Source organism: Monashia sp. HAY1-2A, from assembly GCF_056755315.1.
Map to the genome: position 1 here is coordinate 1 of NZ_JBNDHY010000020.1, position 43,077 is coordinate 43,077.

The window sequence follows — 43,077 nt, forward strand, 5'->3', positions numbered from 1 at the left end:
GACGCGCGTCGGATGAGGCCGTGGACCTCATACCCCTTCGACAGCAGAAGCTCCGCGAGATAGGAGCCGTCCTGGCCGGTGATGCCGGTGATCAGGGCACGCTTGGTCATCGGGCTCCTCCCAACCTCATGAGACTCATCTTCGACCATTTCAGCAACGGACCCTGCCCTTGGCACCCCCACACGGACAGCCGACGAGAAGCAAACCCCTCGAGCCGTCGTTGGCGATGGGAACGCAGCCTTGATCCCACATGACTATCACCCAACCTAGATGAAGGGTCCCGAGACCAGAGCCTCTTCTTCCAGCGCATGCGGCGAATCACCGACGGCACGACGGTACAGAGCGGTAGACGCCAGAACCATTCTCTCCCAGGTGAATTCAGAGGCCCACGCCTTTCCCCGAACGCCAAGTGCGGCGCGCTGCTGGTCATCTGTCATCAAGTCGTAGATCGCCTCAGCCAGCTCATCAGCATCGGTGGGTGAGAAAAGTCGACCGCCGTCTCCTACTTGGGCAGGCAACGAGGTAGTTCGGGCAGCAATCACCGGCTTCGAGTTCGCGTAAGCCTCCCAGATGGGAAAACTAGCCGCCTCGAACAGAGACGGTACGACAACCATGGAACACCTACTGAACAGATTCGCAAGTCCATCATCTGTTACGTACCCGGGAAGCACCTCCCGCGGGTCGAAACCGTGCTCCAGAACCCGGGCGCGTATGGCCTCGTAATTCCCTACGGCCGCCCCTGGTAGTCGCAGCGAAAGACGTACGCCTCGACGCCGCACCGCGGCGACTGCGTCGATCAGCACGAGATGGTTCTTGTGAGGCCAGAAGGCGGCCGGATACAGGACAAACGGCTCCGCCGGCGGTTCTGCTGGCGTCGGAGCCACATGCCCCCGCGAAAGAACCGGCGCCAGCGGTATGGTGAACACCTTCTCGCTGTCGACTCCCCAGAAGTTGACCACGTCGTCGGCAACCGATCGCGTCCCCACACTAACGGCATTCGCCCGCAGCGCCTTCGCGCGCCATGCCTTCTCTCGGCGGTTGATCTGAGCCCGCGAGAAGAACTGCGGCATATATACATGCTGGAGGTCATGGGGATGGTAGATGGTAGGCAATCCGGAAGATAGGCCCTCCTGAAACGGAACGTGCACGACCTGCACTCCGCGACTCCGCAGCTCTATCTCGATACCAGAAGGTCTGTCCCCCCTGAGGAAATGTGAACCTCGGACGGACTCAACATAGGGCCTAGCCTTGCTCACGAAGTTCGGAGCCAACGCGGCCACGCGCATGCCTAACCGCTCCACCGGCGACTCAGACACCAGAAAGTTGTCACCGGGCGGGACAAATTTCGCCACCCACCTCATTGAGTCGGACGTGACGATCCAAGTTCGCGTCAGCCCGTCGATCGAAGCACCTTTGAAGCCTTGCCCCATCCCCATGACGACCTGTGCCACCCCGCCGGAGATCCCACGGGCGATGCGGGCGTCTATCGCGACATGTGTCATAGCGCGCTCAGAACCCGGCAGAACCGACTGCTGACCTCTTCCGCATCAACCACCGTCATCAACGAACTGGTGGGCAAGCTGAGACCCCGCCGCGCGATCCGCTCAGTCTGGGGCAGCCGTCCGGTCTCCAGACGAACATACGGCGGCAATTTATGAAGGGGGTAGAAGAGGGGGCGCGTCTCCACTCCTGCATCCTCCAACCGCGACATGATCTCGTCGCGAGAAGCGGTGAGGCGCTCAGGCAGCAGCAGGCTGAACATCCAGGGTGAACATTCGACATCCGGTGCTGCCTTCTGGAAGGTCACGCCTTCAACCGCTGCCAAGGCAGACTGATACGACTGGAAAAGGGAGCGCCGTCTCCGCAGAAGTTCGTCGGCGCGATCGATCTGGGCACAGAGCATAGCGGCTGCCACGTTGGTGAGTCTGTAGTTGTAGCCCACAACGGGAAAGAAGTAACGACGGTTCGGGTCCATCCCTTGGCCACGCAAGAGCCGCAATCGCTGGGCAATCTCCGGATTGTTCGTGGTTACTGCTCCGCCCTCGCCCGAGGTGATGATCTTGTTTCCATAGAACGAGAAGGTTCCGATTTTGCCTAGCGCGCCGACCCTCGCGCCACCGATGGTCGCAAATGGCGCCTCCGCCGCATCCTCAAGGAGCTCGATTTGGCGTGCGGAGCAGAGTGCATTCAGGGAAGTCATGTCGGCGGGGTGACCATAGAGGTGGACAGCGATGACGGCCTTCGTGCGGGGTGTAATTCGAGATTCGACGTCCCGGGGATCCAGACACCAAGTATCTGCGTCCACGTCACAGAAGACAGGCCTGGCACCCGTGTATGTCACAGCATTTGCGGTGGCGACATAAGTGAGAGACGGAACGATGACTTCGTCACCCGGGCCGATGTCGAGCGCGGCAAGGGCTAGGTGCAGGGCCACGGTGCCGTTTGCGCAGGCGATCGCGAACCGCGCCCCGCACTGCTGGGCAAACCGGTGCTCGAATTGGTCGAGATAGGGTCCGCTCGACGAGATCCACGTTGAACGGAGGGCGTCGGCGACGTTCGCCATTTCCAGAGCACCAATGTCGGGGGCGCCCACCGGGTATCGCTTCATCCCTTCACGCCCCTACCTCCGTGCGATCGTTGAAATCATGTTGGCCTTCAGACTCGCGGCGTCTGTCAGACCCTACTGGGATACCGGCCGCGACGAAGGGATACGGACCTTTCGGTGCACATGCATTGACATGAGTAGGTAGGCAGTGGCCGGGCCCATCACAAGCCCGGGTCCAAGGAGCCCAACCTCAGCGGGAACGAAGGTGGCAACCCCGACTGATGTGGCCGCGCCCAGGAGCCAGCACGTCGCAGCGGCACCGCCGTGGCGGAGGCCGAGCAGTGCCGTGCTGACCACACTGGCTCCCACACATAGGCACGTGTCGACGCCTAACCATACGTACGTCCAGGTGGAGAGACCCAGCGGCGCGCCATACAAAGATGGCAGGACGACGGGGGCCATCACGAGTACGGCTAGAGTCGCCAGCACCGTGATCCCAACGGCCTGACGATGTGCCTGCCACACCCGAGCGCGCACCCCGGTTCCGTCCTGAGCCCCGAACCTCGCGATATCCGACAGAGCAGTGACAGTGACACCGCCGGCAAGCACTGCGGGAGCGCGCATCAAGGAGCTCGCCAACGCGAACGCGCCCAACATCGCGTTCTGTGGAATAGACGCCAGAACACCCAAGAGAACAGGGGGGCCACTGAGACATATCTGGTACCCCAGCGCTACGAACACAAAGTGCAGGTGCTCGGCCGCGAGAGATTCATCCGGACCGTCCGTCACGTCGTCAGCAGCACGTGACGACGCGGCTGGGGTGCGCGTCCCACTGAATGCCGCCAGCCAAAGAGGAAGACCCACGGCGCCATATGCCACGATCCAACTCGAGCCACCTAGCGCGAAACTGGTACCAACCATGACGAACCGCGAGGCTGCCTCAACCAGTTGGGATGTGGCATAGGACGTGGTCTGGCCTGCTCCCAATGAGCGACCACGGCTCCACGCGACGGCGACCCAGCCCGAGACCGCCACCGCTCCGGACACGAAGAAGGGAAAGCCTTGTGCCCCGAGATGCGACACCTTGGCGAAAACGCCAATGGCGACCACGGCAATCAAGCCGCAAACCCATAGACGACGCCGCAAGCGGGAGGAGGCCCAATTCTCCCCAACGTTGCCCTTGCGGTTCATGAGTTGCTCGGTCGGAATTGAGACACCCAGACCGAAGATGGTCGACCACGTCCAGGCCAGCGCCACCCCTGTGAACTGTTCGGAGTCCGTGAGGCGGGGGGCTAGGGCAATGAAGGTGGCCCCTGAGGCCGCCGTGCACGCCAAGGACAAGGTCACCATTGCCTGCCCCGATAGATGCAGCGCCCTTCGACGCCTCAGCACGGCGGCACCCTCGAGGGGCACTCGGTTGGCACAGGCTTGGCGAACCCCGATAGCACCCGGTCAGGCTACGGGCTGCATGCAGCACCCGGCGGCCTTCGCGAAACTTGGCCCGTCCCGATTTTCCTGCTCCGACAACCTGGGGACGGTTCTTCCGGCAGGGCCTTGAGGCCCAGCTGTCGTGGCGTTGTCGCTGCCCAGGTCAGCGCACGGCACCGTCGCGGCGGGACTTCCAGCCGAATCGGCGTCGGGGCTTGGTGTGCTGTGCTGCACCCGCGGCCTCGGCGTCGCGGACCTGCTGGAGCATGGTGCGCGGTGTCGGCGGCGGCCAGTCACGGGCGCGCGGGTCGTTCGTGTCCATGACGAACTCGGTCCAGCCGTAGTCGTCGCGGTAACGGAGCTGTCCGTCGCCGATGTAGTACCAGCCTGCAGGCTTCTCACTCATGTGCTCCCCCAAGCCCATGCCGATGTGGTCGTTTGCCCCCTGGAGCAGACGATAGCGCCCAGTTGGCGCGGAAACGTCGGTTGCCCGATTAGTCCGATTTGCTGCGCGCCCAAAGGATTTCGCCCACTCGACGGTGGAGGCGGACCCACTACGGGGGATGCCGGCGTCCGGCTCGGCGGAGCCTCTGCGGCGTCGGTAGACTCTGTCCCGGTCGTGCGCGCAGGAGCGCGCGGTCACGGTGTGCCGGGAAGTCTGGTCGGCGTCCCTCGTCGTCGACCCCGGAGGCAGCCGTGACGCACGACCGACACACGCCGCAGGACGCACCCGCGCGCACCGCGAGGAGGCGCATCCTGGGACGCGGCACGTGGCGCGATGCCCGCTACGTGGCGGAGGTGCTTCGCCAGGAGACCGTCGGCGGGGCGATCCTGCTGGCGGCGGCCGTGGCGGCGCTGGTCTGGGCGAACAGCCCGTGGCGTGACGGGTACGCGAGCCTGCGCGACACGGTCGTCGGGTGGGGAGGGGTCCACCTGGACCTCAGCCTCGGCACCTGGGCGGCCGACGGCCTGCTCGCCCTGTTCTTCCTCGTCGCCGGCATCGAGCTGAAACGAGAGTTCGTCGCCGGCGACCTGTCGGACCGGCGCAAGGCGGCCCTGCCCATCGCCGCCGCGGCCTGCGGTGTCGCGCTCCCTGCCCTGCTCTATGCAGGGACGGTTCTCCTGATGCTGCGCGGGTCTGACCCAGCGAGCCTCTCGTCGACGCTGCGCGGCTGGGCCGTACCGACCGCGACCGACATCGCCTTCGCCCTGGCGGTCCTCGCCGTCATCGGCACCCACCTGCCGAGCGCCCTGCGCTCGTTCCTCCTCACGCTGGCGGTCGTCGACGACCTCATCGCCATCACGATCATCGCCGTCTTCTACACGGACTCGCTGCGGCCGCTGTGGCTGCTCGCGGCCGTCGTGCCTCTCTCCGTCTGGCGAGTCCTCCTGCAGCGCAAGCTGACCAACCCCGTCGTCCTCGCGGCGCCGGCCCTGTTGGCCTGGGGGTTCGTCCACGCCAGCGGCATCCACGCGACGGTCGCCGGCGTCCTCCTCGGGCTCCTCGTTCCGGTCAACCGCGAGCGGGAGGAGGACCCTGACGTGCAGACCCTCGCCGAGCGGATGGAGCAGAAACTGCGGCCGTTCTCCGCAGGCTTCGCGGTACCGGTCTTCGCCTTCTTCGCTGCCGGCGTCACCGTCGTCGGTGGGGGCCTCACCGCCGCCCTCACCGACGCGGCTGCTGTCGGCGTCGTCGTCGGGCTCGTCGCCGGCAAGGCCGTGGGGGTGCTCGGGGGGACCTGGGCGGTGGCGCGTTTCACCCGCGCCGAGCTGGACCCCGACCTCTCGTGGACGGATGTCCTCGGCCTGTCCGTCCTCGCGGGTGTGGGGTTCACCGTGAGCCTCCTTGTCGGTGAGCTCGCCTTCGGCACCGGATCTGCCCGGGACGAGCACGTCAAGCTCGCCGTTCTCACTGGCAGCCTCATCGCCGCCCTCCTCGCCACACTGATCCTCCGCTTGCGCAACCGGCACTACCGGCTGGTGGCGCTCCGCGAAACCGAGGACCGTGACCGCGACGGCGTGCCGGACGTCTATGCGGACGACGTGGAGCGCTGAGCCGGCGCGGCTGTGCGACGAACCCCGCGAGGCGCCCCGTGCGTGGAACCACTCCATGCGTGACGTCCGACGGATATCTTGCACGCAATGCTCACGCAACCACGCGACCCGGGAGTCGCCGGCTCCGCCGTCGGCGCCGGTGGCCGCGAGCCGTGGCCCAAACGATCACTCATGGCGCTCGTCGTCGCGTACGCCGTACTGCGCATGCTGAACCTCACGCAGCTGTGGTTGTCCTCCTCCGCACAGGCAGCAAGCGGGCCGCCGAACCCCGCCGGCAGCCCCTCCGAGTACTTCGTGCACACCGCCACACCTGCCGCGCCCGGAATCGGCGGCGTCCTCGCCAACTGGGACGGGCAGTGGTACGAACGCATCGCCACGAGCGGCTATCCGTCGGGGTCCGACGTTCGCTCACCGAACGATGCGTGGACCTGGGCCTTCCCTCCGCTGTTCCCGGCCCTCGCCCGGCTCGTCATGACTGTTACGGGCCTCGGGTTCCCGACGGCGGCGGTCGCGCTCAACCTCGTGCTCGGCGCCCTCGCGACCGTGCTGGTGCTCAGGCTGCTTCAACCGTCCATGGGCGTTCCCCTCGCCGGCGCGGCGGCGCTCGCCCTCAACGCCTTTCCGTCAGCCCCGTTGTTCGCCCTGGCCTACAGCGAGCCGGCCGCTCTGGTCTTGCTCCTGGCGGTGCTCATGTCCGCCAGATCGCACCGGTACGCCTTCGCGTTCATCGGCATCCTCCTGCTGGCGCTGACCCGGCCGGTGGCGGCGCCGCTTGCCGTCGTCTTCGCAGCACAGTGGTGGTCGTGGCGTCGGCACCCGGAGACGCGCCCGTCCGGGCTCCGGCAAGCGGCCGCAGCAGCGTGTGCACTGGCCGCGCTGCTGTCCCCGTGGTTGTGGACCACCGTCGCCGGCGCGCTCGCCGGGGACGAAGCCGTGCGTGCTGGCAGCGGGCCGTTGACCGGTTCTGCCCGGGCGTCCTCGATGCTCCGGAGCTTTGCCTTCGGCTGGTTCGGTGACCTGTGGCGGGCCGGCGGGACCGTTCCGGTGGTGCTGCTCGCTCTGGTCCTGGTCATCGTGCTGGTCGGCACGCTGGTCGCCGCCGGGCGTTTCGGCGTCGCGCAGGAGGTCCGTGTCTGGGGCGCCTCGTATGTGCTCTTCGTCATCCTCGTCACGCCCGTCACGCCCGGCGTCGTCCGGTACCTACTGCTGGCGACTCCTCTGCTCGTGGTTCTCGCCGTCGCGCCCTTGACGCGCGGACCGGTGGCGGCCCGTGCCATCGGGTTCGTGGCCGTGCTGGCTCTCGGGCTCTGGTCGCAATGGCTGTGGATCCGGTACCTGTACATCCTCGATCCCGCGCCCGCTCTGCTGCCGTGGGCGCCCTGAGGCGTCACCTGCGGCGTGGGGTATGGGACCGGGCAGTAGGGTGACACCCGGTAGGCACGCGTCCCGCGTGCACCCCGAGCGAGAGCGAGGAAGAGAGCCGATGAGTATGGACCCCCGGCAGGAGCGGACCCTCGGCCAGCTGGTCGCGTCCGCGACCCAGGACATCTCGAGCCTCATCCGCAGCGAGATCGCTCTGGCCAAGGCGGAGCTGTCGGGCCAGTTCAAGAAGGCCGGCAAGGGTGGTGGGCTGCTCGCGGCCGCCGGTGTCGTCCTCTTCTACTCGGTCTACTTCATCTTCACGACGATCGCCGAGGGTATCCAGGCCCTCGGCCTGCCGCGCTGGCTCAGCTTCCTCATCGTCACGGTCTTCATGCTCATCGTCGCCGGCATCCTCGCGATGCTCGGCATGCGCAGCATGAAGACCGTCAAGCCGACTCCCGAGAAGACCATCGCCAACGCGCAGCTGACGGTTGCGGGGGTCAAGGCCGCGGTCGAGAACCCCGGCACCGTCGTGCCCGCGCCGCGCCCCGAGTGGGACCGCCACGACCTTCCCGCGGCGTCCAGCACCACGTCCACTGCTGCCGTCGACGCCTCGCGCGACGCCTGAGCACACCCCGCACGGTTCCATGCCAGTCGACGCTGCGTTCGTCAATGTCGAGGGACCGTGGGAGCACCGGTACGTCTCGGCGAACGGAGCCCGGTTCCACGTGGCCGAGATGGGCGACGGGCCGCTCGTTCTTCTCCTGCACGGGTTTCCGCAGTTCTGGTACACGTGGCGCCACCAGATGGTGGCCCTCGCCGATGCCGGCTACCGGGCCGCTGCCATGGACCTGCGGGGGTACGGCGGGAGCGACAAGCCCCCGCGCGGCTACGACACGTACATGTCGACTCTCGACGCCGCGAGCGTCGTCCGCGCCCTCGGCGAGAAGCACGCCGTCCTCGTCGGCCAGGGCCTCGGCGGCTGGATCGCGTGGTCGATGCCGACGTTCCGTCGTGACGTCACCCGCGCCGTCGCGTCGCTGTCGATGCCGCACCCGCGGATCATGCGCCACGCGACGTGGACCGACCGCCGACAACGGCGCGCGTCGGCCTGGATCGCCGGGCTGCAGCGCCCCTTCGTGCCCGAGCGCGAGATGGCCGAGTCGCACGAGTACGTGGGCAACCTGATGCGGGCGTGGGCCTCGCCGTTCGGCGACTTCCCCACGGACGAGGACGTGCGTCGCTACGGCGACGCGATGATGATCCCCTTCGTGGCCCACTCCGCCGCCGAGCACTACCGGTGGCTGGGGCGTTCGTCGGTCCGACCCGACGGGCCGCTGTTCATGCGTCGCGTCCGCCACGCCGTCCGCGTCCCGGTCCTGCAGCTGCAGGGCACCGAGGACGGCTGCGTGCTGCCGGGTCCGACGTACGGCTCCGGTGCGTTCGTCCCCGGCGACTACCGATGCCTCAAGATCGAGGGGGCCGGCCACTTCCTCACCGAGGAGGCGCCGGAGAAGGTCAACGAGGCGCTCCTCTCGTGGCTGGGGTCGCTGGACTGATGGACCTCGAGCTTCCCGACGCCGGCGGGGTCACGTGGTCGGTGTGCCTGCGCGACGCCGACGGCACCCCGCTCGCGGCCGACAACGCGGACTCACCCCTGCGCACGGCGTCGGTGGGCAAGGTGCTGCTCCTCCTCGAGGCCGCTCGCGGCATCGCCGACGGCGACCTGTCCCCCGACGAGCCGCTGACCCGCTCGGTCGACCTCTGGGTCGGCGACTCCGGGCTCTGGCACACCCTCTCCGTCGAGACGCTCCCCCTCGTCGACGTCGCGGCGCTGGTCGGGGCCGTGTCCGACAACCTGGCGACGAACGTCCTGCTCCGACGCGTGGGCCTGGCCGAGGTCGCAGCCCGCGCCACCGCGCTGGGCATGCGGTCGACGGCGCTGCACGACCGCGTCCGCGACGTCCGCTCCGACGAGCACCCGGCCACCCTCTCGACGGGCAGCGCTGCAGAGCTCAGCGACCTCATGACGCGCCTGGCGTCCGGCACCGCGATCGGTCCGGAGCCGGACCGCCTCGTGCGACAGTGGCTCTCGGCCAACGTCGACCAGACGATGGTCGGCTCCGCCCTCGTCGACCAGGCCGGGCTCGATCCCATCGCGCACCACGTGTCCCTGGGCGAGGAGCGCGTCGTCTGGAACAAGACCGGCACCGACGCCGGCGTGCGGGCCGACGTCGGCGGCGTCACCGTCGAGGGTCGCACCGTCACGTGGGCGGCCGTGGCGAACTGGGACCCAGCGGTCGGCACCTCCCTCGACCACCTCACCGTCTGGGCCGTGCTGCGCGGCATGCGCCACGTCGGCGAGCTCGTCCTCGACGCCGTGACCTGAGTTTTTTTACCGTTTTCTGACCCAAGGTGCTCAATCCGCATACCCGCGGCGAACCCCGAACCTAGACTCCGGTCCATGGACCACGAGGGGGGGTCCGGTCGGCGAGGACCGGTCCGTGCGCTGCGCGCGTCGGTGGCACCCACCCTGGCCGGGTGGGCCATCGGCCTCCTCGTCACGGGCGCCATCCTCGGCACGCCGTACCTCCTGTTCGCCTACCACAGCCCGGAGCTGCACCTCGTCCTGGACTGCATCGACAGCGGGATCGCCCTGCTCGTCGCCTACCTCGTCTTCGGACGCTACAGCCGGTCCGGGCGGCTGCAGGACCTCCTGCTCGCCGACGGCCTCTTCCTGCTGGGTATCGCCGGGGTCGGCTTGACCCTCGCGCTGCACCTGCTCGGCGTCGACGACGAACGGATCGGCGTGTGGCTGCCCGTGGCGTTGCGCCTCCTCGGCGCGGTCCTGGTCGTCATCGCGTCGCTGGTTGGTGGGCGCCTGGCCCGCGTCGGTCACGGCCTGGGCTGGATCGCGCCCTGGGTGGCCGTCGTCGCCGCGTCCGCGCTGGCCTGGGCCTGGCGGGGCGTGCTGCCCGCGGCCCTGTCGGAGACCCCGCCTGCATCTGCCCAGCACCCCGTCATCACCGGACACCCGGCGCTGCTCTGGGCCCACGGGCTGACCGCCCTGTGCTTCGCCGTCGCCTCGGTCCTCTTCGCCCGACGCGGACGGCAGGAGCGGGAGGCCGCCGACGAGCTGATCTGGGTGCTCGGCCCGGCCTTCGCGCTGGCCGCGTTCGCACGGCTCAACTACCTCCTCTTCCCCTCCCTCTACAGCGACTGGCTCTACACGGGGGACCTGCTGCGCACGGCCTGTTACGTCGTGCTGCTCCTCGGTGCCGCCCGGGAGATCAGCCACTACTGGACGGCGCAGGCACGGGCAGCGGTCCTCGACGACCGTCGTCGGCTGGCCCGCGAGCTGCACGACGGCGTCATCCAGGAGCTGTCGTACATCCGTCTGGAGAGCTTCCTCGTCGACTCCGACCCCACCGCCCGCGGGCGCATCGTCGACGCGTGCGACCGCGCGCTCGACGAGGCGCGCGCAGCCGTCGACGCCCTGGGCCGCAGCTCCGACGAGCCGCTCGGCTTCGTCCTGCACCGCGCGGCCCGGCAGGTCGCCGAGCGGTACCACGCGACGCTCGAGGTCGAGCTCGACGACTCGGTGCGCGCCGACGCGGACGAGCGCCATGCGCTCGTGCGGATCACCCGCGAGGCCGTGTCGAACGCCATCAGGCACGGTCGGGCCCAGCGCATCCACCTGTGCCTGGCGCGCGACGAGCAGTTTCGTCGGCTGCTCGTCGAGGACGACGGCGCCGGCTTCGACCCGGTGGCCGCCAGGATGCAGTCCACGGGGTACGGCCTGACGAGCATGGAGGAGCGGGCCCGGGGCCTGCACGCGTCGTTCGTCATCGACTCCGCTCCCGGTCGCGGTACGACCGTGGCGGTGACGTGGTGACGCTGCGCGTCGTCATCGCCGACGACCACGCGCGCATGCGCGGACGCGTCCGGGCCGCCCTCGAGGGCGGCGGGTGCGAGGTCGTCGGCGAGGGAGCGACGGCCGAGGACGCGGTGCGCCTGGTGGCCGAGTACCGGCCCGACGTCGCGCTGCTCGACATCCACATGCCCGGCAGCGGGATCCAGGCCGCGCGTGACATCGTGCGGTCCTCGCCCGAGGTGGCGGTCGTCATGCTCACCCAGTCGGCGGAGGACGAGGACCTCTTCGACTCCCTGCGCGCCGGCGCGTCCGGGTACCTGCTCAAGGACACGGACCCCGGCAAGCTGGCCGACCTGCTGCGCGGGGTGCTCACCGGGGAGGCGGCCATGCCGGCCCGGTTGGTGGCCCGGATCATGGACGAGTTCCGGACGCCGTCGAAGCGTCGGTTCGGACGCCCCAGCGTCGCCGCCGCCAAGCTCAGCGCACGCGAGTGGGAGGTCATGCAGCTGCTCAGCGAGGGCCTCAGCACCGAGGACGTCGCCGGGCGCCTCTTCCTGTCGGCGACGACCGTCCGCGTGCACGTCTCGTCCGTGCTGAAGAAGCTGCGGGTCAAGGACCGCGAGAGCGCCTTCAGGCTCCTTCGCGGCGAGTGACGCCCATCCCCTCGTCGACGAGCTGGGTCAGCGCGTCGATGAGCGCGTCGGCCTCGTGCAGCGTGTACTCGTCCGGGCCCACCACGACGTAGGGGCCGTCGGCCTGCTGCGTCGCCGGGTCGATGGTCGTGCACAGGCGCAGCGACGTCCCCCGCACGAGCAGCTCGACGCTCACGTGGATCTGGTCGTCCTCGCCCTGCCGAGTGCCGTGTCGCTGCACGCACCAGGCCGGGCAGCCGACCGGTCGGTCAGCGCCACCGCGCACGGGGTACGACAACGCGTCCCGCGGAAGGCTCCGCTGGCTGTCCACGTGCGGGTCCCCCTCCGCTGGGCGACAAGAGTCGGTGGAGCGCCGCCCCCACGGCACAGGGAAAACGTAAAAGCAATTCCGCATCGCCGGATGATTTCGGCGTTCAACTATGCAAACGCCGAAGAGGCGGTCGAGCCGCGTTCAAATGTGCAAACGCTCGGCTGCTCTCGAGTGGCGCGTTCAAATGTGCAAACGATCCGGACAGCCCGGACGTCGACGCCCCGGAGCTCGACATCTGCATCAGCAGGGCGCGTGGCGCAGCGCCGGGCTGCGCCCTCAGGCGGCCAGGAACAGCCCCGCGGCGGTCGGCGGCACCACCAGCAGGGGCCCGCACCGGAGCACCCAACAACAGCTCCCGCTGGCCCTTCGACGCCGATCATCAGTAGCGAAACACGTTGTCCGAGAAAGATATCCGCCGCACGACGAGGGGTGGAGGGTCACCCTCGGGAGGCCAGCCCCAAGATGTGGTGGCAGTCGAGCACCTCGCCTCGAGCTACCGACGGGAGTTCCCCGGAAGCGGCGTCAGCCTGGTCAGGAGAGACCGGTTGCGGGGCCTCCTCCGGCCCCGGCGGCCGCAGCCCTCGAGGGCTGTGGCCAGCGTACGAAACCTTCGGTCACTGACCGATCTTCACAATTCGGACAAATGGACATGCTCGCGAACCAGCGGCATTTCCCGACCCTTTCCCATTCGGCAGACGCCGCTCTTCCACGGCCCTTAACGTGACCACGTCGACTCGCGGGGGCGAATCCGTCGACTTCATACGGGAGGGAACCGACTCATGCCTGCACGTAGGCTCTTGGCTGCTTCTGCTGCCAGCATCACGCTCCTGGCCACCGGGGCCAGCGTTGCCGCCTATGCGGCCACTCTCACGTCAGCAAGCTTCGGCGGAACTGGCACCTCTACCGTCAACGGCACCGTGTATGCCAAGCCGGGCGCCGCAGTCAGGCTGACCGTGAACGCGGACAGCGCCACCAAGTGCGTGGACGTCTCGGGGGCCTTCACCGGACGCATAGTCTCGGGCGCCTCTCCTTTCCTGTTCGACTTCACCGTTCCGACGGGGGCAACCGGCGCGCAGGTCGTCACCATCAAGGCCGGCAGCAACAACAACTCCCAGGGCTGCAGCGGCGGCGTCGACACCAGTTCCGCGAGTGTGGTAGCCGACGGCACCGGCCCAACGGTGACCGCAGCCCTCAGCTCCTCTTCGCCTGCGAACGGCGCTGGTTGGTACCGGACCAACGTCGGCATCGCCTGGTCCGCGGACGACCCGGCGGGGCTTGGCAGCGGCCCGACCCCCGCCACGGACAGCGTGACGGCTGACGGCACGGTGACGAAGACCGCGACGGCGACCGACAAGCTCGGGAACATCGGTAACGGCTCCGTACAGGTGAAGCTGGACAAGACGGCCCCGACCATCGTCGGAGCTCGCACGCCTGCCGCGAATGCCAACGGCTGGAACAACACCGACGTCACGGTGTCCTTCACGCCGAGCGACGCCACGTCCGGCGTGAAGTCCTCGAGCGCACCGACGACGCTCAGCACCAGCGCGGCGAACCAGTCGGTCACGGGCACCGTCACCGACAACGCCGACAACACGGCGAGCGCGACGGTGAGCGGCATCAACATCGACAAGGTGGCTCCGACGCTCTCCGGTGCGCCGACCACGAGCCCGAACGCCGCCGGCTGGTATCGCGGCGACGTCACCGTCGCGTGGACCGCCACCGACGGCCTCTCCGGCACGACCAACCCGGCCAACAGCCTGGTCACCGGTGAGGGCACCGCTCTCACCGCCAGCGCGACGGCCACCGACAAGGCCGGCAACTCGACCAACGCGGAGAGCGCGCCGGTCAAGATCGACCGCACCGCGCCCAACACCACCGTCACCGCGCCCCCGGCGTGGAACAAGAGCGACGTCACGCTGACCTTGGTCCCCAACGACGGGCTGTCCGGCGTCGACAAGACGTTCTACCAGCTCGACGGCGGCGCGCAGACCGTCGGCACCAGCGTGCCAGTGACCGCCGAGGGCAACCACACGCTCAAGTTCTGGAGCACCGACCTCGCCGGCAACACGGAGGCGGCACACACGGTCAGCTTCGGCATCGACAAGACCTCGCCGACGATCGGCCACACCCAGAGCCCGGCCGCCAACGCCGACGGCTGGAACAACGCCAACGTGACTGTCACGTTCACCTGCTCGGACGCGCTGTCCGGCGTGGCCAGCTGCACCGGCCCCCAGACGGTCACCACGGAGGGCAAGGCGCAGGCCGTCACCGGAACCGTGACAGACAACGCCGGCAACACCGCGACCGACCCGACCGCAGTCAGCATCGACAAGACCAAGCCGGTCATCACCGTGGACGCCTTGCCGGCGCCGAACGCCAATGGCTGGTACGGCGACGACGTCACCGCCACCTACACCTCCTCCGACGCGCTGTCCGGCATCAAGACCCAGGACACGGCCCACACCTTCGGTGAGGGCGCCGCCCAGACCGACACCGCGACCGCCACGGACGCCGCCGGCAACAGCGCCTCGGTGACCACCTCGGCCGTCAACGTCGACAAGACCGCTCCGACCATCACGGGCAAGGTCCTCGGCACCCCGAACGGCAACGGCTGGTTCACCGGCGACGTGACGGTCCACTGGACCTGCGCCGACAACCTGTCCGGCGTCGTCGCCTGCCCGGCCGACTCGGTCGTCAAGGGCGAGGGCGGCGACCTCTCCGCCTCGGCCAGCGTCAGCGACAAGGCGGGCCACACCACCTCGGCGACGGTAGACGGCATCAAGGTCGACCGCACCGCACCGGGCACCACGGCCACCGGAGTGCCGGACGGCTGGGTCAACGCCCCGGTCACCGTCGGCCTGACGGCCAACGACAACCTGTCTGACGTCGACAGCACCTACTACGCCGTCGACGGCGCCTCCACCCCGACCAAGGGCAACACCGTCACGGTCGGCGCCGAGGGCATCCACACCGTCAGCTACTACTCGGTGGACAACGCCGGCAACAAGGAGAGCGCCAAGTCCTTCACCGTCAAGGTGGACCTGTCCTCGCCGAGCATCACGCCCAGCCAGGCGCCCGCGCAGAACGCGAACGGCTGGAACAACACCGACGTCTCGGTCAGCTTCGCGTGCAGCGACCAGGTCAACCTGTCCGGCCTGAAGGACTGCACCACCCCGCAGACAGTGAGCACCGAGGGCAAGGCGCAGGAGGTCACCGGCACGGCGACCGACAACGCCGGCAACAGCCTGACCGGCACCGCCACCGTCAACATCGACAAGACCGCCCCGACCATCACGGGAGCGCCGGATCGGGCCGCGAACGCCGCCGGCTGGTACTCCGACGACGTCACCGTCTCCTTCGACGGCAAGGACGGCGTCTCCGGCATCGACACCGTCACCGGACCCCAGCACCTCGGTGAGGGCGCAAACCAGAGCGTCACCGGCACCGCGGTGGACAACGCCGGAAACGCTGGCACGGCGACGGTCTCGGGCATCAACGTCGACAAGACCCCGCCGAACCTGAGCGCCGCTCCGACCACGACCCCAAACGGGAACGGCTGGTACAACACGAACGTCACGCAGACCTGGTCCGCTGACGACGCGCTCTCCGGCCTCGCCGGTGACAAGCCCGCCGACTCGGTCCTGTCGACCGAGGGTGAGGGCCAGACCGCCTCCGCGTCCGTCTCGGACAAGGCCGGCAACACGACCAGCGCCACCAGCGAGCCGGTCAAGATCGACAAGACCGCGCCGAGCACCGACGTCTCAGCCCCCAGCGGCTGGGTCAACAGCAGTGTCGACGTCACCCTGACGCCGCACGACGCGCTCTCCGGTGTCGACGCCACGTACTACGCGGTCGACGGCGGCGCCCAGCAGACCGGCACCACCGTCACCCTCACCAGCGAGGGCGCTCACGGCGTCACCTACTTCTCGGTTGACAAGGCCGGCAACGTGGAGGCGACCCGGGCGGTGACCGTTCAGATCGACAAGAGCAACCCGACCATCTCGCACAAGCTCAGCCCGGCGGCGAACAGCAACGGCTGGAACAACGCTGACGTCACTGTCACCTTCACCTGCGACGACCAGGCGACGCTATCCGGGATCGCGAGCTGCACCGGGCCCCAGAGCGTCACAGATGAAGTCAAGGCTCTGACGGTGACGGGCACGGCCAAGGACAACGCGGGCAACACCGCGACCGACCCGGCCACGGTGAGCCTGGACAAGACCAAGCCCACCATCACCGGCAGCCGCGCCCCGGCCGCCAACGTCAACGGCTGGAACAACACCGACGTCACCGTCCACTTCGACGGCCAGGACGCCCTGTCCGGCATCGACACCGTCACCGCGGACAAGACCTTCGGTGAGGGCACCAACCAGTCGCTCGAGGGCACCGCGGTCGACGCGGCCGGCAACTCGGCCACCACCACGGTCGGCGGCATCAACGTCGACGAGACCGCGCCGACGCTGAGCGGCAAGCCCACCGCCGCCCCGAACGCCAACGGTTGGTACACGGGCGACGTCAGGATCGCCTGGACCGCCGGCGACGACCGCTCCGGTGTGGCTTCGGCTCCGGCCGACAGCACCATCACCGGTGAGGGCAGCGGCCTCAAGGACACCGCCACGGTGACCGACAAGGCCGGCAACAGCACCACCGCCGACAGCGCTGCAGTCAACATCGACCGCACGGCCCCGACCACCGGTGCTGACGCACCCGGCGGCTGGAACAACACCGCGGTGACGGTCTCCCTCCACGCCGAAGACGGCCTGTCCGGCGTCGACGCGACCTACTACGCGGTCGACAACGGTGACGCCGTCAAGGGCACCTCGTTCACGATCAACTCCGAGGGTGTCCACACCCTGAAGTACTGGAGCGTGGACCAGGCCGGCAACACCGAGGCGGCACAGACCGCCACGGTGAAGATCGACCTCACGAAGCCGACCGTCGGCCACACCGTCACCCCGGCTCCGAACACCAAGGGCTGGAACAACACCCCGGTCACCGTCGCCTACCAGTGCGACGACAAGCTCTCCGGCGTGGCGACCTGCTCGCCCGACGCGAAGGTGAGCACCGACGGTCAGGACCGGGCCGTTCCGGGCACCGCCGTCGACAACGCCGGCAACACCCAGACGGACGACGCCACGGTGAGCATCGACACCGTCAAGCCGACCATCACCGGTGCGCCGGACCGCGCCGCGAACACCAACAACTGGTACGCCGGGGACGTCAAGGTGAGCTATTCCTGCAAGGACGCGCTCTCCGGAATCGCGGACTGTTCGTCGCCTGACACGCTGGGCGAGGGCAAGGCGCAGACAGCCAAGGGCACCGCAACGGACACCGCCGGCAACTCCGACAACGTCGCCGTGGGCCCGATCAACGTCGACGAGACTGCCCCGACCCTGAATGGGGCGGCGACCACCGGGCCGAACGGGGCGGGCTGGTACAACGGCGACGTCACCGTCAAGTGGACCGCCGCGGACGCCCTCTCGGGCATCGACGGTGCGGCCCCGGCCGACAGCACCATCGTCGGCGAGGGCACCGGGCTCACGACCGGGGCCTCGGTCCGCGACCTGGCCGGCAACGAGACCTCCGCGAAGAGCGCCCCGGTCAAGATCGACCGGACCGCACCGAGCACCACGGTCTCGGACGTCTCCGACTGGAGCAACAGCTCCGTCACGGTGACCCTCACCGCCGGTGACAACCTGTCCGGTGTTGCGGCGACGCACTACCAGCTGGACAAGGATGCCGTCGGTACCGGCACCAGCATCACCATCGACAGCGAGGGCGTCCACACCCTCCAGGTGTGGAGCGTGGACAACGCCGGCAACGTCGAGGCGCAGAAGAACATCGAGGTGAAGATCGACAAGACGGCACCTGGCATCAGCCACACGCAGGCGCCGGCCGCCAACACGCGGAGCTGGAACAACAGCGACGTGACCGTCACCTTCACGTGCACCGACAGCGGCTCCGGTATCGCCAGCTGCACCGCGCCCGTCACCAAGGGCGAGGGCGCCGCGCAGAAGGTTCAGGGCACCGCCACGGACAAGGCCGGCAACTCGGCCACCGACGAGACCACGGTCAACGTCGACAAGACCAAGCCCACCGTCACCGGCATCCTGTCGGCCGACGCGAACGGCAAGGGTTGGTTCAACGCGGACGTCACCGCGACGTTCACGTGCGCCGACCAGGACGGCCTCTCAGGCATCCTGTCCTGCCCCGTGGCCAAGACCCTGGGCGAGGGTGCCAACCAGAGCGCCGGTGGTACCGCCACGGACGCAGCTGACAACGCCAGTGACCCGTTCAGCATCACCGGGATCAACGTCGACAAGACCGACCCGACCCTGAGCGGCGCCGCCACCACGGCTCCGAACGTTAACGGCTGGTACAACGGCGACGTCACCGTGAAGTGGACCGCCGGCGACTCCCTCTCCGGGATCGACGGCGCCACCCCGGCCAACTCGGTCGTCACCGGTGAGGGCGACAACCTCTCGGTCGGCGCGTCGGTCAGCGATAAGGCGGGCAACACCAAGGGCGCGACGCTGGGCGGTATCAAGATCGACCGGCACGCCCCGAGCACCGACGCCACCGCGCCCAGCGGCTGGCAGAACAGCGACGTCACCGTGAAGCTCAGCGCGACCGACAACCTGTCGGGTGTCGCGAGCACGTACTACGCGGTCGACGGCGGGGCGCCGCAGACCGGCACCTCGGTCAGCGTCACCAGCGAGGGCACCCACAAGGTCTCCTACTGGAGCGTCGACAACGCCGGCAACACCGAGACCGCCGGCACGGTCACCGTCCTGGTGGACAAGACCGTCCCGACGATCACCGGCAAGGCGACCACCAGCCCGAACGCTGCCGGCTGGTACAGCTCCCCCGTCACGGTGCAGTTCGACTGCCAGGACGCGGTCAGCGGCATCGCCAGCTGCCAGCCCGACGCGACGCTCTCGGCTCAGGGTGCGAACAGCGCCACGGGCACGGCCGTCGACAACGCCGGCAACAAGGGCACGACCACCGTCAGCGGGATCAACGTCGACACCGTGGCACCGGTCGTCTCCATCGGCGGTGTGAAGGACGGCGCTGTCTACACCGTCGGCGCGGTCCCGACCGCCACGGCCTCGGCCACCGACGGGACGAGTGGCCTGGCCGCTCCGGCCACGGGCACCAGGACCGGCGGCACGGCCAACGGGGTGGGCACCTTCACCTACACGGCGACGGCAACGGACAAGGCTGGAAACGTCGGCACAGCCACGGTCACCTACACGGTGGTCTACGGCTACGGCACGACGCTGTTCCTCCAGCCGGTGAACGACACCGCGCACCAGACCGGCCTGGCTACCAGCGTCTTCAACGCCGGTCAGACCATCCCGATGAAGTTCCAGCTGAAGAACGCAGCGGGGACGGTCATCCAGGCCGGTTCCGCACCGAAGTGGTTCCTGCCGGTCAAGGGCAGTGCCACGACGGCCGCCGTCAACGAGTCGTCCTACACGGCGGCAGAGACGGTGGGCGGCACGTACACCTGGGACGGCACGCAGTACCAGTACAACTGGAAGACCGACAAGACGCAGGCCGGTAGCTACTGGCGAGTGGGTGTGACCCTCGACGACGGCCAGACCTACTACGTCAACATCGGCCTCCGCTGAGGGGCGGGAGACAAACGGACGCGGGTGCCCGGAAAGGGCACCCGCGTCCTCCCGTTCAGGACCGGCCGCAACGGGCGACTCGATTGCCTTTACACTTCCGGGCCACTGCCCTTTGTCCGATTAGTTCCTTATATTCCGTATGACGTCTTCACCCCATTTACTACAATTTCCAAAAGGGTCGGAAAGAATCACGATCAATCATTCTCAATAAGGCAACGGACCCATAAATCACTCTCTAGGGTGACGAGGGCCGGCACTGCGGGGGCACTGGTCGGCATGCCATCAAGGGGAGGAGTAGGGGTCCATGCGATTCCGAACAATCGGCGCTGCGATTGCAGCGGCCACCACACTCGTCGCTGCCGCCGGAGGAGTCGCTCTCGCGGACGACATCGCCAACCAGCTCGACACCTCGATCGACGCCACTGCCGAGATCATGAGCCTCAACGTCGGGGGCGCGCCCAAGAGCACCACCCTGGTCGTGAGCCCCACGAACGACGACGGCGGCAAGAACGGCTGCAACCTCACCGGACAGACGGTGCTTCAGGTCTCGGTCGTGTCCGACGCGCCCACCGTGGCCACCGTCTCACCCAGCTCACTGACGTTCGCGAGCTGCGGTGACGTCAAGACCGTCACGGTCACTCCGCTGACCGCCGGTGATGCCACGATCTCGCTCCAGGAGACGTTCAACGACTCCCAGGGCACCTTCAACCTGGCGCCAGCCACCTTCTTCGCGCGCGTGACCGGGTCGAGCAACTCGGCACCGTCGGTCGACGTCACGGGCGTGAGCCCGGGTGCCTCGTACGCCAAGGGCGCGGTGCCCGCAGCGACGTGCGTCGTCGCCGACGCGGAGGACGGCCCGTCCAGCTTCCCGGCCACGCTGTCGGCCGTGACGGGGCCCTACGCGTCGGACGGCATCGGGTCCCAGACCGCGAGCTGCTCCTACACCGACGCCGGCGGTCTCACGGCCTCGGGCTCGGCGACCTACTCGATCGAGGACGTCTCGGCGCCCGTGATCACCTACACGCTGAACCCGACCGCCCCGGACGGGCTGGCCGGCTGGTACCGAAGCGACGTGACGCTGACGTGGAACGTGTCCGAGGACGAGTCGCCCGGCTCCCTGGTGAAGACCGGGTGTGTCGACCAGACCATCGCGAGCGACCAGGTCGCGACGACCTATGCGTGCTCGGCCACGAGCGCCGGTGGGTCGACGGGTCCGGTGGTCACGGACGGCATCAAGCGTGACGCGACCGCCCCCACCGTGACGTACGGCTCCGCCTCGGGCACGGCAGGGGCCAACGGCTGGTACGTCAGCCCCGTCACAGCGACGTTCGACGTGTCGGACGCGACGTCCGGCGTCGACGCCTCGCAGCTCACGGCGTCCTCGGTCGGCGAGGGGTCTGCCGTCGTCGTCAACAGCCCAGCCGTCACGGACCACGCCGGCAACACCACGCCCACGGGTGCGGCGTCCGGCACGTTCAAGATCGACCTGACGGACCCGACAGCCACGTTCGACTCGACCTTCGACACTGCGTACTACTACGGCCAGGTGCCGGCCCAGCCGACCTGCACCGTCGCGGACGCCGTCTCGGGGCCGGACACGTGCGTCGTGACCGGCTACTCGACCGCCGTCGGCCCGCACACGCTCGTCGCGACGGGCGCCGACAAGGCCGGCCGGACGTCGACCGCCACGATGCCGTACGAGGTGAAGGCCTGGACGCTCAAGGGCTTCTACCAGCCGGTCGACATGGGCACCATCGTCAACACAGTCAAGGCCGGCTCGACTGTCCCACTCAAGTTCGAGGTCTTCGCCGGCAACACCGAGCTGACGAGCACCTCCACGGTCAAGTCGTTCTCGGTCAAGGGAGTCGCCTGCAACAGCGGCACCGCGGATGACGTCGAGCTCGTCACGACCGGTGGCACCAGCCTGCGCTACGACGCGACGGCGGGCCAGTTCATCCAGAACTGGCAGACGCCGAAGACGGCGGGCGCGTGCTACCAGGTGACGATGACGACGCAGGACGGCAGCAGCCTGAGCGCCCTCTTCAAGCTCAAGTGAGCACGACACTCCGCTGAGGGGCGGGAGACGGACGCGGGTGGCCCGGTGAGGCCACCCGCGTTCGCCGTGTTCGAGTGCGTGGGGCGCCTTACGCCTCAGTCGTCCTCGGGCCCGACTGCCAGGGGCAGGACGACCCGGAAGGTGGCGCCCCCACCCGGCGTCTCGACGACCTCGAGCGACCCGCCGTGCGAGCGGACGATCTGGGTCACGAGGGCCAGGCCCAGCCCGAACCGGCGGCCCGCGCCGTCCTCGGCCGCAGCGCGGGCGAAGCGGCGCGTCAGCACCTGTAGGTCGTCCGGGTCCACGCCCGGCCCGTGGTCCACGACGTCGAGCCGGACGCGCGACCCCTCGTCCGTCGCGACCTGCACCTCGACGGCGGCACCACCGGTCGAGTGCGCCACGGCGTTGTCGACCAGCGCCAGGACGGCCCGGCGCAGGCTCGAGGTCACGCCGTCGACGACGACCGGTCGCCGCGTCGCCGAATCGGGCCAGGACAGCGCCACCCCGGCCGCGGCCGCGTACGGCTCCAGGGAACGCCCGACCTGCTCGGCCACGTGCACGACGTTGACCGGTTCGCGGCTCGCGTCACCGGCGTCGAGCTGGGCCGACAGCAGGAGGTCGGACACGACGTCGCTCATGACCTTCGTGTCCTCGACGAGCTGGTCGACCTCGGTCCGGAGGTCGTCGCGTCCCTGCGCCCGCAGGTGGCGACGCAACAGCTGCGCGCGGATGCTGATGACGCTCAGTGGGGTCCGCAGCTCGTGGCTCGCGTCGGCGACGAACTGACGCTGCAGCTCGAGCGCGTCGGCCAGGGGCCGCACGGCCCTGCGGCCTGCCAGCCACCCGGTCAGCGCGGAGAGCCCGACACCGAGCAGCCCGGCGACGCCCATCGCGACGAGGAGGCTGCGTTCCTGCGACGCATGGACGCGGATGTCGTACACCGCTGCGTACCTGTGGTTCTCGCGCTGCACGGCGGCTGCGGGCCAGTCGCGACCGTCGGCCTCGACGGGGACCGCGAACGGCCGTTGCGGGCCCGTCACCTGCGCTCTCACCCCGGCAGAGCGCAACGCCGCGGCTGCCGCCTGCTCCACGGCCGGCGGCATTCCCGTCGTCGACCTCGTCCCCTGGGAGGTCAGCTCGACGAGCCAGATGCCCGGTGGGGAGTCGACGACGTCGTCGACCGTCGCGGCCGATGCGTCGACCTGGCGACGGATCTCGGTGGCCTGCTGCCGGTCGAAGAGGAGCCCGGCGCCGAGGATGGCCAGCAGCACGACGAGCGCCGTCGCGGACCCGACCCGGACCGCGATCGACCGCGCGGCCCGCCCGACCGGGTCCGGCTGGGCGCGGGGCGGTCGCGCCGGCCGCTCCTCGGCGCCCCGGCTCACGAGCGCCCCAGCCGGTAGCCGACACCGTGGACGGTCTCGACGACCCGCTTGCCGAGCTTGCGACGCAGGTAGTGGACGTAGGTGTCGACGGCGCCGAGGGTGTCGGCGCGGTCGAAGGCCCGGTCGAGCAGCTCCTCCCGGGTGAAGACGCGGGTCGGCCGGCGAGCGAGCACCTCGAGCAGCGCCGCCTCGCGCCGCGACAGCACGACGTCGTCCCGGTCACCGACGACCCGCTGCTCGCCGACGACCAGGCGCCGCGAGCCCACCGCCAGCTCCGCGGCCCCGCCGCCGCGCGGGCGCAGCAGCGCGCGGAGCCGGGCGAGGAGCTCCTCGACGTCGAACGGCTTGACGACGTAGTCCTGCGCGCCGGCGTCGAGCCCCTCGACCCGGTCGGCCACGGTGCCGCGGGCCGTGAGGAAGAGGATCGGTACGGCCAGGCCCTTCGTCCGCAGGCGCGAGACGAGGTCGACTCCCTCGATGCCGGGCAGGCCGCGGTCCACGACGAGGACATCCCACTCCCGCACCAGGCCCTGATGCAGCCCCGCCTGCCCGTCGCGGACGGGCGTGACCGCGTACCCCTCCTCGGTCAGCAGCTGCTCGAGCATCGTCGACAGGTCGGCATCGTCCTCGACGAGCAACAGCCGCGGCCGGCGGTCCGGGGGCTTCGGCGCACGCCCGGTGGACGCGCCCCCCGTCAGGTCGTCGGACATGCGCCCCACCATCGCCTCCCCGTCTCATAACTTTCTGAGATCCGCTGCCGACGATCGACGGCGTGAGCACCACGATGACACCCCGCCGCCCGGTCCACCGGCGTCCCGACCACGGAGTCCGCAGTGCCCTGCGCAGCGGCGTCGAGTTCCGACGCTGGCGACACCGTGTCGCCGACCTGCTCGAAGCCCTGGCCGTGGGCACGCTCATGCTCGTCGTCGCGCAGTTCCTCGCCGGCGGCGGCAGCCACGAGCTGCTGACCGGCGACGCCGGCTCCCGCCTCACGGCGGTCGGGCGCCTCACCGGCCTCGTCGCGATGGACCTGCTGCTCGTCCAGCTCGTCCTCGCCGCCCGCGTGCCGTGGGTCGACCGCGTCTACGGGATGGACCGCGCGCTCAAGGCGCACCGCATCCTCGGCCGGGTCACCGTCCCGCTCGTGCTCGTCCACGTGGGCACGATCGTCGTCGGCTCCGCCCTCGGTGACGCACGCACCGGCGTCGTCGGCTGGTTGCGCGAGCTGCTCTCCCTCGTCCTCGGCGACGGCGACCTGCTCCTCGCCGCGCTCGCCACCGTCGCCCTCGTCGCGATCGCCGTGACCTCGGTCCAGATCGCCCGTCGGCGCATCGGCTACGAGGCGTGGCACGTCGTGCACCTCACGGCCTACGCCGCGGTGGTCCTCTCGGTCCCGCACGAGCTGTCGCTCGGGTCCGACCTCACCGCGTCGGCGTGGAGCCGCGCCTACTGGTGGACGCTGTGGGTCGTCGTCGCGGCGAGCGTCCTCTGGTGGCGGCTCCTGCTCCCCGTCGCGCGCAGCGCCCGCCACGGCCTGCGGGTCGTCGAGGTCGTCGAGGAGTCCGACGGCGTGTGGTCGGTCGTCATGCGCGGCCGCCACCTCGACCGGCTCCAGGTGCGCGCCGGGCAGTTCTTCAACTGGCGGTTCGTGACACCACGGCTGCTCCTGGCCGCGCATCCCTGGTCGCTGTCGTCAGCGCCCGACGGCCGCAGCCTGCGCATCACCGTGCGCGGACTCGGCGACCACTCGGCGGCGATCGCCGACCTCGAGCCCGGCACGTTCGTCCTCGTCGAGGGCCCCTACGGCGCGTTCACGACGCAGGCCCGCGTGCGGCGCAAGGTCCTCCTCCTCGCGGCGGGCATCGGCGTCACGCCGGTACGCGCCCTCCTCGAGGAGCTCGTGACGCAACGCCAGGCCCTGCCCGGTGACGTCACCGTCGTCTATCGCGCGAACGACGCGAGCCAGCTTCCCCTGCACGCCGAGCTCGAGGCGCTCGTCGAGCTCGCCGACCACCACCTCGAGACGCTCGTCGGTCCCCCGGTTGCCGGGTCCGCGCTCCCCGAGGGTGTCGGCGGCGCAGGCTCGGACGCCGAGCGCCTGGCTCGCCTCGTCCCCGACCTCGCCCGGCACGAGGTGTACCTCTGTGGACCGCCGCAGTGGATGTTGCTCGCGCACCAGGCGGTCCGCCGCGCCGGCGTCCCCGGCCCCCACGTCCACGACGAGAGGTTCGGCTGGTGAGGAAGACGACATCGCTCATCGTCGGCGTCGCGAGCGCCACGGCCATCGGAGCGTCCTGGGCCGCCGGCCTGGCGCCGAAGCACGACGCCGTGGGAGGCGTCACGCTGTCCGCGCCACCCGCGCCACCCGCGTCGACGAGCCGCTCGACGGGTGACGCGTCCGGCGGCTCGGGTGCCGTCCGAACGTCCGGGGCGCCGCGGGCCAACACGAGGAGCGCACCGAAGGGCGCGTCGAAGAGCGTCGGCACGAGCACGTCGAAGCCGTCCGCCCCGCGTCCACGCACCGTCGACGGCGGGGTCGCGAGCACCCAGTACGGCAACGTGCAGGTCGCCATCACCGTCACCGGCTCACGGATCACCGACGTCACGGCGCTGCACCTCACCGACAGCTCGGGACACTCGGCGCGGATCAGTGCCTACGCGGCCCCGATCCTGCGCCGGGAGGCCCTCGCCGCCCAGTCCGCCCAGATCGACATGGTCAGCGGGGCGACCTACACGAGCGAGGCCTACCGGCAGAGCCTGCAGTCGGCCATCGACGCCGCGCACCTCTGAGAGTCCGTCGCACGTTCCTGCAACGTCCGGCCCGAACCGCCCCTGTCTGTCCGCGCGATCTGCCATGATGCGCGCGCACTCACAACCCACAGGGGCTACACATGTTTCGTCGTCGTCCTCTCGCGACGGCCCTGACGCTGGCGCTCGTCGCGCCCGTCTCGGCCCTCACGGCGTCCGCCGCCACCGCGGCACCCACCCGCTCGACGACACCCTCGCCGAGCGCCTCGGTGACCGCCTCGGTGACCACCTCGGTGACCGGGCCCGCCGCTGCACCCACCGCGTCGTCGATCCGGGCCAAGCGGCTCCCACGCCCGGCGACCGCCAAGGGACCGCACCGCGCGCACGACGCGCACACCGTGCTGGTCCGGTTCAAGAACACGGCCTCGACGGCCTCACGCCAGCGGGCGGTCCAGCGCCGCGGCGGAAGCCTCGGACGCGCCCTGCCGGGCACCGGCTTCGTCACCGTGCACGCCGCGGGCGCCGCCGACGAGCTGGCCAGCCGGCTGACCACCGACCCGTCGGTGGCGGAGGTGACCCTCGACTACGTCCGCGAGGCATCGGCCACGCCCAACGACCCTGGCTACACGTACGGCGACCAGGAGTACCTCAAGACCGTGCGGATGCCCGGTGCGTGGGACCGCTCGAAGGGCTCGCTCAACACGCTGGTCGCGGTCGTCGACACCGGCGTCAACGGCAGGCACCCGGACCTCACCGGCCGCACCGTCGCCGGCTATAACGCCATCACGAACGTCGGCATCGCAGCCGGTGCGGCGAGCGACGACAAGGGCCACGGCACCATGGTCGCGGGCATCATCGCCGCGGAGACGAACAACGGCGAGGGCATCGCCGGCGTCGCCTGGAACGCCCGCGTCATGCCCGTCAAGGTGCTGAACTCCCTCGGCCAGGGCACCGACTCCGACATCGTCGAGGGCATCGGCTGGGCCGTCGCCCACGGCGCCCGCATCATCAACCTGTCGCTCGGCGGGGACGAGGACAGCCCGGTCCTGCACGACGCCGTCCGCAGCGCCGTCGCCAAGGGCGCGGTCGTCGTGGCGGCCGCCGGCAACTACGGCGACGGCGTGCCGCAGTACCCGGCCGCCTACCCCGAGGTCGTGGCCGTCGCGGCCACGGACGGCGCCGGCGCGCTCACCGACTTCAGCACGTACGGCTCGTGGGTCGACGTCGCGGCCCCCGGGTGGGGCATCGTCTCGACCGGCCGGCCCGACTCCGCCGGCAACCTCTACTACATCGGTGACGGCACGTCGTTCTCGGCGCCGATCGTCTCCGGTGTCGTCGCGCTGCTCCGGACGAAGACGCCGTCCATGACGCCGGCACAGGTGCTGGCGCGGCTCAGGGCGACCGCCCGCGACGCCGGCCCCCGCGGCATCGACCCGTACTACGGGGCGGGCATCCTCGATGCCACCAACGCCCTCGGCGGCGGGTACGCCGCCGACCTCGCCCTCCCGGCGGCGGGGGCCAACGAGCCGAACGACGTGCCGTCGCGGGCGACGCCGGTGCCGCTCGGTGATACCTGGACGCCGAGCGCCACCGCGACCATCGGGATCGAAGGCGACGTCGACTGGTACCGGTTCGACTCGCCGAGCCCGCAGTCGATGAGCGTCACCGTGACGCCCGCCGCCTACGACGGCACCTACCCCCAGAACCTCGATGCGACGATCCGCGTGCTCGATCCCCAGCTGCGCCTCATCGGGGACGTCGACAACCAGCCGCCGGGCGGCTCGGAGTCCGTCTCCCTCGAGACGGGCTCGGGCACGTACTACGTTGCGGTCAGCAACCTCAACGGTGCCCGTGACGCGCGCCCGTACACCATGACGGTGGAGAACACCGGCCGTGGCGTCTTCGACCCGCCCGCCACCAAGAACCTGGACAGCTGGCAGTCCGTGAAGAACACGGCGGTCGCCGACGTCACCGGCGACGGCCGAGCCGACATCGTCGCGACGATCGGCGACACCGGCTACGAGCGAGCCGGTGACCTCTACGTCATCCCCGTCGACACCGCGGGCTCGCCCGGCACACCCGTGCCGTACCTGACGAGCCAGCGGTCGATCCCGCGCGGCCTCGCCGTCGGGGACGTCGACCAGGACGGCGACACCGACGTCGTCGTCGCCACCGACCTCGGCGTGCAGCTCCTGCGCCAGGACGCCGGCGTGTTGACCCCCGCCCAGCTCATCCCCGGCACGGAGGGCAGCTCCCTCGTGGCAGCGACCGATCTCGACGCTGACGGCCGGCTCGACATCGTGGTGGCCATCGCCTCCCCCGCAGGGGACACGCGAACGGTCCAGGTCCGGGCTCTGCTCCAGCTGCCGGACAGCAGCTGGGCGGCCACCGACATCGCGGGGCCGCAGGAGTGGCGCGCGACCTTCGACCTCGCGGTGGGCAACGTCGACGCCGACCCCCGGCCGGACGTCGTGACGCTCCACGGCGGCACGGTCACCGTCAACCACAACGGTGGTGCGTCCTGGTCGGCGACGAGCACGGTGCTCGACAACCTGGACACCGGCCAGGGCCTGGAGCTGCTCGACGCGACGCGCGACGGACGGCTGGACATCGAGGTGAGCTCGACGCACATGACGCCTCGGGTCGACGTGCTGGTCCAAGCCCCCGACGGCACACTGGGCGCGCCGGTCGCCGTGCCGACGGGCAGCAACCCGAACGACCTGACCTCCGGGGACATCGACGGTGACGGCGTGAAGGACCTCGTCGTCCTCCATGACGGCACGCCCTCCGTGTCGGTCCTGCCGCAGTCGGGATCCGGCTTCGCCCGGCCCATCGTCACGACGACCCCGTACATCTACGACCGGGGGGTCGGCGAGCTGTCCACCGGCGACCTCGACGGTGACGGCAAGGTCGACGTGGTCCTGCCCTCCGACTACGGCATCACCCTGCTCCGCAACGCCTACGGCATCACACCGGGCCACGAGCAGGACTGGGTGCGCAGTGCCTGGCCGGCCGACTTCGGCAGCGGGCTGCCGGTCACGACGGCGCCGACGGTGACGTTCTCGCGTGATGTCGTGACCTCGACGGTCACTGCCTCGACCGTTCGGCTCGTCAACGGCCGCACCGGCGCGGCCGTCCCCGCGACGGTCACGTACGACGCGGTCAGGCGCACCGCCACGGTCAAGCCGTCGACGAGGCTCTACGACTGGGCGCCCTACCGGCTCCTGGGTTCCGGCGTGAAGGACACGTCGGGCGCGTCGATGACCACGGCGTACACGAGCACCTTCCGAACCACGGACCTCGCGCCACCGGCCGTCGGCTCGTTCAGGGCGACCGGTGCACTGCGCGCGGCGACCCTGACGTGGACCGCCCCGTACGCGAACGACCTCGACCGGTACGTCGTGCGGATGGCCACCGGCTCCACGCCGCCGTCCAGCGTCGCGGCCGGGACGAGCGCCTACTCCGGCACGGGCACGAAGGCCACGGTCCCGCTCGCCCAGGGCACGACGTACAGCTTCCGCATCTGGGCCAAGGACCGCACCGGTCACTACAGCCCGTCCTCGTGGGGACGGCTCGTCGGCACCGCGGAGTCGATCACCTCGAACGTCACCTCGGTCACCCGGGGGTACCCGGTCACCGTGAGCGGCAGGCTCGTCCGCAAGGACACCGGCGGTCCTGTCGCCGGCGCGACGCTCCAGCTGTACTGGCGCCGGGTGGGCACCTCGACGTGGACCCTTACGGCGACGCGCACGTCCAGCTCCACCGGCACGTTCGCCTACGCGCACAAGCCGAGCGCGTCGGTGGACTACATGTGGGTCTACCGCGGGTCCACGGCCCTCGTCGGCTCGAGCAGCGCGCTGCGCCGGGTCACCGTGCGCTGACGCCCGGGCCGCCCGGGCGTCGTCACCGCAGGTCTCAGGCCCAGCGGTAGCGACGCTCGGGGCGACCCGTGGCGCCGTAGCGCAGCGATACCTCGGCCTTCCCGCTCGAGGCGAAGTACTCGAGGTAGCGACGTGCGCTGACGCGGGAGATCCCCACGGCCTCAGCGCATTCCGTGGCCGACAACGTGTCGCCTGCCTCTCGCAGAGCGGCCGCCACCGCGTCGGCGGTCTCGGCGCTGAGGCCCTTGGGCAGGGGTGCCGCCGGACGCGTCCCGCCCGGTCCCGACACGAACGCCGCGTCGATCTGCGCCTGGGTCAGCTCGTCGTCGGCGAGGCGGCGCTCCCGTTCCGCCGCGTACGCCTGGAGCCGCTGCTCGAGGTCGGGGAACGCGAACGGCTTGAGCAGGTACCCCACGACGCCCTCGCGCACGGCCCGGCGCACCGCGTCGGCCTCCTTGGCCGCGGTGATGACGAGGACGTCGCAGGTGGCGCCGGCGGTGCGCATCCTCGTCACGAGGTCGAGACCGAACGCGTCGGGCAGGTAGAGGTCGAGCAGCACGAGGTCGGGCGCGAGCTCGAGGACGAGGTCGAGGGCCTCGTCACCCGAGCGCGCCGTGCCGACGACCTCGAACCCCTCGACCCGCTCGACGAAGCCGCGGTGGATGCGCGCCACCATGAAGTCGTCGTCGACGACGAGCACGCTGATCATCGCTTCTCCTCGCCCTGCACGGCCCCGGCCTCGACGGTGAGGCGGGCCACGAACCGGGCCCCGTCGGGCGTGTTCTCGACGTCGACCTCGCCGCCCCGACGCTGGCAGATCAGACGCGTCAGCGCCAGACCGATGCCGCGCTCGCCGGCCTGCGCCGCCTTCGTCGTGAACCCGTGCGTGAACACCTCGGTGACCACCTCGGGTGCGACGCCGGGCCCCGAGTCGACGACGCTGACCTCGACGGCCGACGCGTCCTGGCGGATCGTCAGCTCGACCCAGCGGTCCGGCCCGGCGGCGGTGGCGGCGGCGTCGATGGCGTTGTCGACGAGGTTGCCGACGACGGCGGACACGTCGGCCGAGTCGCGCTGCGCGAGCCGGCCCAGCGAGGTCTCCTCGGACACCCGCAGCTCGACGCGGCGCTCGGTGGCCTGGGCCGCCTTGGCCATGAGCAGCGCCGCGATGGCGGTGTCCCGCACACGCCGCGACACGGCGACGTCGAGCTCGGCCCGGTGCTCGCTCACGGAGTCGACGAAGCCGACGACCTCCTCGTACTCGCCGAGCTGGATGAGCCCGGAGATGGTGTGCAGCTGGTTGGCGAACTCGTGCGCCTGTGCCCGCAGCAGCTCGGTGGTGCTGCGGAACGACCCGAGCTCGCGCTCGAGGTCGGCCAGCTCCGTGCGGTCGCGCAGCGTCGTCACCGACCCGAGCGGCCGCCCGTCCTTGCTCACCTCCATGCGGTTCATGACGAGGACGCGCCCGCGCCGCAGCACCACCTGGTCGCGCGGGGCGACGGCGTCGGTTCCACCCTCGGTGTGCGTGCCGGTGCCGGACGCGTCCGCGTCGGGGACGCCCCGCAGCACGTCCCGCAGGCGCGGTCCGATCGGCAGGTCGTCTAGGCGCATCCCGACGACGTGCTCCGGCAGGTCGAGCAGACGCTGGGCGACGTTGTTCACCAACGTGATCCGCTCGTTCGTGTCGAGCGCGACAACACCCTCGGCGAGGCCGAACAGCATCGCCTCGCGGCTCTCGGCCAGGCCGGTGATCTCGGCCGGCTCGAGCCCGAGCGTCTGCCTCTTGATGCGGCGCGCCAACAGCCACGAGCCGAGACCGCCGACGACCAGCGCGATCCCGAGGTAGGTGGGCAGGTAGGCCGACGCCCCCTGCAGCCGGTCGAGCGCCGACGGCATGTGCTCCGCGATCATGACCGTCCCCAGCTGCGTGCCGACCGGCAGCTGCGGCCCCTTGACCGACGGGTCGGGCACCGACAGCAACGGGCTCTGGGCCACGAGCATCCGTTCGCCGCCGAGCTCCATGACCCCGGTCCAGCTCGCACCGTTCGCCACCGCCGGCGAGCCGACCGGGAGGGGGGCCCGCTCGAGCGTCGGGTCCGAGGACACCCGCACCATCTCGTCGGCGTCGGCGACGCTCATCGACGTGACGTTGTACTGCGTCACGATGGACTGCACCAGCGTGGGCAGCACGGTGAGCACTCCATGCGGAGCCATCTCCGTCCGCACGATCGGCGTGCTCGCCAGCTGCTCGGCGATGGCCGACACCCGGCGACCCTCGGTGCGGGTGAACGTCGCCTCCGACTGGGACAGCGAGACGAGACCGACCGCCACGAGCACGCCAACCAGGATGAGCATCTGAACAGCGAGCAGCTGCCCCGTGAGGGTCAGCCGACCGAACCACCGGCCCGTGCTCTGCTTGACCACAACGAACTCAACCTTCATTGGTGACACAACGGCGACACCCGTCCGGGACGCGGGCACGATCATGCCGTTCCAGCCCAAGATCGCGAAAGAGATCTCAACGATGAGCACTCACCACACTGCCCGTCCCGGCATCGCCGGCACCCGCAGCACCCGCAGCACCCGCAGCACCCGCAGCACCCGCCGCCGCGTCGGCGCCCTCGTCGCCCTGACCGCCGCCGGGGCCCTCGCCCTCTCGGCGTGCGGTGCCACCGCCAAGAAGGACAGCTCGTCCACCGGCGCCGCCGCCGGTCCCGCCTCGAGCCTGCAGATCATGGTCCCCAACAGCCCCGGCGGCGGCTACGACACGACCGCCCGCACCGTGGCCAAGGTCATGGAGAACGAGAAGATCACCAACTCGATCCAGGTCTTCAACCTGCCCGGCGCCGGCGGCACCGTCGGCCTCCAGCGCATCGTCAACGAGAAGGGCAACGGCAAGCTCGCCATGCAGATGGGCCTCGGCGTCGTCGGCGCGGCCTACACGCAGAAGTCGAAGGCGACCCTCGCCGACACCACGCCGATCGCCAAGCTCATCGAGGAGGCCGGCGCCATCGTCGTCTCCAAGGACTCGCCGTACAAGGACCTCAAGAGCCTGGTCGACGCGTGGAAGAAGGACCCGTCGAAGGTCAACGTCGGTGGCGGCTCCAGCCCGGGTGGCCCCGACCACCTGCTGCCGATGCAGTTGGCCAAGGCCGCCGGCATCGACCCGACCAAGGTGTCCTACATCTCCTACGACGGCGGTGGCGAGCTGCTTCCCGCGGTCCTCGGCAACAAGATCGCCTTCGGCGCCAGCGGCTTCGGCGAGTTCCTCGAGCAGGTCAAGTCCGGCTCCATCCGGGTCCTCGCGGTGACCAGCGACAAGCGCATCGACGCCCTCCCCGACGTGCCGACCGTCAAGGAGTCGGGCATCGACTTCACCTTCACCAACTGGCGTGGCATCGTCGCGCCGCCGGAGATCTCGGCCGCCGACAAGCAGGTCTGGGTCGACGCCCTGACGAAGATGCACGGCACCGACGCCTGGAAGAGCGAGCTCGAGAAGCGCGGCTGGACCGACGCGTTCGAGACCGGTGACCAGTTCGGCACCTTCCTCAAGGCGCAGGACAAGGACGTCGCCGACATCCTCACGGGCCTCGGGCTGACGAGCTGACGATGTCCGACACGACTTCCGACCGCACGGCCGCTCGGACCGGCGCGCAGGACGTCGAGAAGCAGGGCGGGGACCGCGCACAGTACGGAATGTGCGCGGCCCTCGCCGGCCTCGGCATCCTCCTGCTGGTCAACGCGGCCCAGCTCGCCCCGGTGGCGAGTACCAACGACTCGCTCGGCCCCAAGGTGGTCCCGACCGTCCTCGGTGTCCTCCTGCTCATCGTCTCCGCCGCGTACGCCGTCGACATCCACCGTGGTGGCGTCGGGGCGGCCGACGAGGGCGAGGACGTCGACCTCGGCGCCAAGGCCGACTGGAAGACCGTCGGCCTGCTCGTCGTCGTCTTCGGCGTGAGCGCCGCGCTCATGGACTCGCTCGGCTGGGTCATCGCCGGCACGCTCCTGTTCGCGGGGTCCGCCTTCGCGCTCGGCAACCGGCACCACGTCCGCGGTGTCCTCGTCGCGCTCGCGATCTCGCTCGCCACCTTCTACGCGTTTGCCATCGGGCTCGGGGTCAACCTGCCCGCAGGCATCCTCCAAGGAATCCTCTGATGGACAACCTCAACCACCTCATCGACGGCTTCGTCCACGTCCTGACGCCGCTGAACCTGCTGTTCGCGTTCATCGGCGTCGTCGTCGGCACCGCGGTCGGCGTGCTGCCCGGCATCGGCCCGGCCATGACGGTCGCCTTGCTGCTGCCGATCACCTTCACGCTCGACACGACGCAGGCCCTCATCATGTTCGCCGGCATCTTCTACGGCGGCATGTACGGCGGGTCGACGACCTCGATCCTGCTCAACACCCCGGGCGAGTCGTCCTCCGTGGTCACCGCCCTCGAGGGCAACAAGATGGCCAAGGTCGGACGGGCCGCCCAGGCGCTGGCGACGGCCGCCATCGGCTCCTTCGTCGCGGGCACCATCGCCACGGCCCTGCTCGTCCTCGTCATGCCGCAGGTCGTGGCCTTCGCGATCCAGCTCGGCTCGCCCGAGTACTTCGCCATCATCATGCTGGCGTTCGTCGGCGCCAGCATGGTGCTCGGCTCGTCCCGGCTCCGCGGCTTCGCGGCGCTGCTCGTCGGCCTGTCCATCGGCATCGTCGGCATCGACAAGGTGACCGGCCAGCAGCGGATGACCTTCGGCATCCCGCAGCTGGCCGACGGCATCGACATCGTCGTGGTCGCCGTCGGGCTCTTCGCCGTCGGCGAGGCGCTCTGGGTCGCCGCGCACCTGCGCCGCAAGGCCGGCGGCGTCATCCCCGTGGGCCAGCCGTGGATGGGTCGCGACGACTGGCGACGCTCGTGGAAGCCGTGGCTGCGCGGCACCGCCCTCGGCTTCCCCTTCGGCGCCATCCCCGCCGGTGGCGCCGAGGTCCCGACGTTCCTGTCCTACGTCGCCGAGCGCAAGCTGACCAAGCACCCCGAGGAGTTCGGCCACGGCGCCATCGAGGGCGTCGCCGGACCGGAGGCCGCCAACAACGCGTCCGCCGCCGGCACCCTGGTGCCGCTGCTCGCCATCGGCCTGCCGACCAACGCGACCGCCGCGATCATCCTCACCTTCCTGCAGGGCCGCGGTCTCGAGCCGGGCCCCCTGCTCATCGAGAAGCAGCCGGTCCTCGTCTGGACGCTCGTGGCGAGCCTCTTCGTCGGCAACACGCTGCTGCTGGCCCTCAACCTGCCCCTGGCACCCCTGTGGGCCAAGCTGCTCCAGATCCCGAGGCCCTACCTCTACGCGGGCATCCTCTTCTTCGCGACGATGGGCGCGTGGGCGGTCAACGGCCAGGCCTTCGACCTCTACCTGCTCCTCGGCATCGGTCTGGTCGGCTTCGCGATCCGCCGCTTCGGCCTGCCGGTGCTGCCGCTCATCATCGGCGTCATCCTCGCCCCGATCGCCGAGCTGCACCTGCGACGCTCCCTGCAGCTGTCGCACGGCGCCGTCAGCGGCCTCCTCGGTGGCCCCGTCGCCTGGGTCTGCTACGGCATCATCGTGCTGGCCATCCTGTGGCCGCTCGTCGCGAAGGCCATCCGCGCCGCCCGTGGTGGCAAGGGCGGTCCGGGATCGGGCCTGCTGGCCGAGCTCCGTGAGGAGGCAGCGGTATGACCATCCTCGTCGGCTACATCCCGACCCCGCAGGGCGAGGCCGCGCTCGCGGCCGCCACCGCCGAGGCCCGCGCCCACGGCGACCGCATCCTCGTCGTCAACATGTCCCGCGACGACAAGCTCGTCGACGCCCACCGCGCCGACGGCCGCGACCTCACCCGCCTCGACGCCGACCTCGCCGAGTCCGGCCTCGAGCACGAGGTGCGGCGCGTCGAGCACGGCACCGATCCCGCCGACGCGATCCTCGAGATCATCGACGAGGAGGCACCCCGGATGCTCGTCATCGGCATCCGGCACCGCTCGCCCGTCGGCAAGCTCCTGCTCGGCTCGACCGCCCAGCGGCTGCTGCTCGACGCGGCGTGCCCGGTGCTCGCCGTCAAGGCCGGCTGAGCCAGCCACGCCGATGTCCACCCGACCGACGTCGGGTGGCATCGGCGTTCCCACGGGTCGGTCGACCCGTGCCGCCCGGTCGTGCCTCACCACCAGCCCTGGCGGCGGGCCCAGCGCAGCAGCCACAGGCTGATCCCGACCATGACGGCGAGGACGAGGACCAGCTGCGGCACGTGCGTCTGGTCGTTGACGATGAGGTTCATGCCGTAGACGCTCGCGATCGCGGTGATCGGCAGCGTGATGGCGGCGATGACCGCCAGCCGCTCCATGGCGACGGTCATCTTCGTCGTGACGCGGGTCTGGTAGAGGTCGATGACGCCGACGAGGAAGCCCAGCTCGCCGTCGCCGAGGTTGCGGACGCGCTCGAACTGGTCGGCGAGGTCGCGGGCATGCCGCCGCGCGTCGGCCGGCACGAACCGGTCGAGCGACTGGATGCGGGCCTGGATGTCATGGCCCTGCGCGGCCATGGTGCGGGCCGTGCTCAGCTCGTGGCGCAGCAGGAAGAGCTGTTCGAGCAGGTCCTCGGGGCGACGGAAGTCCGGCGACATGACCTCCGCCTCCAGGGCCGGCAGCCGGGCCGCGACCTCGCGCACCGCTGCGCTCTGCCGCCGGGCGACGGCCGAGTTGATGACGTAGGCCAGCTCGAACGGGTTGTCGGGCGCGAGCCGTCCCGCCTCGATGCGGGCCCGGACCGACCGCGTCTCGACCGTGGCGTCCTCGGAGCTCAGGACGGGGTTGCGCGGTCCGTGCACGGTCACGAGGTACCGGTCGGCGATGAGCTCGTCGAGCTCGAGCACGTGGACGTGACCGCCCTGGCCCGTCAGCGGCGCGTGGAGGATGACGAAGAGCTGGTGCTCGTACGAGTGGACCGTCGGCACGAAGTTCCGTTCGGCACAGGCCTGCCGGACGAGGGCGTGGGCGCGCAGCGGTCCGGCCAGGAGGGCGTCGGCCTCCGGGACGTAGTCGGGCACGTCGACCCAGACGAAACCGTCGGCCCGGGCGAGCAGCGACTCGAGCTCGCCCGGTGGGTGGTCGGTGATCCCGTCGGCACTGACGAACGACACCTGCATGGCCCCACTGTGGCACCGCCGGGCCGATGCCGCAGTCGATGGCGCAGTCGATGGCGCAGTCGATGGCGCAGTCGATCGCGCCGGCGGGTCAGCCGCCGACGCAGGCGCCGGTCGCGACCTCGCGCTGGGCCGTGGACGCCGCGTCGAGGACCGGCTTGGCCTCCGCGAGGGTCAACGCGTAACCGGTCGAGTCGTCCTCGAGCGACTTGGCGAAGATGACGCCGACGACCCGGCCCCGGGTGTCGAGCAGCGGGCCGCCGGAGTTGCCCGGCTGCACGCTCGTGGCCAGCGAGTAGATCTCGCGGACGACGCGGTCCTGGGAGTAGATGTCGAACCCTCGCGCGTCGAGGACACCACGTACCCGGGCGGAGACGACGCGGTACGGCCCGTCGAGCGGGAAGCCCGGGACGGCCGCCGAGTCACCCCGGGCGATGTCGGTGCCGAGCTGGAGCGCCGGCAGGTCGAGGCCCTCCACCTCGAGCACCGCGAGGTCGCGCTCGGGGTCGAAGACGACGACGTGGGCCGTCAGCGTCCGCCCGTCGACCTCGACGCGCACCTCGGACGCCCCGGCGACGACGTGCGCGTTGGTGACGACCCGGTTCCCCTGCAGCACCCAGCCGGTGCCCTCCTGCCCACGCTGGCACCGGTCGGACTGCGTCAGCACCTTGACGACGGAGCGCCCCGCGGCGCGGATCGCCTCCGACCGGGCGACCGACGCGTCGGGAGCCGGGACCGGCGTGATCGGCTCCGGCGCAAGGGAACCGAAGACCTGCGGGAAGCCCTGGCTCGACAGGAACCCGCGGAAGCCGCTGAAGACGCGTCCGGCGTCCTCGGGCACGATCGTGTTGACGACGCGCAGCACCCTCGACTCGGCCATGGCCCGTGCGAGCGCCGGGTTGCCCGCGGTGCGCATTGTGCCGCCGATGAACCACACGATGAGGCTCGCGGCGAGGAGCACGACGACGGCGCCGAGCGCCGAGTCGACGCGGCGGAACGGCGTCCGGCCGACCCGTTGGCGGATGCGGTTGCCGAGGAGGCTGCCGAGGAACTGCCCGAGCCAGCCGAACCCGACCACCCCCACGACGAGGGCGATGACGCGGCTGCGGGTGTTGCCGGCGACGGCGTCCCAGTGCGCGAGCAGGCCGGGCAGCTGCCACACGGCGACCGCCGCGAAGAGGAAGAACCCCACGAGCGAGGTGACGCTCTGGATGAGGCCCTGCCGGTAGCCGGAGACGGCGTAGGCCAGCAGGAGCACGCCGAGCGCGATGTCGAGCACGACGCTGCCGGTCATCCGCGGCCCCGCCCGACGTAGCGTTCCGGGAGGGGCCGGTGCACCGACGCGTCCCAGGGCTGCTCGAGGCCCGCGAGGTCGAGGACGCGGCCGAGCAGGCCGGCGGTGAAGCCCCAGAGGAGCAGCTCGTCGAGGCCGAAACCGGGTCCCACGTACCCGGACGGGTGCGTCACCGAGAAGCGGGTGGCCGGCGCGACGAGGTGGGAGACCGGCACCGACAGCACGTCGTGGACCTCGTTCGGGTCGCGGACCGACAGCGCGGACGGGCGGGCCCACCAGCCGAGGACCGGCGTGACGACGAAGCCCGAGAACGGGATGAACAGGGACGGCAGGGTGGCCACGACGTCGACGCCCGAGGGGTCGAGGCCGGTCTCCTCCTGCGCCTCGCGCAGTGCGGTGGCGACGTCGTCGGCGTCCTCGGGGTCGCGGGCGCCACCGGGGAAGGCGATCTGCGCGGGGTGCGAGCGCATGTCGTGGGACCGCTCGACGAGGACGACGTGCGCCTCCTCGTCGGAGGCTCCCCCGTCCGGGTCCGACGGGTCCGACGGGTCCGACGGACTGGACGCGCTCGAGGCGAGCGCCGCCGGCGGCGGGCCGAAGAGGATGAGGACGGCAGACTCGCGGCCGCCCTCGTCGGGTGGCACGAAGAGCGAGAAGTCCTCGGCGCGAGCGGTGCCGAGGCGGTCGGCCAGGCGGTCGAGCCACGACGGACGCGGCATCCCGCCCGGGGGCACCGGCGCCGGCTCGATCGTCCCGGTGCGGCCGGCGTACGCGATACCGCTCGCGACGTGCGTCACGCGTTCCCCTGCCCCGCCGCGGCCCGGACGTCCGGCCCGGCACCGTCCTGCTCGGCGGCCTGTGCGGCAGCGGCGGCGCGGGCCGCCTCCTCGAGGGCCTGCGGGGCGAGCTCGTACTTGAGCAGCTTCGCGGCCTTGTCGGGGTCGGTCTCGCCGGCGCCGTAGCTGGGGCACCAGCGCGCCACCGGGCAGGCGCCGCAGGCGGGACGCTTGGCGTGGCACGTGCGCCGGCCGTGGAAGATGACGACGTGGCTGAGCATCGTCCAGTCCTTGCGCATGAAGAGGCGACCGATCTCGTGCTCGACCTTGACCGGGTCCTCCTCCTCGGTCCAGCCGAAGCGACGCACGAGCCGGCCGAAGTGCGTGTCGACGGTGATGCCCGGCACGTCGAACGCGTTGCCGAGCACGACGTTCGCCGTCTTGCGGCCGACGCCGGGCAACGTCACGAGGTCCTTGAGCCGGCCCGGGACCTCGCCGTCGAAGTTCTCGACGAGGGCGATGCCGAGCTTGATGAGGGCGTCGGCCTTGTTCCGGTAGAAGCCGGTGGGCTGGATGATCGTCTCGAGCTCGGTGCGGTCCGCGGCCGCGTAGTCGGCGGCGGTCCGGTACCTGTCGAAGACGATGGGGGTGACCTTGTTCACGCCGACGTCGGTGGTCTGCGCCGAGAGGATGGTCGCGACGAGCAGCTCGAGCGGCGTCGTGAAGTCGAGCTCGCAGTGCGCGTACGGATAGCGCTCGTGCAGCGCGCGGTACATCTTGCGGGCGCGGCGCGTGCGGGCGACGGGCGTCTCGTCGGAGGTCACGACGGCTCGGGGGGACACGGAGCACACTGTATGCCGCGGGACTGGGTCACGCCGCCCGCGTCGGGCGAGCGTCCGACCGCCGGACGGAGGACCTCCCCGGCCCGTCGACGCGCCGGTTCGACGCGCCTGTTCACCGCGCCGTCGACCGCGCGGCGGGGGCGAGGGCGACGTGGCACACTGACCCCGTGGATCTCGACGTGGTGAAGCGCGCGCCCCTGTTCAAGGCCCTCGACGACGAGGCGTCATCGGCCCTGCAGTCGCAGATGAGCCGGACGCACATGGAGCGCGGCGACGTGCTGTTCCACGAGGGCGACCGTGGCGACACGCTGTACGTCATCGCCGAGGGCAAGATCAAGCTCGGCCGCACGAGTCCCGACGGCCGCGAGAACCTCGTCGCGATCCTCGGCCCGGGCGAGATGTTCGGCGAGCTCAGCCTCTTCGACCCCGGCCCGCGCACCATGACGGCCACCGCCGTCGCCGAGACGCAGCTGCTCGGCCTCGGCAACGACTCGCTCACCGGCCTGCTGTCCGGTCGACCCGAGGTGTCCAAGGCCCTGCTGGCCGCGCTCGCCCAGCGGCTGCGCCGCACCAACGCGCACCTCGCCGACCTCGTCTTCACCGATGTTCCCGGACGCGTCGCCAAGGCGCTGCTCGACCTCTCCGAGCGCTTCGGCCGGCCCGTCGAGGGCGGTGTCATGGTCAGCCACGACCTCACCCAGGAGGAGCTGGCCCAGCTCGTCGGCGCGTCCCGCGAGACCGTGAACAAGGCCCTCGCCGACTTCGCGACGCGCGGCTGGCTGCGTCTGGAGGCTCGCGCCGTCCTGCTGCAGGACGTCGAGCGCCTCAAGCGCCGCGCGCGCTGACCCTCGCTGACCCTTCCGCCGCTGCTACCCGCTCGCGTTTCGCGGAAGGACCGAGAGCGGAGCCGAGTTGCCCTCTCCCACTCAGCATTGCTCCTCGTGACGAGCCACCCCTGCCACGCCAGTCCGAGCGGCTCTGCCCTGCCTCTCTCAGCCAGTCCGAGCGGGCCTTCCCTGTCGCTCCCTCAGCACTGCTCCGCCTGACGAGCCGGAGCTTGGCCGCCGAGGAAGTTTCGCGAGGCAGGGGCCAATGCAGCGGGGTCAGCCGCCTCACACGGACCTGGCCCGTCACGCGGAGCAATGCTGAGCGACGGCGCCTGCCTACCCGCCGCGGCGAGCTGCAGGCGGTCGGCGGCGCGATCAGGACGCGAAGCGCCAGCCGTCCGGGCCGTTGACGACGGTCCGGTCCGCAGCAGAGGCCGAAGCGATGACGAGCAGGGCGTTCGCCTCGTCGGTGTGCTCGACCCACAGCTCCGCAGCCTCGGCCTCCTTGCCGAAGGTGACGTGCCGTGACACCAGCCGCGCGCGTCGCACGTCGTCGTCGCCGGTGACGAACCAGACGGCGTCCGTGGCGGCGCGGGCCGCCTGCCACCGGGGCTCCGGCAGCAGCAGGTAGTTGCCCTCGGTGACGACGAGGCGCGCTGCCGGCGGCACGACCATCGCTGCCGCGACGGGCTGTTCGAGCGTGCGCTCGAAACCCGGGGCGTACACCCACGAGTCCGGTTCGGCGACGAGCCGACGGAGCAGGTGCGCGTACCCGTCGGCATCGAACGTGTCGGGAGCACCCTTGCGCGACAGGGCTCCCAGCCGCTCCAGCTGGACATCGGCGAGGTGGAAGCCGTCCATCGGCACGTGGGCGACGTAGTCGGGCCCCTTCGTCCGTCCCACCTCGGTGACGAGAGCCTCGGCGAGCGTCGACTTGCCGGCTCCCGGCGCCCCGGCGATGCCGAGCACGGCACGGCGTCGGTCGCCGACGAGCTGGACCGCCGCCATCGCGAGGTCCTCCACGCCACCTCCGCCCGGTGTCACGGGTGTTCGCGCAGGTACTCGAGCTGGGCCTGAACCGACAGCTCGGCCGCGGGCCAGACGCTGCGCGGCACGTCGGCGTAGACCGTCTCCACGACCTTGCGAGCCGTCGAGGCGCCGGCCGCGACCGCGGACCGGACCTGCTCGAGCCGCTCGGCGCGGTGCTGGAGGTAGAAGGTCACGGTGGCCGCCGCGTCCGGGACGAACGGCCCGTGCCCCGGCAGCAGGCTGGTCACCGCGCCGGACGCCGTGAGCCGCTGGAGGCGGTCGAGGGACTCGAGGTAGGACTCGAGGCTCCCGTCGGGCCACGCGACGACCGTCGTGCCGCGGCCGAGCACCGTGTCACCGGTCAGGAGGGCGGCATCGGCCGGCAGGACGAAGGAGAAGGAGTCGCGGGTGTGGCCGGGCGTCTCGACGGCGAGCACCTCGAGCCCGCCGACGCGGATCGTCTCACCGGGGCGGATGTCGTCGTGTCCACGGCCGAAGGCCCGGACCGGCGCACCGGTGAGGGCGTGGAAGCGGTCGGCGCTCTCGGCGTGGTCGTCGTGGCCGTGGGTCAGCAGCGTCAGGGCGACGCGTCGGCCGGAGTCGGCGACGTGCCGAAGGACGTTCTGCAGGTGGTCCTCGTCCAGCGGGCCGGGGTCGACGACGACGACCTCGTCGCCGTCCGGCTCGGCGAGGAGCCACGTGTTGGTGCCGTCGAGCGTCATCGGCGACGGGTTGGGGCACAGCACGCACTCGGCGCGCTCGCCGAACCGGCCGCCGACCCACGTCGGGTCGGCCTGGGAACCCTGCACGTCGGCCTCCTGCGTCTCGGGTGTCAGGTCTCGGGAGCCGTCACGCGCCGCCCGGCCGCGCCACCTCCCGGCACGGCAGCCGGATCGTCTTGCGGCTCAGACGCGCTCGACGACCTCCATCGCCGCGCCCCCGGGGGCGTCGACGACCTCCGGCATGACGAGCGGCGTCAGGTCGGCGTGCGCGACGAAGTCGGCGGCCGACACGGCGTCGCGCACCTGCTCGAGGCACACGACGGTGGGCGGCAGCATGAGGGCGGTGCCGGCCTCGTACTGGCGCAGCAGGTCGGCGGGGCGCACCCACTCGGCGAGGTCGGCCTCGGTGGTGTCGCCGTCGGCGACCTGCGACGGCGGCATCAGCGCGGCGAAGAACCACGTGTCTGTCTCTTATACACATCTGACGCTGCCGACGACGGA

Annotated in this window: 34 protein-coding genes; 17 read left to right on the forward strand and 17 right to left on the reverse strand. The window is 70.6% G+C overall.

Annotated features, from left to right (window positions below; all coding sequences use genetic code 11):
• The 4 genes from ACPYOM_RS04810 to ACPYOM_RS04825 all read right to left on the reverse strand — a co-directional run.
• The coding region (locus tag ACPYOM_RS04810) for a GDP-mannose 4,6-dehydratase (RefSeq protein WP_481345121.1) at positions 1 to 110 on the reverse strand (110 nt) is incomplete at its 3' end.
• 156 nt (positions 111 to 266) lie between these two features.
• Positions 267 to 1,070, reverse strand: a complete 804-nt coding sequence (locus tag ACPYOM_RS04815) for a glycosyltransferase family 4 protein (protein WP_481345093.1) — start codon at positions 1,068 to 1,070, stop codon at positions 267 to 269.
• Between the two features lie 428 nt (positions 1,071 to 1,498).
• A complete protein-coding gene (locus ACPYOM_RS04820; protein WP_481345094.1) occupies positions 1,499 to 2,593 on the reverse strand; it encodes a DegT/DnrJ/EryC1/StrS family aminotransferase in 1,095 nt (364 codons plus the stop codon).
• Between the two features lie 1,543 nt (positions 2,594 to 4,136).
• Positions 4,137 to 4,379: a hypothetical protein gene (locus ACPYOM_RS04825; RefSeq protein WP_481345095.1), complete on the reverse strand. Its 243-nt coding sequence runs from the start codon at positions 4,377 to 4,379 to the stop codon at positions 4,137 to 4,139.
• Between the two features lie 290 nt (positions 4,380 to 4,669).
• On the opposite strand from ACPYOM_RS04825, the gene nhaA reads away from it, so the two are divergent.
• The 7 genes from nhaA to ACPYOM_RS04860 all read left to right on the forward strand — a co-directional run bounded on the left by nhaA (position 4,670) and on the right by ACPYOM_RS04860 (position 11,917).
• The gene (nhaA, locus tag ACPYOM_RS04830) at positions 4,670 to 6,028 is read left to right on the forward strand and encodes a Na+/H+ antiporter NhaA (RefSeq protein ID WP_481345096.1); all 1,359 of its coding nucleotides are present in this window, start codon (positions 4,670 to 4,672) and stop codon (positions 6,026 to 6,028) included.
• 87 nt (positions 6,029 to 6,115) lie between these two features.
• A complete protein-coding gene (locus ACPYOM_RS04835) occupies positions 6,116 to 7,411 on the forward strand; it encodes a hypothetical protein (protein WP_481345097.1) in 1,296 nt (431 codons plus the stop codon).
• A gap of 100 nt (positions 7,412 to 7,511) precedes the next feature.
• Positions 7,512 to 8,018 (forward strand): phage holin family protein, encoded by a 507-nt coding sequence (locus tag ACPYOM_RS04840; protein WP_481345098.1) that lies wholly within the window; start codon positions 7,512 to 7,514, stop codon positions 8,016 to 8,018.
• Positions 8,019 to 8,037: 19 nt separating this feature from the next.
• Entirely contained in the window at positions 8,038 to 8,949 is a 912-nt protein-coding gene (locus tag ACPYOM_RS04845) for an alpha/beta fold hydrolase (RefSeq protein ID WP_481345099.1), read from the forward strand.
• A complete protein-coding gene (locus ACPYOM_RS04850; protein ID WP_481345100.1) occupies positions 8,928 to 9,779 on the forward strand; it encodes a serine hydrolase in 852 nt (283 codons plus the stop codon). The genes ACPYOM_RS04845 and ACPYOM_RS04850 overlap by 22 nt, the downstream gene beginning before the upstream one ends.
• A 75-nt stretch (positions 9,780 to 9,854) precedes the next feature.
• The gene (locus ACPYOM_RS04855) at positions 9,855 to 11,285 is read left to right on the forward strand and encodes a sensor histidine kinase (protein ID WP_481345101.1); all 1,431 of its coding nucleotides are present in this window, start codon (positions 9,855 to 9,857) and stop codon (positions 11,283 to 11,285) included.
• A complete protein-coding gene (locus ACPYOM_RS04860) occupies positions 11,282 to 11,917 on the forward strand; it encodes a response regulator (RefSeq protein ID WP_481345102.1) in 636 nt (211 codons plus the stop codon). Before ACPYOM_RS04855 ends, ACPYOM_RS04860 begins: the two co-directional genes overlap by 4 nt.
• Here ACPYOM_RS04860 and ACPYOM_RS04865 read toward each other — a convergent pair.
• On the reverse strand, positions 11,895 to 12,311 hold the full coding sequence (locus ACPYOM_RS04865; RefSeq protein WP_481345104.1) for a DUF6907 domain-containing protein: 417 nt from the start codon (positions 12,309 to 12,311) through the stop codon (positions 11,895 to 11,897). The two genes, ACPYOM_RS04860 and ACPYOM_RS04865, sit on opposite strands and share 23 nt — an antisense overlap.
• 769 nt (positions 12,312 to 13,080) lie before the next feature.
• Positions 13,081 to 13,857 (reverse strand): hypothetical protein, encoded by a 777-nt coding sequence (locus ACPYOM_RS04870; protein WP_481345105.1) that lies wholly within the window; start codon positions 13,855 to 13,857, stop codon positions 13,081 to 13,083.
• Between ACPYOM_RS04870 and ACPYOM_RS04875 the strand changes: the two genes are divergently transcribed.
• Complete coding sequence (locus ACPYOM_RS04875; RefSeq protein ID WP_481345106.1) at positions 13,835 to 19,861, forward strand: OmpL47-type beta-barrel domain-containing protein; 6,027 nt, start codon at positions 13,835 to 13,837, stop codon at positions 19,859 to 19,861. The genes ACPYOM_RS04870 and ACPYOM_RS04875 overlap by 23 nt on opposite strands.
• 304 nt (positions 19,862 to 20,165) lie before the next feature.
• Positions 20,166 to 21,917, forward strand: a complete 1,752-nt coding sequence (locus ACPYOM_RS04880) for a PxKF domain-containing protein (RefSeq protein ID WP_481345107.1) — start codon at positions 20,166 to 20,168, stop codon at positions 21,915 to 21,917.
• A 95-nt stretch (positions 21,918 to 22,012) separates the two neighbouring features.
• Here ACPYOM_RS04880 and ACPYOM_RS04885 read toward each other — a convergent pair whose 3' ends face one another.
• Positions 22,013 to 23,302, reverse strand: coding sequence for a sensor histidine kinase (locus tag ACPYOM_RS04885; RefSeq protein WP_481345108.1), 1,290 nt, complete (start codon positions 23,300 to 23,302; stop codon positions 22,013 to 22,015).
• Positions 23,299 to 24,012: a response regulator transcription factor gene (locus ACPYOM_RS04890; protein WP_481345109.1), complete on the reverse strand. Its 714-nt coding sequence runs from the start codon at positions 24,010 to 24,012 to the stop codon at positions 23,299 to 23,301. Before ACPYOM_RS04890 ends, ACPYOM_RS04885 begins: the two co-directional genes overlap by 4 nt.
• Before the next feature lie 62 nt (positions 24,013 to 24,074).
• Between ACPYOM_RS04890 and ACPYOM_RS04895 the strand changes: the two genes are divergently transcribed.
• From ACPYOM_RS04895 to ACPYOM_RS04905, 3 genes are all read left to right on the forward strand, one after another.
• The gene (locus ACPYOM_RS04895) at positions 24,075 to 25,541 is read left to right on the forward strand and encodes a ferredoxin reductase family protein (protein ID WP_481345110.1); all 1,467 of its coding nucleotides are present in this window, start codon (positions 24,075 to 24,077) and stop codon (positions 25,539 to 25,541) included.
• Positions 25,538 to 26,092, forward strand: coding sequence for an FMN-binding protein (locus ACPYOM_RS04900; RefSeq protein WP_481345111.1), 555 nt, complete (start codon positions 25,538 to 25,540; stop codon positions 26,090 to 26,092). Before ACPYOM_RS04895 ends, ACPYOM_RS04900 begins: the two co-directional genes overlap by 4 nt.
• A gap of 101 nt (positions 26,093 to 26,193) precedes the next feature.
• Positions 26,194 to 29,931 carry a S8 family serine peptidase gene (locus ACPYOM_RS04905; protein WP_481345112.1) on the forward strand — a complete coding sequence of 1,246 codons (3,738 nt, stop codon included), beginning with the start codon at positions 26,194 to 26,196 and terminating at the stop codon, positions 29,929 to 29,931.
• A 34-nt stretch (positions 29,932 to 29,965) separates the two neighbouring features.
• Here ACPYOM_RS04905 and ACPYOM_RS04910 read toward each other — a convergent pair whose 3' ends face one another.
• Positions 29,966 to 30,640, reverse strand: coding sequence for a response regulator (locus ACPYOM_RS04910; RefSeq protein ID WP_481345113.1), 675 nt, complete (start codon positions 30,638 to 30,640; stop codon positions 29,966 to 29,968).
• Positions 30,637 to 32,373: a sensor histidine kinase gene (locus ACPYOM_RS04915; protein ID WP_481345114.1), complete on the reverse strand. Its 1,737-nt coding sequence runs from the start codon at positions 32,371 to 32,373 to the stop codon at positions 30,637 to 30,639. The genes ACPYOM_RS04910 and ACPYOM_RS04915 overlap by 4 nt, the downstream gene beginning before the upstream one ends.
• A gap of 82 nt (positions 32,374 to 32,455) precedes the next feature.
• On the opposite strand from ACPYOM_RS04915, the gene ACPYOM_RS04920 reads away from it, so the two are divergent.
• Genes ACPYOM_RS04920 through ACPYOM_RS04935 form a run of 4 tightly spaced genes read left to right on the forward strand, consistent with a single transcriptional unit; the run spans position 32,456 to position 36,019 of the window.
• Complete coding sequence (locus ACPYOM_RS04920; protein ID WP_481345115.1) at positions 32,456 to 33,538, forward strand: Bug family tripartite tricarboxylate transporter substrate binding protein; 1,083 nt, start codon at positions 32,456 to 32,458, stop codon at positions 33,536 to 33,538.
• 2 nt (positions 33,539 to 33,540) lie between these two features.
• Positions 33,541 to 34,086: a tripartite tricarboxylate transporter TctB family protein gene (locus ACPYOM_RS04925; protein ID WP_481342341.1), complete on the forward strand. Its 546-nt coding sequence runs from the start codon at positions 33,541 to 33,543 to the stop codon at positions 34,084 to 34,086.
• Positions 34,086 to 35,630, forward strand: a complete 1,545-nt coding sequence (locus ACPYOM_RS04930) for a tripartite tricarboxylate transporter permease (protein ID WP_481342342.1) — start codon at positions 34,086 to 34,088, stop codon at positions 35,628 to 35,630. Before ACPYOM_RS04925 ends, ACPYOM_RS04930 begins: the two co-directional genes overlap by 1 nt.
• Complete coding sequence (locus tag ACPYOM_RS04935) at positions 35,627 to 36,019, forward strand: universal stress protein (protein ID WP_481345116.1); 393 nt, start codon at positions 35,627 to 35,629, stop codon at positions 36,017 to 36,019. Before ACPYOM_RS04930 ends, ACPYOM_RS04935 begins: the two co-directional genes overlap by 4 nt.
• A gap of 86 nt (positions 36,020 to 36,105) precedes the next feature.
• On the opposite strand, the gene ACPYOM_RS04940 is transcribed toward ACPYOM_RS04935, so the two are convergent.
• The 4 genes from ACPYOM_RS04940 to nth all read right to left on the reverse strand — a co-directional run bounded on the left by ACPYOM_RS04940 (position 36,106) and on the right by nth (position 39,932).
• On the reverse strand, positions 36,106 to 37,089 hold the full coding sequence (locus ACPYOM_RS04940) for a CorA family divalent cation transporter (protein WP_481345117.1): 984 nt from the start codon (positions 37,087 to 37,089) through the stop codon (positions 36,106 to 36,108).
• 88 nt (positions 37,090 to 37,177) lie between these two features.
• A complete protein-coding gene (locus tag ACPYOM_RS04945; RefSeq protein ID WP_481342345.1) occupies positions 37,178 to 38,380 on the reverse strand; it encodes a MarP family serine protease in 1,203 nt (400 codons plus the stop codon).
• Positions 38,377 to 39,177, reverse strand: coding sequence for an NUDIX hydrolase (locus ACPYOM_RS04950; protein ID WP_481345118.1), 801 nt, complete (start codon positions 39,175 to 39,177; stop codon positions 38,377 to 38,379). Before ACPYOM_RS04950 ends, ACPYOM_RS04945 begins: the two co-directional genes overlap by 4 nt.
• Positions 39,174 to 39,932, reverse strand: coding sequence for an endonuclease III (gene nth, locus ACPYOM_RS04955; protein ID WP_481345122.1), 759 nt, complete (start codon positions 39,930 to 39,932; stop codon positions 39,174 to 39,176). The genes ACPYOM_RS04950 and nth overlap by 4 nt, the downstream gene beginning before the upstream one ends.
• Positions 39,933 to 40,165: 233 nt before the next feature.
• On the opposite strand from nth, the gene ACPYOM_RS04960 reads away from it, so the two are divergent.
• Entirely contained in the window at positions 40,166 to 40,843 is a 678-nt protein-coding gene (locus ACPYOM_RS04960) for a Crp/Fnr family transcriptional regulator (protein ID WP_481342348.1), read from the forward strand.
• A 357-nt stretch (positions 40,844 to 41,200) separates the two neighbouring features.
• Here ACPYOM_RS04960 and ACPYOM_RS04965 read toward each other — a convergent pair whose 3' ends face one another.
• From ACPYOM_RS04965 to ACPYOM_RS04975, 3 genes are all read right to left on the reverse strand, one after another.
• The gene (locus ACPYOM_RS04965) at positions 41,201 to 41,848 is read right to left on the reverse strand and encodes a nucleoside/nucleotide kinase family protein (RefSeq protein ID WP_481342349.1); all 648 of its coding nucleotides are present in this window, start codon (positions 41,846 to 41,848) and stop codon (positions 41,201 to 41,203) included.
• A gap of 17 nt (positions 41,849 to 41,865) precedes the next feature.
• A complete protein-coding gene (locus ACPYOM_RS04970; RefSeq protein WP_481345119.1) occupies positions 41,866 to 42,663 on the reverse strand; it encodes an MBL fold metallo-hydrolase in 798 nt (265 codons plus the stop codon).
• 96 nt (positions 42,664 to 42,759) lie between these two features.
• Complete coding sequence (locus ACPYOM_RS04975; protein WP_481345120.1) at positions 42,760 to 43,017, reverse strand: hypothetical protein; 258 nt, start codon at positions 43,015 to 43,017, stop codon at positions 42,760 to 42,762.
• Between the last annotated feature and the right edge of the window lie 60 nt (positions 43,018 to 43,077).

Coding starts and splice junctions, on each gene's coding strand:
- ACPYOM_RS04815 (WP_481345093.1), bottom strand. CDS start 1,070: ATGCCGCAGTTCTTCTCGCGGGCTCAGATCAACCGCCGAGAGAAGGCA.
- ACPYOM_RS04825 (WP_481345095.1), bottom strand. CDS start 4,379: ATGAGTGAGAAGCCTGCAGGCTGGTACTACATCGGCGACGGACAGCTC.
- ACPYOM_RS04835 (WP_481345097.1), top strand. CDS start 6,116: ATGCTCACGCAACCACGCGACCCGGGAGTCGCCGGCTCCGCCGTCGGC.
- ACPYOM_RS04840 (WP_481345098.1), top strand. CDS start 7,512: ATGAGTATGGACCCCCGGCAGGAGCGGACCCTCGGCCAGCTGGTCGCG.
- ACPYOM_RS04845 (WP_481345099.1), top strand. CDS start 8,038: ATGCCAGTCGACGCTGCGTTCGTCAATGTCGAGGGACCGTGGGAGCAC.
- ACPYOM_RS04855 (WP_481345101.1), top strand. CDS start 9,855: ATGGACCACGAGGGGGGGTCCGGTCGGCGAGGACCGGTCCGTGCGCTG.
- ACPYOM_RS04865 (WP_481345104.1), bottom strand. CDS start 12,311: ATGCGGAATTGCTTTTACGTTTTCCCTGTGCCGTGGGGGCGGCGCTCC.
- ACPYOM_RS04880 (WP_481345107.1), top strand. CDS start 20,166: ATGCGATTCCGAACAATCGGCGCTGCGATTGCAGCGGCCACCACACTC.
- ACPYOM_RS04890 (WP_481345109.1), bottom strand. CDS start 24,012: ATGTCCGACGACCTGACGGGGGGCGCGTCCACCGGGCGTGCGCCGAAG.
- ACPYOM_RS04905 (WP_481345112.1), top strand. CDS start 26,194: ATGTTTCGTCGTCGTCCTCTCGCGACGGCCCTGACGCTGGCGCTCGTC.
- ACPYOM_RS04910 (WP_481345113.1), bottom strand. CDS start 30,640: ATGATCAGCGTGCTCGTCGTCGACGACGACTTCATGGTGGCGCGCATC.
- ACPYOM_RS04915 (WP_481345114.1), bottom strand. CDS start 32,373: ATGAAGGTTGAGTTCGTTGTGGTCAAGCAGAGCACGGGCCGGTGGTTC.
- ACPYOM_RS04920 (WP_481345115.1), top strand. CDS start 32,456: ATGAGCACTCACCACACTGCCCGTCCCGGCATCGCCGGCACCCGCAGC.
- ACPYOM_RS04925 (WP_481342341.1), top strand. CDS start 33,541: ATGTCCGACACGACTTCCGACCGCACGGCCGCTCGGACCGGCGCGCAG.
- ACPYOM_RS04930 (WP_481342342.1), top strand. CDS start 34,086: ATGGACAACCTCAACCACCTCATCGACGGCTTCGTCCACGTCCTGACG.
- ACPYOM_RS04935 (WP_481345116.1), top strand. CDS start 35,627: ATGACCATCCTCGTCGGCTACATCCCGACCCCGCAGGGCGAGGCCGCG.
- ACPYOM_RS04940 (WP_481345117.1), bottom strand. CDS start 37,089: ATGCAGGTGTCGTTCGTCAGTGCCGACGGGATCACCGACCACCCACCG.
- ACPYOM_RS04945 (WP_481342345.1), bottom strand. CDS start 38,380: ATGACCGGCAGCGTCGTGCTCGACATCGCGCTCGGCGTGCTCCTGCTG.
- nth (WP_481345122.1), bottom strand. CDS start 39,932: ATGTACCGCGCGCTGCACGAGCGCTATCCGTACGCGCACTGCGAGCTC.
- ACPYOM_RS04975 (WP_481345120.1), bottom strand. CDS start 43,017: ATGCCGCCGTCGCAGGTCGCCGACGGCGACACCACCGAGGCCGACCTC.